Origin of the sequence: Neorhizobium sp. CSC1952, from assembly GCF_030378245.1 — a bacterium.
Taxonomy (GTDB): domain Bacteria; phylum Pseudomonadota; class Alphaproteobacteria; order Rhizobiales; family Rhizobiaceae; genus Neorhizobium; species Neorhizobium oryzae_A.
The window spans coordinates 3512812-3568525 of record NZ_CP128416.1 but is presented as its reverse complement, the minus strand read 5'-3'; the positions used below and the strand labels follow the sequence as shown (position 1 = coordinate 3568525).

Sequence of the window (55714 nt, the reverse complement as noted above, 5' to 3'; positions counted from 1 at the left end):
ATGAGCTTTCCGGCCCCCTTTCCGATCTGGCGCCGGGCCGGTTCCAGCAGAAGGACTGGCTGCGCGAAGGCGGTGCGGGCGGCGGCGGCAGGATGTCGATGATGGAAGGCCGCGTCTTCGAGAAGGTCGGCGTCCATACCTCCACGGTTTACGGCGAATTCTCGCCGGATTTCCGCGGCCAGATCCCCGGCGCCGAAGAGGACCCGCGCTTCTGGGCTTCCGGCATCTCGCTGATCGCCCACCCGGTCAATCCCAATGTCCCGGCCGTGCACATGAACACCCGCATGGTGGTGACGTCGAGCAACTGGTTCGGCGGCGGCGCGGACCTGACGCCGGTGCTCGATCGCCGCCGCACCCAGACCGATCCCGACAGCACCCTCTTCCATAGGGTCATGGAGATCACCTGCGGCCGCCACGCGGTGGCCGACTACGGCCGCTACAAGGCCTGGTGCGACGACTATTTCTTTTTGAAGCACCGCAACGAACCGCGCGGCATCGGCGGCATCTTCTTCGACTGGCTGCATTCGGAAGAGGAGAAGGGCGGCTGGGACGCCGATTTCGCTTTCGTGCAGGATGTCGGACGCGCCTTCAACCTCGTCTATCCGAAGATCGTGCGCGGCAATTTCAACCAGCCCTGGACGGAGGAAGACCGCGACGAGCAACTCGTCCGCCGCGGCCGTTACGTGGAATTCAACCTCCTCTACGACCGCGGTACGATCTTCGGCCTGAAGACCAGCGGCAACGTCGAATCCATTCTGTCCTCGCTGCCTCCGGTTGTAAGGTGGCCTTAGATCGAATCCCTCTTCACGCGAAGATGAGTTGCTTTAAGCCCGCTGCGGCATAACATCTCGTCCTTGACAAATGCGATATTCGAATCGTAGGGCGGGTGCTAGCTTTCGTTCCGGTTGCACCGGAGGATGATCGCCATGACCGCATCGAACAGCGTGCCAATCCCACATGCGTCCCAAAGCAAGGGCGCTCCCCGTCCCCTCGACACTCCCGGCATGATCGACCGGCTCGCCACCGAAATGCGCCAGAGAAGCGGCGGCGAGCTTCCCCATTCCTTCTGCGTCGAGCAGGTCAAGCGCCAGCTTGCCGGCGAACCCGTCCAAACCGCGGCCGCCAATGACGAACCGGCCCAAAAGAAGCCGGCGGACGAGGCTTCCGTTTTCCACGCATGGGCGCTTTCGGAGTAACCGCGGGAACGGTCGCCGCCTTTCCGAGTTATCGGCATGAGGCGGGGACGAGGGAAGACGTCCTGCGGCCTCCAGTCAACGACAGCAGGAGGAAATGCCATGCGACTGTTCGAATGCGGCACGCTCGTGCCCGGCTGCCAGTGGCATACCCGCGCCGATCAGGATGCCGAAGTGGTCCGCCGCGCCGTGGAGCATATGCGCACCGCCCATGGCGAGGAGATCATCCGGGAGAACATGGTCGAGAACATCAAGGCTCGCATCCGCGACGAAGGCGGCACCGAAGCCGCCGCCTGACGGGCGGCCCATAGATCAGAACGAACTGCCGATCATCTCGTCGAGCCGGGCGGAAAGCGCCGCCCGGTTGGGCGTGAAATTGCGCTCGACCCAGAAGTCTTCCAGCGCCTTCAGAATCTCCCCCACCCTTTTTCCGGCCGGCACGCCGGCTGCGACGACATCCCCGCCGCTCAGCGGAAAAACCGGCCGCGTATAGTTTTCCGCCCGCTTCAGAAGCGTCGAAAGCCGCGCGGATTTGCGCATCGCAACCGGATCTCCCGCCGCAGCGGCGCGCGCGGATGCCAAAGCCAGTTTCAGCCTGATGATCAGCCCTTCCGCACCATGGCGATAGAGCAGCCGGTCGAAGCCGACATCGGTCACCTCGTCCGGCAGCGCCGGCGCGCTCGCCCAGGCCGTCAACCTTGCGGCTTCGGCATTCGACATCTTCAGCCGCTTCGCCAGGGCCGCCACCCGTTCCGCATCCGGCGGCACGATCGCCGCCAGCCGCAGCATCGGATCGGGAACCCAGCCGAGCGCCTGTTCGGCCGCGATCAGTCCATGGATGCCGTCTATGCCCCACTTCTCCGTCTCGGGCAGGATTTCGGTCAGCACGCCCGCCTGCCGCATCCAGAGGAGCGCGCGGGACGGATCGGCGGCGGAAAACAGCTTCTTGGTTTCGGCCCAGATGCGTTCCGCAGACAGGGTCGCAAGCTTGTCCTTGGCCCGCGCGGAAGCGCGCAGGCCTTCCGCATCCGGACGCCCGGAACCGTAATGGGCAAAGAAGCGGAAGAAACGCAGGATGCGCAGATGGTCTTCGGCGATCCGCTGCGCCGCCTCGCCGATGAACCGCACCGTGCGCGTCTCGATGTCCGGCAGGCCGCTGACGAGGTCGATAACCTCGCCGTCCTGACCGGCATAGAGCGCATTGATCGTCAGATCGCGGCGTTCCGCGTCCGCTTGCCAGTCGGTACCGAAGGCGACCTTGGCATGCCGCCCGTCCGTCTCCACGTCACGGCGCAAGGTCGTCACTTCGAAGGGATGGCCGTCGACGACGAGGGTCACGGTGCCATGCTCGATGCCGGTCGGCACGGCCTTGATGCCCGCCTCTCTCGCCCGCTCGACGACCTGTTGCGGCTTGAGCGTCGTGGCGACGTCGATATCGGCGACCGGCAGGCCCATCAGCGCGTTGCGCACGGCGCCGCCCGCGACACGCGCCTCCCCGCCATCGGCATTGAGAAGCGCGAGCACGCGCTGCAGCGCCGGATCCTGGAACCAGGCCTCGCCAGCAACCGAGGTCATGCGTAAAGCCTTTCGTAAAGCGTGCGCAGGATGCCGGCCGTAATACCCCAGATGTTCCGCTCCTCATAGGGCATGAGGTAGAAATGCCGTTCGGTGCCGTTCCACTCCCGGCTGCCGCGCTGGTGGTTCGCCTCGTTCATCAGGAAGGAAAGCGGCACCTCGAAAACGTCGTCCACCTCGGTCGGGTTGGGTGTTAGCTCGAACCCCCGCTTGACCACCGAAAGCACCGGCGTGATGCGGAAACCCGTGGCCGCATAATAGGTGGGAAGCCTCGAAAGCGGCTCCACGAACGAGCGGTCGAGGCCGATCTCCTCCTCCGCCTCCCGCAATGCCGCCTGCTCCGGCGAGACGTCCTCCGGATCGATCGCACCGCCCGGAAAGGCGATCTGCCCGGAATGCTTGCGCAGGGTCGATGTCCGCTGCGTCAGGATCACCTTGGCCTCGTCGCCGTCGTCGACGACCGGCACCAGCACGGCCGCATCCTTGAGCTTCAGCCCGGCCGCAAGATCGACGAGCGTCGGATTGAGCAGATGGTCGCCATGATCGCGCCACGCGTGATCGATCGGCCCGCCGTTCTGGTTCAGCGCCCGCCGACGGAAATCATCGGCCGAATAAAGCGGAAATTCATTCATTGCGACAAGGCATCCAGTTCGGCTGCCGGCATCACCGGAAAGACCTTCGTTGCGGAGCGGACGGCAAACATCGGCACACCCTCTATCACGATCGTCTCGCCGAGTTCCACGAGATCGTACATCACGGCGCGCGAGACCAGCGCCTCCAGCCTGCCGCGCACGAGCAGATAGGGTTTCAGCTCCCGGTTCTCGCCGGCGATTTCGAAACGCAACGGATGCTCGGCGCCTGCCTCCACCACGTCACCGACATTTGTTCGGAACGTGAGGACGGGATTGCCGCCACGTTCGGTGACCTGCATCTCGACCGCCAGGAAGGGGGCGTCCGCCACCCTTATGCCGACTTTTTCCACAGGCGTTACGAGATAGGTCCTGCCGTCCTCGTCCCTGCGCAGAACGGTCGAAAAGAGCCTGACGAGCGGCGCCCGGCCGATCGGCGTGCCCATGTAGAACCAGGTCCCGTCGGCGCGGATTTCCATGTCGATGTCGCCGCAAAAGGGCGGATTCCACTTCTCTACGGGCGGAAGCCCGCGTTTTCCGGCGCCCGACTGCTCGGAAGCGCGCGAAATCAGAGCCGCAAGCCCCGCGGCATTGGGTGCCGAATTTATCGTCTGCGCCGCCATCTTTCAGTCCCGGTTCGCCCGTAATCATTCATGCAAGCAATTGTTCCTCACGAGATAGTCATTCGAAACGTGCTTGTCAGCCATATTTCGGGGAATAAGTTTGATCGGATGAGGCGTGTGCTGCAGCGCAGCGATTCGCCGCCGGACGATGATATCCGGTTCTGAAAAGCCTGCCGGTTCTGATGATGGAGAGCGACATGGGCATGATGAATTCCACCGAAACCGTCCTCGATGAGAAGGCCATCATCGCCGCTGCCGAAAGCGCTCTTGCCGATATCGCCGCCATCCGGACCGAAGTCGCCAAGGTGATTTTCGGTCAGGAGAAGGTGGTCGAAAACACCCTCCTCGCCGTTCTGTCCGGCGGCCATGCGCTGCTCGTCGGCGTGCCGGGCCTCGCCAAGACCAAGCTCGTCACGACGCTCGGCTCGGTGCTCGGCCTCGGCTCCAACCGCATCCAGTTCACCCCGGACCTGATGCCGTCGGATATCCTCGGCTCCGAAGTCATGGATACCGACGAGACGGGCCGCCGCTCCTTCCGCTTCGTCAAGGGGCCGGTCTTCGCCCAGCTCCTGATGGCCGACGAGATCAACCGCGCGTCGCCGCGCACCCAGTCGGCGCTCCTGCAGTCCATGCAGGAATATCACATCACCGTCGCCGGCCAGCGTTACGATCTGCCGGCCCCCTTCCATGTGCTCGCGACCCAGAACCCGCTGGAGCAAGAAGGCACCTATCCGCTTCCGGAAGCCCAGCTCGACCGCTTCCTCCTGCAGGTCGACGTGCTCTATCCGGAACTGGCCGCCGAGCGGCAGATTCTGCTGGAAACGACTGGCCTTTCGGAAGCGAAGACGCGCGGGATCATCGACGCCGCCCGTCTTCAGGAAATCCAGGTCCTCATCCGCCAGATGCCGGTGAGCGACAAGGTGGTCGACGCGATCCTGTCGCTGGTGCGCTCCGCCCGCCCCGGCCACGGCAACGCCACCACCGACAAGCATGTCGCCTGGGGCCCCGGCCCCCGCGCAGGACAGTCGCTGATGCTGACCGCCCGCGCCCGCGCCCTTTACGAAGGCCGCCTCGCCCCGTCGCTCGATGACGTCTACGCGCTTGCCGAACCGGTTCTCGAGCACCGCATGGCGCTCACATTCGCGGCGCGCGCGGAAGGCATGTCGGTACGCGACGTCATCGCCGGCCTGGTGAAGCAGGCTCGCGGGTAACGTCCGCCGGCTTAGAAAGGACAATGCGTGGCATCCATCGGCCAGATCGTAGAGCAGACACCGAGTAGCGAAGTCCTCTCCCGCGCCCAGGCGCGTGCCATCCTGGTGCCGGACTGCATGGTGGAGGCGAAGCGCATCGCCAATACGGTGATCGCCGGCTGGCATGGACGCCGCAAGCGCGGCATCGGCGAGAATTTCTGGCAGTTCCGGCCCTATGCGGAAGGCGAGAGCCTGTCGCGCATCGACTGGCGCCGCTCCGCCCGCGACGACCATACCTATGTCCGCGACCGCGAATGGGAAGCCGCCCACACCGTCTGGCTCTGGGCCGACATGTCGCCGTCGATGATGTACAAGTCCACGCTCGCCCTCGTCTCGAAGGAAAGCCGCGCGCTGGTGCTGATGCTGGCGCTTGCCGAAATCCTGGCCCGCTCCGGCGAGCGGATCGGATGTCCCGGCATCATGGAGCCGGTTTCGGCCCGCAACGCCGCCGAGCGGCTCGCCGCCGCCATCATGCATGCGCCGCTGACCACCGGCCTGCCGGAAACCGCCATGATCCGCGGCCACAGCGATATCGTGCTGATCGGCGATTTCCTCGATGATGCCGACCAGGTGATGGATCGTATCACGCCGCTCGGCCGCCGGGGCCTGCGCGGCCACGTGGTCGAGATCGCCGATCCGGCCGAGGAGACTTTCCCCTATACCGGACGCACGGAATTCACCGATCCCGAAACCGGCGAAAAGCTCGTCTCCGGCCGCGCGGAAACGATCCGCGAGGATTACCAGCGCGCCTATCTCGCCCGCCGCGAGGCGCTCGGCGAAGGACTGCGCCGGCTCGGCTGGAGCTTCGTCTTCCACCGGACCGATCATCTCGCATCCGAGGCGCTGGTTGCCGTCCATAGCTACCTGTCCGGCATGCCGGCGCGCCGTTCGGGCGGAGAACGGTCATGATGAGCGCGCTCGCTTTCGCAAATCCCGCCATTCTCTTCGGCCTCATCGCGTTGCCGGTCATCTGGTGGCTCCTGCGCCTCACGCCGCCGCGGCCGAAGGCGGAAGTCTTTCCGCCCCTGAAAATCCTCGCGAGCGTTCTGAAGCGCGAGGAAACGCCGTCGAAAAGCCCCTGGTGGCTGACGCTTCTGCGCATGCTGCTAGCCGCCGCCGTGATCCTCGCGATCGCCGATCCGGTAATGAACCCGCGCGCCAGCTCGCTGAACGGCGGAGGGCCGCTCGTTCTCGTCGTGGACAACGGCTGGGCGACCGCCGCCGATTGGGAACGCCGCGTCCGGACCGCCGACCTTCTGATCGACGATGCCGAAAGCGCCGACGTGCCCGTCTCGATCACCTTCACCGCCGATACGAGCCACGAGGCCGTGCCGGGAACTGCCGCGGCCGCCCGCGACAAGCTCGCCGCCGCAAGCCCCAGGCCGCTCGTGCCGGATCGCGCCCGCGCCGCCGAAGCCGTCAGCGAAGCCATGAACGGCACGCGCCCCGGCACGCTCGTCATTCTCTCCGACGGTATCGCCGCCCCGGATGACGATCAGGCCATGTCGGCGCTCGCCGCCCTGTCGCCGACCGAGATGCGCCTCATCGAAGGCGACGGACACAGCGCCGTCGCGATCACCGATGCGGTCAACAATGCCGGCGCCATGTCGGTCACCGCCACCCGCCTTTCGACCGCCGCGCCGCGACAATTGACCGTCAACGCGCTCGACACGCAGGGCCGTGCGCTCGCCGCCGGAACGCTGGACTTCGCAGCCGGTGCATCGACGGCGACGGCAGAGATCACGTCGCCCTTCGAACTGCGCAATGATTTCGCGCGTCTCGGCGTCGAGGGTCTTGCGACGGCCGGCGCCGCGCATCTTCTCGACGACGGCTTCAAGCGCCGCCGCGTCGCGCTGATTGCCGGCGAAAGCGGCAGCGACTTCCAGCCGCTGCTCCAGCCGCTCTATTACATCAGCCGCGCGCTGCAGCCCTATGCGGACATCATCCAGCCGAACACCGCCGATCTTTCCGTCTCGATCCCGCAGATCCTCGAAGGCAATCCGTCCGCCATCATCATGGCCGATGTCGGCCGCCTACCGGCCGAGACATACGCGCCGCTGCAGCAATGGATTTCCCGTGGCGGCACGCTGATCCGCTTCGCCGGCCCGCGCCTTGCCGCAGCACCCGCCGACGATCCGCTCGTGCCCGTCATCCTGCGTCAGGGCGAACGCGCCCTCGGCGGCGCCATGTCCTGGTCCGAACCCCAGTCGCTTGCCGATTTCCCCGGCTTCGGTCCCTTCGCCGGCATGCCGCGCGCCGCCGACATCACCGTCACCCGCCAGGTGCTTGCCGAACCGACGCCGGACCTTGCGGAACGCACCTGGGCAAGCCTTGCCGACGGCACGCCTCTCATCACCGAAAAGGAAGTCGAGGCCGGCCGCATCGTGCTCTTCCACACGAGCGCCGAGGCGACCTGGTCGAACCTGCCGCTCTCCGGCAATTTCGTCGAGATGCTGCGCCGTCTCGTCCAGCTCGCCCGCGCCGGCGGTGCAGCCTCCTCCGGCTCCGGTACCGATGGCGCAGCCGCCGCGACGCTGCCGCCCTATCGGCTGCTGACGGCCGACGGCATCCTGACCACGGAGACCGGCACCGCGCGGCCGATCGCGGTCGCCGCCGGTCAGACGCCGGTCGCAAGCTTCGACCATCCGCCCGGCCTCTACGGCACGGAGGACGGCTTCACTGCCGTCAACCTGCTCGCCCCCCGCACCGTCATCGCTCCCTTCGATCCGGCAGCAGCCGGCCGGCCGATCGCCCGCGAGGGTCTTGCGGGCGGCGAGGCCGTCTCGCTCCGCCCTGCCCTGTTTGCCGCGGCCTTCGCGCTTCTAGTGCTCGACAGCCTGGTCGTGCTCTTCATGAACGGCGCCTTCTCCCGCGTGCCGCGTGGCCCTCGCCGCGGCCGCGGCGCCGCCACCGCCGCGATCGCAGCCCTCGCCTTCGGCCTTTTCGCCTTCGCACCCGGACAGGGCCAGGCGCAGGAGATGCAGCCCGGAGCCGGCTCGAAACCCGGCGACGAGCAGATTCTCGAGCGGCTCGACACCACCCATCTCGCCTATGTCGTCACCGGCGAAGGGGATGTCGATCGCCTGTCCGAACAGGGTCTCGAAGGCCTGAGCCAGTTCCTCACCTACCGCACGACGCTCGAGCCCGGCGCGCCGGTCGGCCTCGACATCACCAAGGACGAGCTCTCCTTCTATCCGATCATCTACTGGCCGATCTCCGCCAACGCGCCGATGCCGTCGCAGGCCGCGATCTCGCGCATCGACGCCTATATGCGCAACGGCGGCACCGTGCTCTTCGATACCCGCGACCAGTATTCGGCGCTCGACGGCGGCGGCACGACGCCGAACGGCGAACGCCTGCAGGCGATCCTTGCCAACATCGACATTCCGCCGCTGGAGCCGACACCCGAGGATCACGTCCTCACGCGCTCCTTCTACCTGCTGACCAACTTTCCCGGCCGCTATACCGGCAGCCCGCTCTGGGTCGAGGCTCGGCAGGATGCGAGGGCGTCCGGCGCGCAGCTTTCCTCGTCCGGCGACGGCGTGACGCCGCTTCTCATCACCGGCAACGACTTTGCCGGCGCCTGGGCGATCGATCCCCAGGGCGCGCCGGTCCTGCCGACCGTGCCGCCGGACGAGATGCAGCGCGAATACGCCTACCGCGCCGGCGTCAACATCATGATGTACATGCTCACCGGCAACTACAAAGCCGACCAGGTGCACGTGCCGGCTCTGCTTGAGCGGCTGGGACAGTAGGGAAAGGCGGTTGCGCATGGTCCATCGCCCTTCATCCGGCACCGTCCTTCGAACCCCTCCTTCGGCAAGTGGCATGGCGGTATGCCTTACGCGGGAAAGCGGTGCATCTGGCCGATCTCCCCCCTTGAGGGGGAGATGCCCGGCAGGGCAGAGGGGGGTGCCGGCCTGCACATCATCAAGCTTCCTATTTGCCGCACCGTTGCTACCCCCCTCTGTCACTCTCGTGACATCTCCCCCTCAAGGGGGGAGATCTGTGGGAGTACGCCGCTCCGTCCGGCCAAATGCAACTTCCCTGGCCAATAGAGGGAAAACCTCATGACCATAGAATTCGCACCCTTCTTCTCCTGGCCTCTTCTTGCCGGCTTCGGTGTCTTCGCGCTGATCCTCGCCGCGCTCGGTTTCTGGCGTGGCGTGCGGGGTGCGACGCTGCGCACGCTGGCGCTCGCCGCCCTGCTTCTGGCGCTCGCCAATCCGATGCTGACGCAGGAGGATCGCGAGCCGCTCTCGACCATCGTGCCGGTCATCGTCGACCGTTCCCAGAGCCAGGATACCGCCGAACGCCGCGAGCAGACCGACGAGGCGCTTGCGAGCCTCCAGGACCGTTTCTCGCGCTACCCGCGCATCGAGACCCGCGTCGTCGAGGTCGATGACGACGGGGATACCGATACGCCGGCCACCAAGCTTTTCACCGCGCTCCGCTCGGCGATCTCCGACGTTCCGCCGGCCCGCATCGGCGGCGCGGTCTTCCTGACCGACGGCCAGATCCACGACCTCCCCGGCGTCAACCAGGACCTCGGTTTCAACGCCCCCGTCCACGGCCTCATCACCGGTCAGCCGGACGAATTCGACCGCCGCGTCGAAGTGGTGCGCGCGCCCCGGTTCGGGATTGTCGGCGAAGCACAGGAACTGACGCTGCGCGTCTTCGACGACGGCCGCTCCAATGGCGGTACGGCCGAGGTGACGGTGCGCATGAACGGCCAGCAGATCGCCACGCTCCAGGCGACACCGGGCGCCGAGACGCCCTTTTCCTTCACCGTCGCGCGCGGCGGCAACAACGTGATGGAATTCTCCGTCGCCGAGCTTCCGGGCGAAGTCACGACCGCCAACAACCGCGCCGTCCATGTCATCGACGGCATCCGCCAGAACCTGCGCGTCCTGCTCGTCTCCGGCGAGCCGCATGCGGGCGAGCGCGCCTGGCGTAACCTGTTGAAGTCCGACGCCTCCGTCGACCTCGTCCATTTCACCATCCTGCGCCCGCCGGAAAAGCAGGACGGCACGCCGATCAACGAACTGTCGCTGATCGCCTTCCCGACCCGTGAGCTCTTCGTCGAGAGGATCAAGGATTTCGACCTGATCATCTTCGACCGCTACAAGCACCGCGGCGTCCTGCCGATCCTCTATTACGATTACATCGCTCAATACGTGCAGAACGGCGGCGCGCTGCTAATCGCCGCGGGGCCCGAACATGCGGGCGAGGATTCCATCGCATCGACGCCGCTGGAACAGGTCCTGCCCGCCGCCCCGACCGGCCAGGTCCACAACGCAGCGTTCTTCCCGCATCTTTCCGAAGCCGGCCAGAAGCACCCGGTCACCCGCGGGCTCGACGGTTCGGGCCAGAATCCGCCCGCCTGGGGCCGCTGGTTCCGCACCATCGATGTCGGCACGCCGCAGGGTCAGACCGTCATGGAAGGCGACGGCAACCGCCCCCTCCTCGTCCTCAACCGGCAGGGTCAGGGCCGCGTCGCCATGCTGCTCTCCGACCAGGGCTGGCTCTGGGCGCGCGGCTTCGAAGGCGGCGGCCCGCATGTCTCGCTCTATCGCCGCATCGCCCACTGGCTGATGAAGGAGCCGGAGCTCGAGGAAGAGGCGCTGACCGCCCGCGCCGTCGGCCGCACGCTGGAAGCGACCCGCCAGACGATCGGCGACGATCCCGGCCCCGCGACCATCCGCTATCCGTCCGGCCGCACCGAGACGGTGCCGATGACTGAAGCCGGTCCCGGCCAATACCGGCTGGAGCGTCGTATGGAGGAGACCGGCCTTTTCGAGGTCACCAACGGCGAGTTCTCGACCCTCGTGCATGTCGGCACCGTCGATGCGCCGGAATTCAAGGCGATGATCTCGACCGAGGAGACCCTGCAGCCCTATGCCGACAAGACCAGGGGCCTCGTCACCCGCGTCGCCTCGGGAAGCGGCATATCGCTGCCGGATATCCTGCCGGTGCGCGGTGAGGTGCGCGTCAGCGATCCGGACCGCATGGTCATCCGGCTCACCGACGAGACCGTGCTGCGCGGCATCAACACGCTGCCGCTGTTTGCCGGCTTTGCCGGCCTCGCCGCGCTGCTCTTCGCCGTCTCCGCCATGTGGTGGCGCGAGGGCCGGTAAAGACATGTCCCGACTGGAAGTGACCGCCTCGGCCTCGAGCGACGAACTGGCTGCGATCGGCGAAGGCCTCTCCGCCTTCAACGACGCCGATGTCGGACCTTCGGAGCGCAAGCCGCTCGCCGTGCTGATCCGCGATGTCGAAGGAAGCGTGATCGGCGGGCTGTCGGGCTATACCGCCTGGGGCTGGCTTTTCACCCAATGGCTCTTCATCCCGGAAGCACTGCGCGGCAGCGGCATGGCCGGCAGGCTGCTCGCGGAAGCGGAGAATGAGGCACGCGCCCGCGGTTGCCATGGCGCCTGGATCGATACGTTCAGCCCCCTCGCCCGCAAGGCCTATATGCGTCAGGGCTACGAGATCTTCGGCGAGCTGCCGGATTTTCCGAAGGGCCGCACCCGCACCTTCCTCAAAAAGGCGCTTTAGGCTATCCATTCGCTCTCCAACTCCCGGACGGGACAGAGCGCATGGATATCGAGCTGAAACTCACCGAAGGCGTTGCTCCCGAGGAAGAGGAAATCATCCTCAATCGCCTGAAGGCCTATAACGTCGCGACGTTCGGGCAGAGCGACCGCCGGGAGCTCGCCGTGCCGCTCTACGATGACGGCGGCAAGGTCATCGGCGGATTGACCGGCTATACCGGGCGCGGCTGGCTCTATGTCGCAATGCTTTACATTCCCGACGGGTTGCGCGGCCGGGGGCTTGCCGCCCGCATGCTGGACATGGCCGAAACGGAGGCCCGCGCCCGCGGCTGCATGGGCGCCTATATCGACACGATGAACCCGCAGGCCCTCAGGCTTTATCTGAAGCAAGGCTATTGCGAGATCGGCAGGCTGAGGGACCTCGCGGGAGGCCATTCGGTGACTTGGCTGGAAAAGCGGTTCTGAATTTCCCCGGAGATCAGGCGAGCGAAGCCTCGCGCGTTTCCGCATTGATCAGGGTCGCGGCGAATGCGGCGACCACCAGCAGGCCGGCGAAGATGCCGATCGTCAGCCCGAAACCCTGCGCCACGACATAGCCCACCAGCGACGGGGCGAGCAGCCCGCCGAGCCGCGCCATGGCGCCGGCCGCCCCCATGCCCGTCGCGCGCGACGTCGTCGGATAGAGTTCCGGCGTATAGGCATAAAGCGCGCCCCAGGTGCCGAGCAGCGCAAAACTCATGACCAGCAGCGAAATCCCGATGAGGAGAGCAAACGGCGCCATGACGAAGAGCAGGCAGCCGAGGGCGGAGAGCAGGCAGAAGCCGATCAGCGTCGGCTTGCGGCCCCATTTCTCGACCCCGTAGGCCGCGAGCGCATAACCCGGAAGCTGCGCGAGCGCCACCAGAACCAGGAACCCGTAACCGCGCACGAAGCCGAAGCCGTCGCCCGCGAGCCTCGCCGGCATCCAGGTGAAGACGCCGTAATAGGAGACGGAGACGAGAAACCATATCGCCAGTATCATGAGGCTGCGCTGGCGCAGCTCGCCGGAGAAGATGCCGGTCGCCCGGACCGGCGCGGGCGTGACGAGGCTGGTCCCGGCCGGAAGCTGCGCATGGCCGTTGACGACCAGCATCCGGTCGACGATCGCCTTGGCCTCGTCTCCCCGGCCGGAACGCATCAGATAGAGCGGCGATTCGGGTACGAGGAAGCGCAGGCCGATGCCGATGATCGCGGGAAGCGCGGTGACCGCGAAGATGTATCGCCAGGCATCCGCCACTTCCGCAAGGCTCGCCGCCCAGGCGGCCAGCGCGACGATCAGTGTGCCGACCGCCCAGAAGCCTTCGAGCAGCACCAGCCAGCGGCCGCGGTTCTTGGCCGGCAGGAATTCCGCCATCATGGCGTAGTCGACGGGAAGCGTGCCGCCGACGGCGGCGCCCGTCAGGAAGCGGAGCACGAGCAGGATGGTGAAATCGGGCGCGAAGATCGAAAGCGTGCCGAACAGCGCGTCGCAGGCGACGGTGACGATCAGCACGCGCCGGCGGCCGATCCGGTCGGCGAGCCTGCCGAAACCGATCGCGCCGAGCAGCATGCCGAGGAAGAAGACCGTGCCTGTCTGCAGCGCCTGGGGCACCGTCAGCCCGAAGGTCGCCGCGATCGATGCCGCGGTGAAGCCGACGGCCAGAACCTGCATTGCGTCCGCTGTCCAGACGAGGCCGAATATCCCCATCAACCGCCGCTGATAAGTCCCGGCCCCCGCGCGGTTGAGCGCCTCGTCCATGGTAATCGCCGTCATTGCCCCACCCCCTGAATTGGCGAATATCGCCGGCGGTCATTGCCGGTCCGTCCTAGGGCTTAATGGAATTGTCCTAGTCGCGCCAGCCGATTGTTCCCTTGAGCCGGGAATGCACGTCTTCCGCAATCGGTACGACGAGAACGCGGGCCGGATCGACGGGACCCGGGAATTCCAGGGCGTTGTAGGCGACCTTCTCGAAGCCGAGCGGGCAATAATACGGCGGATCGCCGACGAGGATCACCGCCTCCGACCCTTTCCGTCTGGCCGCCTCGATCGCGATCCGCACCAGCTCCCGGCCGATGCCCTGGTTCTTGTGTGACGGGCGGACGGCGAGCGGTCCGAGCAGATGCCCTTTCACACCCCCCGCCAGCACCGGCGTCATCCGGACCGAAGCGATCGTCTCGCCGTCGTCCGTGCAGACGAAGGAAAGCGACCGGTCATGCGGCCCCTGCTCGCGGATGCGCGCGGCGGCGCGCGCATGCCGGCCGGGACCGAATGCTTCCGCATTGATGAGTTCGATGACGTCGTCGTGGGACGCATCCTCGGTGAGATAGACGAGTTCGTGCTTTGGCTGGAGGTTGTGCTTATGCATGGAGAGACTGAAGCCGTGAAATTAAGAGCGGACAGGACAAGTGATCTCGATGACGCCGTTCATCGGCGTCCTGGTCTTGAGATCAGCGTCGTCGCAGTGCCCGTGCTTCGGTCATGAGAGAGGTTCGCCTCCAAATTGCGGAAAGCGACCTAGCAGGAAAATGTGGCCGCGTCCAATGCAAAAACAGAGCGTTCATAAATTCCTGCCTCGTAATCTCCCGCGGCTGCCGTATCTTTGTGCGAAAGGAACCCGAAGGAGACCGCCATGGGCATGCTCGTCGATGGAAAATGGCACGACGTCTGGTACGACACGAAAGAGAGCAAAGGCCATTTCAAACGGGCGGCCTCGCAATTTCGCAACTGGGTAACGGCCGACGGCTCGGCCGGTCCTTCCGGAAGGGCCGGCTTCAAGGCGGAGGCCGGGCGTTACCACCTCTACGTCTCCTATGCCTGCCCCTGGGCGCACCGCACGCTGATCTTCCGCAAGCTGAAAAAGCTCGAAGACCTGATCTCCGTCTCCGTCGTCGATTACCTGATGCTGGAGAACGGCTGGGAATTCAAGCAGCGTGATGGCGCCACGGGCGATACGCTCTACGGCCTGGATTACCTCTACCAGGTCTATCTGAAGGCCGATCCGCACTATTCCGGCCGCGTCACGGTGCCGGTCCTCTGGGACAAGCAACAGCAGACGATCGTCTCCAACGAGAGCTCGGAAATCATCCGCATGTTCAACAGCGCCTTCGACGGGCTGACGGGATCGACCGCCGATTATTACCCGGCGGAACTGCGCGGCGACATCGATGCGCTGAACGCAATCGTCTACGACACCGTCAACAACGGCGTCTACAAGGCCGGTTTCGCGACCACGCAGGAGGCCTACGAGGAAGCCGTCGCCCGCCTGTTCAAAACGCTCGGCATTCTGGAAAAACGCCTTGCCGGCAGCCGCTATCTCTTCGGCGACCGCCTGACCGAGGCCGACTGGCGGCTCTTCACGACGCTTCTGCGCTTCGACCCCGTCTATGTCGGTCACTTCAAGTGCAACATCCGCCGCATCGCCGATTACCCGAACCTCTCAGGCTACCTGCGCGACCTCTATCAGCATCCGGGCGTGGCCGAGACCTGCAACCTCCTCCACATCAAGAACCACTATTACCGGAGCCACCTGACCATCAACCCGACCGGCATCGTGCCTGCCGGCCCAACGATCGATCTCGACGCGCCGCACGGGCGGGAGAAGCTGAAGCAGGCGGCTTGATTTGAAATCCCCGCCCTCGCCCCTCTCCCCGCTCGCGGCAGGGCAATTGCTGATGCTTCTATGGAATGATGAGACGGCAGCAGCCTCTCCTACTCCCCAGCGGGGAGAAGGTGCCCGACAGGGCGGATGAGGGGGGCGAAGCCATCATCCAGCGCCGCGTCTGCCGCGTGTACACCCCCTCATCGCCTCGCTTTGCTCGGCACTTCTCCCCGCTGGGGAGAAGAGGGCGCAAGCCGAACTCGCTCGGTTCCTCATCCTGCCTCAAGGGAAAGAGGGCTATTATGAGAGGCAGCAGCCTCACCAATAATCCGACCTCTCCGCCTCCCCGCCCAGTTCCTTGAGCCGTCTCCGCGTCGCGCTGGTCGTGTCCTTCGGCAGGGCGTCCAATGGGAAGAAACCGCTCTCGGCGATCTCCCGGTCGGGTGCGCGCGGTGCCGTCTGCTCCACGGTCACCCGATAGAACAGCACGTGGTCGCGCCTGCTGGCGTTGCGGTTGTAATAGACATGGAAAAGCTCCGCCTCGCCGCGGATCTCGAGATTGCCCTCTTCCCGCAATTCCTTCCTCAGAGCGTCGAGCGCCGTCTCCAGCGGCTCCATGCCGCCGCCCGGCATGTACCAGCCGGGGATGTATGTATGGCGGACGAGGAAGATGCGGCCTTCCGCATCGAAGCATGCGGCGCGCACGCCGAGCGTCATGCCACGCCTCACGAGGAAGAACCGGTGCATCAGCCAGACCAGCGCCCGCGTCCGAAATCCCCGGATTTCCGGGATGCCTTCGTCACTCATTCATAACTCCGGGAGGGGCCAGAAAATCGATAACGATTTATCGGCTTATGCGTTATGTGTGCGCCATGTTCAAATTCGCGCATATTTCCGACATCCATCTGGGACCGCTTCCGAAGCTCACGCTGCGTGAACTTTTCTCTAAACGGATCACCGGCTTTGTGAACTGGCACCGGAACCGGCGCAAGCACCTTTTCGTCAATACGCTCGACCTGCTTTTGAGCGATTTGAAGACGCACGAACCCGATCAGCTCGTCATCACCGGCGATCTCGTCAATCTTGCGACCGGCATCGAGACCAAGCTCGCCGGCGAATGGCTGGAGACGATCGGCAGTCCGCTCGACACCACCGTGGTGCCCGGCAATCACGACGCCTACGTGCCGGGCGCCCACGACAAGTCGGTCAAGGCCTGGTATCCCTTCATCGCCAGCGACGACGATCCGAAGGACTGGCCGGAAGACGATCACGTCTTCCCCACCTATCGCCGCCGCGGCCCCATCGCGATCATCGGCTGCTCCACATCCAACGCCACGCCCCCCTTTTCGGCGTCCGGTTATTATAGTCCCCGCCAGGCGCGCGAGACGGTGAACCTGTTGAAGAAGGCGGGCGATGAAGGCCTCTTTCGCGTCGTGCTGATCCACCACCCGCCGATCCGCGGCGCCACCTCTTCCCACAAGCGCATGCTCGGCATCCGCCGTTTCGCCGCGGCGATCTCCACCGGAGGCGCCGAGCTCGTGCTGCACGGCCACACCCACCTGAACACGCTTTACTGGCTGAGGAGCCACCAGGGTCAGGTTCCGGTGGTCGGCATAGCCTCCGCCTCCCAGGGGCCTGGCGGCCACAAGCCGCGCGCCGCCTACAACCTCTTCACGCTGTCGGGCGAACCCGGCGCCTGGAACCTGCTCTGCGAGCGGTACGGCCTGACGGAAAGCGGCGACGGCGTCGTGCTCGACAACAGCCGCCTCCTCTACGGCGAAACGCCGGCTGCGCTGTCGATTCCCGAAGCGGCCAGAATGTTGTAGACTAATCGGCGCGAATGTTGCGGAATCGCCACAATCCAGTCATAGCTAATAACCCCACTGCCGTCATCGGAACATATCAGAAGCAGAGCCGCCTCCTGTCCATGAACCAGCCGAATGCATCGACCGACATCCGGCGCGATCTTGTCGCCCTCCTGCCGCGCCTGCGCCGCTTCGCGCTGACGCTGACGGGCGGCGCGCCGGAGGCGGACGAACTGGTGCGCGACGTGGCCGGAAGGGCGATCCAGAAGAGCCACCACTGGAAGGGCGAAGGCCGGCTGGAGAACTGGCTCTTCAGCATGATGCGCAGCACCTGGGCGGACGAGGCGAAGAAGCGCAGGCGGATGGATCCGGACCTGGTCGACGCCGGCTGCGCGCCCGAAAGCCGCAAACCGTCGAATTTCGTCGTGTCCCTGCCGGACGGATTGGCAAGCGCTTTCCTTCTGGTGGATGTGGAAGGCTTCACCTATTCAGAAGCCGCCGCCATCCTCGGCATCCAGCCCGATCTCCTCGCCACCCGCCTCTGTGCCGCCCGCCTCGATCTTGCCACGACCGGCGTGCGAACGAGCGAGCGGAGAGCCTGATCGATGAGCACCGCTCAGCCGTCACCGCTGGAATTGCGGCTTTCCGCCTATGTCGACGGCGAAGCCGGCGAACACGACAGGCACTCGGTCGAGGAATTGCTGGTCAACGATCCGCAGGCGCGCGCGCTGCACGACACGCTGAAGCGCGGCGCCGATATCGGCCGGCAAGCCTTCGACGACATGCTGAAGGAACCCGTGCCGCTCGATCTCGTGCGCGCCATCAGGAACGCACCGCTGCCGCGCCGGGCCGTACGCCTGCCGCAGGCGCCGCGCCCGTCGATCGCCTTCAAGCCGTCCGGTCCTCGGGTTCTCGCTGCCTGTCTTCTTTTCTTCGCGCTGGGTAGCGGGGCCGGCTACATGCTCGGCAACCGTCCGGCCACGCCGGAGGTGACGGCAATTTCGGCTCCTGGGGCGAGCAGCCGTGACTGGCTGGACGACATCATCGCCCAGTACCGGCTCTATGCGCGCCAGACCAATCATCTTGCCGAGATACCGGCCGAAAGGGCGGCGGACATACTCGAATGGCTGACGACCAATACGGGGGTCGGCTTCCGGATTCCCGATCTCGGAGACAGCGGCCTGACCTTCCAGGGCGCCCGGCTCTTCACGGCCGGCGGCACGCCGGTCGGCCAGCTTCTCTACCGGCGCACCGACGGGGAAGGAGACGGCGACGTGATTGCCATCTCCTTCACCAAGACCAGGCCGGAGGGCAACCGCTCCATCGAGGAGATCCGCAACGACACCGGGCTCGTCACCTGGGTCACCCCGCTTGCCACCTACATGGTGATCGGCCCCTCCTCCGCGGCAGACCTCGACGACATCGCCGCCAAGGCCGCGGGATTGATTTAGGCCCGAGGGGCAGCCCGGCTTAGCCCTGCCGCTCCTCCAGCACCCGGTTGGCGGCGGAAACGATCGCCTCCAGCGAAGCCGCCACGATATTCGTGTTGATCCCGGCGCCGAAGAGTTTTCCGCCCGGATGCTCCATCTCCACATAGGCGATCGCCGAGGCGTTGGAACCGTGCTGCAGCGAGTGCTCGGAGTAGTCGGCCACCGAGAGATCGATCCCCAGATAGGTCGACAGCGCGTTGATGAAACCGTCGATCGGACCGGTCCCCTTGCCCTCGATGCGTTTCGTCTCGCCGCGATCGGTGATCTCCGCCGCCACGATGCGGATGCCCTTGTGGTCGCCGCCGGCCGGATAGGTATGGTGGTCGACGAATTTCAACCGCGCGCCGGGCTGCTCCACATAACGCTCGATGAAGCGCTCATAGATACGCTTCGAAGGAAGCTCCTTGCCCTCTTCGTCGGTGATGCGCTGGATGTCCTCGCGGAACTCCACCTGCAGGTTGCGCGGCAGATTGATGCCGTAATCCGCCTGGAGGATATAGGCGATGCCGCCCTTGCCGGACTGCGAGTTGATGCGGATGATCGCCTCGTAGGAACGTCCGACATCCTGCGGATCGATCGGCAGATAGGGCACTTCCCATACCGGATGGTTGGCGACCTTGATCGCCTTCATGCCCTTGTTGATCGCGTCCTGGTGCGAGCCCGAAAAGGCGGTATAGACCAGTTCGCCCACGTAAGGATGGCGCTCCGGGATCTTCATCTCGTTGGAATATTCGTAGACATCCTTGATGTGTTCGATGTTCGAGCAGTCCAGTTCGGGATCGATGCCCTGCGTGTACATGTTGAGCGCCAGCGTCACCACGTCCACGTTGCCGGTGCGCTCTCCATTGCCAAACAGCGTGCCCTCGACGCGATCGGCGCCGGCCATCAGACCGAGTTCCGTCGCGGCGATGCCGGTGCCCCGGTCGTTATGCGGATGCAGCGAGATGATGATGTTCTCGCGGTTGTCGATCTGCCGGCACATCCACTCGATCTGGTCGGCATAGACGTTCGGCGTCGCCATCTCGACCGTGGACGGCAGGTTGATGATCAGCTTGTTGTCGGCGGTGGGCTTCACCACCTCGATCACGGCATTGCAGATCTCCAGCGCCACGTCGAGTTCGGTGCCGGTAAAGCTTTCAGGCGAATACTGGAAGCGGTAGTCCCCGCCGGCCTTCGCGGCCATGTCGGTGATCATCTTCGCCGCATCGACCGCGATCTGCTTGATGCCATGGACATCCTTGGCGAATACCACGCGGCGCTGCAGCTCGGAGGTGGAGTTGTAGAAATGTATGATCGGGTGCTTGGCGCCTTCCAGCGCCTCGAACGTGCGGGTGATCAGTTCCGGCCGGCACTGGACGAGGACCTGCATGGAGACGTCGTCCGGCACGCCGCCCTCCTCCACGCACCAGCGGGCGAAGTCGAAGTCGGTCTGCGAGGCGGAAGGAAAGCCGACCTCGATTTCCTTGAACCCCATGTCGAGCAGCAGCTTGAACATGCGGGCCTTGCGGTCATGCCCCATCGGGTTGACCAGCGACTGGTTGCCGTCGCGCAGGTCCACCGAGCACCAGATCGGTGCCTTGGCGATGGTTTTCGACGGCCAGGTCCGGTCGGGGATGTCGATCGTCGGATAGGCCCGGTATTTCACCGCCGCCTGCGGCATGCCCTGTTTGGGAGAATAGGTTTTGGCGTCCATTGTCTTCGTCTCTCTTTACGCACCGCGGCATCCGGAGGATTGGCCATGATCGGTGCGGACCTTACGCGGTCTTTTCTCTATCGGTCTTGAATGTTCGTGAGAGGAGCTCTTACGCCGGCAGGGCTTTTCGGCCGCCGGGCGCTCCTCAACGGACCCGGCAACCGCGCGTAAGGTCGAGGCTAAGAAGCGAGGAAAGCGCAAAAACCGGTGCCCCGGCCGCGATGCGGCAGGTGGACGAACGGCTGGACATGATTGCGCCTGTCATGGTCATGGGCAGGATGTATAACCGCGGGAAAAAATCGAGGCAAGCCCCTGTTCACTTTTTCGCGGACCGCATGAAACGGGTAAGCGCCATCATGACGCCGCCGGCGATCAGCCCCCAGAAGGCACCGGAAATGCCTGCGAAGGAAAGGCCGGACGCGGTGACAAGGAAGGTGATCGCCGCCGCTTCGCGCGTTTCCGGCTCCCGGTAGGCCGCGAAAGCCGAGCTGGCGAAAGCATTGATCAGGCCGAGGCCGGCGACCGCCTGCAGCAGGATCGGAGGCGCCAGCGACACGAAGGCGATGGTGCCGCCGGCGACGAGCCCGAGTGCGATATAGCCGAAGCCGCTGACGATCGTCGCCCAGTAACGTTTCGCGGGGTCCGGATGGGCATCCTCGCTGGCGCACATGGCAGCCGTGATTGCGGCCATGTTGACCGGCACGCCCCCCACCAGCCCGCCGAGAATGGTGAAGATGCCGGTCCCGGCGAAGAGCACGCCCGGCGGCGGCTCGTAATTATGGACCTTGAGAATGGCAATGCCCGGAATATTCTGAGAGGCCATGGTGACGATGAAAAGCGGGATCGCCACCGAGATCGCGCCATGCAGGGTGAACACCGGTTCGATGAAGGTGAAGCCCGGATGGATGGCGGCGCCGATCTGCCCCATCGCATCCGGCGGCAGGTCCACTCCGAAGACGAGCACCAGGATCAGCGCGCCGAGCGAGGCCGGCACCGCCCAGAGCCGCCAGCGCGACACCACAACCATCCAGGTGAGCACGATCGGCAACCCGAGCGCCGCATTGAACGCCACCGCCTTGATCGGCGCGAGACAAAGGCTGAGCAGGATGCCGGCGAGCATCGCGTTGGCGAGCGGCGCCGGGATGGCTCGAATGGCCCACCCCAGCGGTCGGAAAAGGCCGGACAGGATGATCAGCACGCCGCAGACGGCAAACGCGCCGACCGCGGCCGGAAACCCGCCCTCGATCACGCCGATGCCGGCGAGCAGCGCCGCGCCGGGCGTCGTCCAGGCCATGCTGACCGGCATGCGGAACCACACGGAAAACACGATCGCGAGGACGCCGGTCGAAATCGACTGCGCGGCCAGTCCGGAAGCGATTTGCGGTGCCGTGGCCCCCATGGCCTGCAGCCCCTGCATGATGACGGCGAAGGAACTGATGAAGCCGACGAAAGCGGTGAGCAGGCCCATCATCAGGGCGGAGACGGAAAAATCCTTGAGCATGCGGGCGGGACTCGTAGGGATGGAAGCCCGTTATCGAGCACAAGCCTCGCGTCGAAGGCAAGCGAGATTGGGGGAAAAGAGTACGGCACATTCGGGATCGGGGCCGATTTCGGGCATGCGGATCGCTTGATGCTCCTCCATGACGATCGAATTTTCTTTGCGGAGAACCATTGACCCGGCCCCTGGGACCGCCCCGATAGAGGAGCGGTCAACAACCAGCGAGGTGATTCCTTGACGTCTGCCGCACACTATCTCAACGCATCCGAAGCCGCCGGGCGGCTCGGCATATCCCAGAAGGCGCTTCGCCTTTATGAACAGCGCGGCCTCGTGCTGCCCGTCCGCACCGCCGCGGGCTGGCGTACTTACGGCCCGGCCGAAATGGCCCGCGCCGCCGAGATCGCGGCGCTGAGGGCCTTCGGCCTCAGCCTCGCCCAGGTGGCGCGGGTGCTGAAAGGCGATCCGCAAGGGCTGGCGCCCGCGCTCGCCGCCCATCAGAAACGGCTCGAAGAAGAAATCCGGGAGCTTTCGGTCAAGGTCGAGACCGTCCGCGACCTGCGCGCCGGCCTTGCCGACGGTCATCCCCCGAAGATGCAGGAGCTGGCGCGGCTGGTCCGCCCGGCGGCCGAGATCGTGGCCGCCTTCGACCTTCCCTGGCCCTGGGGCGGCGAGCGGTTCGAGCTCAGGGATATCAAGCCGCTGAACTATATCATCGGCCCGCTCGGCAGCGGCAAGACGCGGCTCGCGAGGGCGATTGCCGAAAACCTGCCGGGCGCACTCTTCGTCGGCCTCGACCGCGCCGCGGACGACGCTGCAGCCGCCAGAGCCCGCATGGAGGCCGATGCGGCGCTGAAAGCGCAGGTCGAGCGGGCGCTGGGCTGGCTCGTGGAGGATGGCGCCACGCTTTCACCCGGCCTCACCGCCCTCCTCGCCGCGCTGGAGGCCGGCCCCGGCGAGATTCCCGTCATCGACATGATCGAACAAGGGCTGGATCAGGCGACGCAGGAGGCGGTGATCGCCCATCTGCGCCGGCGGGGACCAGGTGCCCGGCCGGTCTTCATGCTGACGCGCTCCTCGGCGATCCTCGATCTCGCGGCCGTCGGCCCGGATGAGGCGATCATCCTCTGCCCGGCCAACCACAATCCCCCAGGCCGCGTGATGCCCTATCCGGGGGCGCCGGGTTACGAGGCCGTCGCCACCTGCCTTGCCCCGCCGGACGTCCGCGCCCGAACCGAAGGCGTCATCGCCTGGCGGCCGCAGGTCGCCTGAGCCTCACAAACAAAAACCCCGCCGGTTTGCGCCGGCGGGGTTTTGCTTTTCAGAAATTCAACCCGATCAGATTTCGCTCTGCGAGGTGACGATGCGCGCCACCAGGCCGTAGTCCTTGGCCTCTTCGGCGGACAGCCAGTAGTCGCGCTCGATATCCTTGGCGATCTTTTCCTCCGGCTGACCGGTGGCCTTGGAGAAGATCCTGATCAGCCGCTCGTTCATCTTGATGATCTCGCGCGCCTGGATCTCGATATCGGATGCCATGCCGCGGGTGCCGCCGGACGGTTGATGCAGCAGGAAGCGGGTGTTCGGCAGCGCGATGCGACGCTCCTTGGCGGCCGAGACGTAGATCAGCGCGCCGGCGGAAGCGACCCAGCCCGTGCCGATCATCCAGACTTTCGGCTTGATGAACTTGACCATGTCGTGGACCGAATCGCCCGATTCCACATGCCCGCCGGGAGAGTTCACGTAGATGCGAATGTCCTCGTCGCTGGCGGCGGCAAGCGCCACGAGCTGCGTGTTGACCTTCTGCGCCAGTTCCTGGGTGATCGGCCCGTAGATAAAGATCGAACGCGACTTGAAAAGGTTCGCCTCCGTTTCCTTGCCGAGCGGCAGTTCCTTCGTCTTGTCGTCCTTGTCGTCTTCGTCGTCGAGCACGGTAAATGTCTCCTGCATCAGATTCATATACCGGACATAATGCGTTCGCGGCCGTAAAACAATGGAGTGCGGAGTCTAACACGGCACCTTCCGACGACTAAGGTGAATGACGTAGTGACGAGCCGTGCTGCACTGCGATTGCCGATGGACAGGCGGAAGGCGCCCGCCTATCCTCCGGCTTCGTTATGCATGCTTATAATTTTCAGGGGACCAAAATGCTGAAACGCCTTTCGCTCGCCGCCGCGATCCTTGCGGCCGCAACCGCGCCCGCCTTCGCCCATCTCGATCCGGATGCGCACGGCTCCTTCATGGCCGGCTTCTCGCATCCGCTCTTCGGCCTCGATCACATCCTCGCCATGGTCGCGGTCGGCCTCTGGGCGGCGCAGATAGCCAGGGAGGACAAGAGCAACAGGGCTCTCTGGGTCGTTCCGTCCGCTTTCGTCGGTACCATGGCGATCGGCTTCCTTCTGGCGCTTTCCGGCATCGGCCTCCCCTTCGTCGAACCGGCGATCCTCGCCTCCGTCATCGGCCTCGGCCTGCTGGTAGCGATGGCCGTGAAGCTTCCCGTTTCGGCTAGCGCGGCCATCGTCGGCGTTTTCGCGCTTTTCCACGGTCATGCCCATGGCGGCGAACTCGGTACGGCCGGTGCCCTGCAGTTCGGTATCGGCTTCGCAATCGCAACGGCGCTTCTGCATGTCGCCGGCATCGCGCTTGGCCTGGGTATCTCCCGTTTCGCGCCCTCCGTCACCCGCATCGCCGGTGCGGCCACCGCCCTTCTCGGCCTGTCGCTGGTCTTCGGCTGAACCGAAGATTACCGAGATTTAAGGGGATTGCGGCTTTGAAAAACCGGAATCCCCGCCTACCTCCTTGAGCATGGCAACAATCCGCAAGGAGGCAGACATGTCACCGGAAGAACGCCAGCTCCTCACTACCCTTTTCGACCGCGTGCGGACGGCATCCGCCACGCCGCGCGACCGCGAGGCGGAAACCTTCATCGACCAGGCAACCCGCGAACAGCCCTATGCCACCTATTATCTGGCACAGGCCGTGGTCGTGCAGGAAAAAGGCCTGGAAGCCGCCGCCAACCGCATCCGTGAACTGGAGGATCGCGTTCGCGAGCTCGAGGCCGGTGAAAGCGAACATCACCGCGCCGAACAGGGCGGCGGGTTCCTGAGTTCGATTTTCGGATCGGGCCAGCCGCACCAGCCGGCGCCCACTTCGCAATCCAGCTCGCCCGCCTCCGGCCCGTGGGGCAGCGCGCCGCGTCAAAGCTACCGGACCGGCCGCGATGACGGCGACGGCTACCGCGCTCCGCCGCCTTCCGGTCCGTGGAGCGCCCAGGCCTATGCTCCCTCCGCCGGCGGCAGCTTTTTGCGAGGCGCGTTGGGCACGGCCGCAGGCGTGGCCGGCGGCATGCTGCTCGCCAATTCGCTGTCGGGCATTTTCGGCAGTCACATGAATTCGCTCGGCTGGGGCTCGCCCTTCGAGGGCGCCAATCCCTTCGGAAACGCGGCGCCGGCCGAGGAAACCGTCGTCAACAACTATTACGGCGACGACGCCATCCGCGAAGCTAGCGGCAATGACGCCGCAATCGCGGATGCGAACACCAATGACGGCTGGCAGCGGGCCGACTACGGCAGCAACGATTTCGCCGACGACCAGCCCGATTTCGACAACAGCGATCTCGGCAACGACGACTCGATGGACGTCTAGTCAGCCACGTCCTCTATACGTCGCAACCCCCTGCTCCGGCAGCCAGACACCGGCCGGCGCCTCGCCCGTCTGCCAGAAGACATCGATCGGGATGCCGCCGCGCGGATACCAGTAGGCACCGATCCGAAGCCATTTCGGGGCGAGCAGGTCGACGATGCGCTTGGCGATGTAGATCGAGCAATCCTCGTGGAAGGCGCCGTGGTTCCTGAACGAATGCAGGAAGAGCTTCAGCGACTTCGATTCCACCAGAAAGCCGTCGGGAATGTAGTCGATGACGATATGCGCGAAATCCGGCTGCCCGGTCATCGGGCAGAGCGAGGTGAATTCCGGCGCCGTGAAGCGCACCACGTAGTCGGTGCCCTGATTGCCGTTCGGCACCTTTTCCAGCACCGCCGCCTCCGGGCTCTGCGGCGCCTCAACATTCGATCCGAGCTGCTTGAGCCCGCTGACATCCGTCATCGTCATTTGCCTGTTCCTTCGACTTCTACCTTCTGTCCATGGGCGCGCTCGCCTTCGGGCTCCACATGGATCGCCAACGTGGCGCCGGGAATAATCTCTTTGATCGCATCTTCCAAGCGGTCGCAGATGCCATGCGCCTCCTCCACGTTCATTTCCGCCGGCACGACGAGATGGAAATCGATGAAGGCCGCCGCCCCCGCCCGCCGGGATTTCAGGTCGTGCACGCCGAGCGCACCGCCGGAACAGGCGGTGATCGCCTCCCGCACCGCCGCCTCCTCGTCCGGTTCCAGCGCCCTGTCCATCAGCCCGCCGAGCGAATGGGAGATCACCTTGTAGCCCTGCCAGAGGATGTTGAAGGCGACGAGGATGGCGAGCAGCGGGTCGAGGATCGCATAACCCGTCAGGACGGCGAGGATGAGGCCGACAAAGACGCCGGCCGACGTCACCACGTCGGACATGATGTGGCGGCCATCCGCCTCCATCGCCGGCGAGCGATGCGCCTTGCCGGTTCTGATCAGGATCGTCGCCCAGACGCCGTTGATGATGCCGGCAAGCCCGTTGATCGCAAGGCCCGGAACCGGCGCATCGAGCAGCTTCGGCTCGAAAAGCGCGCCCCATGCCTCCTGGATGATGAGCAGCGCGGCGACGACGATCAGCACGCCTTCGATGACGGCGGAGATGTATTCCGCCTTGTGATGCCCGAACTGGTGATCGTGATCGGCCGGGCGCTGCGCATAGCGGATGACGAAATAGGCGATGAAGGCGGCGGCAACGTTGACAAGGGATTCGAGCCCGTCCGAAAGCAGCGCGACCGAACCTGTCATCCACCAGGCGAGCATCTTCAGGCCCATCACCGCGAGCGACAGCGGGATGCCCCAGAAGGCCAGCCGTTCGACGATATTCGTATCCCTCGCCACCATTGTCGTCCTTATGCGCATGCGAATGATTTGCAGGGCCGGAGCCCCAAAACGGCGAAACCGCCGGCGCAACGGATGTTGCTCGGCGGTTTCGGTTGGCCGGGTGTATGCCTCAGATGGGCGGGCTTGTCAAAGGAGAATGGCCTACCCGAAGATCACTGCCATCTGGATCGCGTCGATATACCGTCCGTCGATCCTCACCGCGTCGCGGGCCACGCCTTCCTGCACGAAGCCGACCTTTTCGTAGAGCGCGATCGCTCTGGGATTGTCCGCATGAACATGGAGTTCGACGCGATGCAGGCCAAGTTCGCGGGCGGCATCGAGAGCCGCCGTGATCAGCCGCCTGCCCAATCCCTTGTCGCGATGGCCGGGAATGATGCCCATGCCGAGCGAACCGCGATGTGCATGGCTCGGCCTGCCCTCCCGGCGGATATCGCACCAGCCGACTACTTCGCCGTCAACGACCGCCACGAATTGCGGATGCCCGTTTTCGATCATGTCGAGAATGAAGGAGCGTGTGGATTCGAGCGGCGGCGCCTCCAGGAAGGTCAGATATTTCCGCTCGCGCGAGACCGTATCGAGAGCCCTGTGAAAGCTCTCGATATGCTTGGGCCGCATGGCCTCGATGCTGACGGCTCCGGAAGCCATCACGCAGCCTTCGTTTCGCGTTTGCGCGAAAGATGCGCCACGACGTTCTCGATCATCCGCATGCCGGCGTCGCCGCCGAGCGTCATGATCGATTCGGGGTGGAACTGCACCGCCGCGACCGGCTCCTTGATATGCTCGATACCCATGATCGTGCCGTCCTCGCTTTCCGCCGTGATCGTGAAGTCGGGATGCAGCGTCTTGGGGTCGGCGAAGATCGAGTGATAGCGGCCGACCGTCACTTCCCGGGCGAGCCCGGAGAAGACGATGCCCGGCTCCAGCACGCGGATGCGCGAAGGCTTGCCGTGCATGGGAAGCGCGAGATGCCTCAATTCGCCGCCATAGGCCTCGGCGAGTGCCTGCAGGCCGAGGCAGACGCCGAAGATCGGCAGGTTCCGGGCCCTGGCCTTCTTGATCGTCGCCTTGCAGTCGAAATCCTTCGGATTGCCCGGACCGGGCGACAGCACCACAAGGTCCGGATCGAGCCGGTCGAAGACCTCTTCCGGCACCGGCGTGCGCACGGTCGAGACGGTGGCGCCCGTCTGGCGGAAATAGTTGGCGAGCGTGTGGACGAAACTGTCCTCGTGGTCGACGAGCAGGATCTTCACGCCCTGCCCGACGCGCGCGACGTCGCGGCCGGCCTTGGCCGTATTGCCGGTCCGCGCGTCGCGGATGGCGGCAAGCATGGCGGAAGCCTTCAGTTCGGTTTCCGCCTCTTCCTCATGGGGATCGCTGTCGTTCAAAAGCGTCGCTCCTGCTCTCACTTCCGCAATGCCGTCCTTGACGCGGATGGTCCGCAGCGTCAGCCCGGTGTTCATGTCGCCGTTGAAGCCCACCATGCCGATCGCCCCGCCATACCAGGCGCGCGGGCTCTTCTCGTGGTTCTCGATGAAGCGCATGGCCCAGAGCTTCGGCGCGCCGGTGACCGTCACCGCCCAGGCATGCGACAGGAAACCGTCGAAAGCGTCCATGTCCGGACGCAGGCGTCCCTCGATGTGGTCGACGGTGTGGATGAGGCGCGAATACATCTCGATCTGCCGCCGGCCGATCACCTTGACCGAACCCGGCTCGCAGACGCGCGATTTGTCGTTGCGGTCCACATCCGAGCACATGGTGAGCTCGGATTCGTCCTTCTTGGAATTGAGCAGCTTCAGAATCTGCTCGCTGTCCGAGATCGCGTCCTCGCCGCGCTTGATCGTGCCGGAAATCGGGCACGTCTCGATCCGCCGGCCCGAAACGCGCACGAACATCTCCGGCGAGGCGCCGATCAGGTATTCCTGCTTCCCCAGATTGATGAAGAAGGAATAGGGCGACGGATTGATCGCCTTCAGCCGGTTGGAAATCTCCGAAGGCTTGCTATCGCAGCGCTCCATGAATTTCTGGCCGGGCACCACCTCGAAGAGGTCGCCGCGGCGGAAACTCTCCTTGGCCTTGGTGACGAGCCGGGCGTATTCGCCGGGCTTGTGATCGCCCTTCGGCGGCACAGCCGTCGTACGCTGGAAGGGCTCGGCCGCGATTTCGTCCGATCTGCCCTCGGTCGTCACGCCATCCCTGGCAAAGTCGTAGCGGTCGATCCAGGCCTTGGCCGCGTGATGATCGACGACCAGGATTTCGTCCGGCAGGAAGAGCACCATGTCGCGCTGATCTTCCGGCCGCTGCATGGAAAGCTTGATGGCATCGAACTGGAAGGCGAGATCGTAGCCGAAGGCGCCGAAGAGGCCGATCGCCGAATCCGCTTCCGAATGGAAGAGATCGACGATGGCGCGCAGCACGGAAAAGACCGTCGGCATCTTGGACCGCTCTTCTTCCGTGAAGACGCGGGCGGGCTCGTTGACGGTGAGGTCCAGCCTGCGGGCGGTGCTTGCCCCGAGCGTCAGGTCGGCGACCGTCTTCAGCTTGGCCGTGACGAATCCGAGCAGCACTTCGCCGCGTTCGTTATAGGCCTCGATCCACACCTTGCGGCCGTTGCAGGAAATGCCGAGCGGCGGATCGACGATCGCGGTGTCCCAGCGGGTGTAGCGTCCGGGATACTCGTAGTTGGAGGAGAACACCGCGCCCCGCCGCTCATCGAGCCTGTCCACATAGGAGGAGATGGCGCTGGCATAATCGGCCGCGCGCCGCTGGCGGCTGACGGTGATCCCTCCCCGGGTCTCGTAAACTTCCGAACCGTCATCCCGAATGATCGTTACCATTGTCCTCTCCGATCCTTTGTTTCGGCGCAGCTCCGGAGGGAAACCTTCCCGGAACTGCTCGTTGCCCGGTCTCTTTGCGGCCAACAAAAAAGCCGCCTCGGTTCTCGGGCGGCTTTGTGTCGTCTGTCGATGGACATGACTGGTCAAGGCCGCGTGAAGCGTGCCGGCCACCAGTTACCGATGTTCATCGAAATCGTCATGGGCGGAATTGTTAGCCGCAGTCGCGGCGGCGCGCAAGCGAATTTCTTCCGCTGCGATGCGACCAAAACCGGGGCAAACGCGTTGCCACCCCGCAAACCCGCCCCAGGGAGGAAACGAGCATGCCGCGGTTCTGGATATTGCTTCTGATCGGCGCGCCCTTTCTGACAGGCGCCACCCTGCCGGGAACCGGCCCGGTTCCGGTCGAAAAACCGGCCGAAAAGACCGAGCCGGCACCCGAGGCCAAATCGCCGGAAACCGGAGCTCCGAAGGCTCCGGCTCCGGAAGGCGGCACCCTTGCGCCACCAGCTCCCACCGAGACCGAACCGCCCGCCGCCGCCGAGGTTCCCAAGCCCCTGCCGAAACCGGCACCGGACACGTCCACGACGCCCGCGACGGACGACGGCCCCAAGCCCGACGGCAAGGAGGAAGAAGAGGACAAGGCCGCGGCTCCCCCTCCTCCGCCCCCGCCGCCGCTCGTCAAGGAAGACCCCGAGGAACTGAAGGCCTGTCTCGCCGACCTCACTTCCCTCGGTGCGAAGTTCCAGTCGATCGCTCCGATCGACGACGGCAACGGCTGCGGTATCGAGCATCCGATCGAGGTCGCGGAGGTCCTGCCGGGTGTCCGGCTTGGCGGCGCCCGAATGCGATGCAAGACGGCGCTCACCCTGGCGCACTGGCTGAAGGATACGGTGCAGCCGGCGATGAACATCGCCATGCCGGGGCGGAAGATCGCGGGCCTCGTCCCGGGCTCCACCTACGACTGCCGGCTTCGCAACAGCGCCTCGACGGGAAAGATTTCCGAACACGCTCGCGGCAACGCGTTCGACGTCGCCGCCTTCAAGCTCGACGACGGCAAGACGTTGGAGATGAAGCCGCGCGACGAGGATTCCACGCTGGAAGGCGCCTTTCAGCGCACCGCGACCGCCGGCGCCTGCCTGCATTTCACCACCGTGCTCTCCCCGGGCAGCGACGCCGCCCACGAGACCCACCTGCATCTCGACATCATGGAGCGGAAAAACGGATACCGGTATTGCCGTTAGAGCATTGCCCCTCATCCGCCTGTCGGCACCTTCTCCCCGCGCGCGGGAAGAAGGAACTATGCCGCACCGTTTTCCCACGTTCTTCGTCGTGCGTTAGGCACGCCCTCTCCGCCGTCGAACAAGGTCGATCGTGGCACGTCCCCTCTCCCCGCTAGCGGGGAGAGGGTTAGGGTGAGGGGCAAGGGCCAGCAAATGCGAAGCCGGCCAGCCCTCAGAATAACCCCTCCACATATCCCTCGTCATTCAAAAAAATCCGCTCGGCGGAAGGCACGCGCGGCAGGCCGGGCATGGTCATGATCTCGCCGGTGATGGCGACGACGAAGCCGGCGCCGGCCGAAAGCCTGACTTCGCGCACATGCACCACATGGCCTTCCGGCGCGCCGCGCAGGTTGGGATCGGTGGAAAAGGAATATTGCGTCTTGGCGATGCAGATCGGCAGGTCGCCGTAGCCCTGCTCCTCCCAGGCCTTGAGCTGGTCGCGCACGCCCTTGTCGGTGGTCACCTCGCCCGCATGATAGATCTTCGAGGCGATGATCTCGATCTTTTCGAGAAGCGGCAGATGCTCGGGATAAAGCGGCTGGAACCTCGCCTGCCCGCCTTCCGCAAGCTCCACCACCTTATGGGCGAGTTCCTCGATGCCCGCCGAACCCTCCGCCCAGTGCCGGCAGAGGATGGCGTCCGCCCCGTGACGCGCCACGTAGTCCTTCACCGCGGCGATCTCGGCCTCCGTATCCGAGGTGAAATGGTTGATCGCGACGACCACGGGAACGCCGAACCTTCGGACATTGGCGATATGCCGGCCGAGATTGGAGCAGCCGCGCGAGAGCGCCTCGACATTCTCGTGGCCGAGATCCTCCTTCCGCACGCCGCCGTTCATCTTCAGCGCCCGGACCGTCGCGACGATCACGGCCGCATCCGGCTTCAGCCCCGCCTTGCGGCACTTGATGTCGAAGAATTTCTCCGCGCCGAGATCCGCCCCGAACCCCGCTTCCGTCACCACGTAATCGCCGAGCTTCAGCGCCGTCTTCGTGGCGATGACCGAATTGCAGCCGTGCGCGATGTTGGCGAACGGCCCGCCATGCACGAAGGCCGGGTTGTTCTCGAGCGTCTGCACGAGGTTCGGCTGCATGGCGTCCTTGAGCAGCACCGTCATGGCCTGATGCGCCTTCAGGTCGCGCGCGAAGACCGGCGTCCTGTCGAAGCGGTAGCCGACGACGATGCCGCCGAGCCGTCTTTCGAGGTCCTCGAGGTCCGCCGCCAGGCAGAGGATCGCCATCACCTCCGAAGCGACCGTGATGTCGAACCCGCTTTCGCGCGGAAAACCGTTGGCCACGCCGCCGAGCGAGACGACGGCCTGCCGAAGCGCCCGGTCGTTCATGTCCATGACCCGCCGCCAGGTGATGCGGCGCACGTCTATGTTCTCGGCATTGCCCCAGTAGATATGATTGTCGACGAGCGCCGAAAGCAGGTTGTTCGCCGCCGTGATCGCGTGGAAATCGCCGGTGAAATGCAGGTTGATGTCCTCCATCGGCACGACCTGCGCATACCCTCCGCCGGCCGCCCCGCCCTTCACGCCGAAACAGGGCCCGAGCGAAGGCTCGCGAATGCAGATCACCGCCTTTTTGCCGATGCGGTTCAATCCGTCGCCGAGGCCGACGGTCGTGGTCGTCTTGCCCTCGCCCGCCGGCGTCGGATTGATCGCCGTGACGAGGATGAGCCTGCCGTCCTTGCGGCCGGAAAGCGAGGCTATGAATTCGGCGCCGACCTTCGCCTTGTCGTTGCCGTAGGGCGCCAGCGCCTCCGCGGGTATTCCCAGCCGCGCGCCGATCTCCGCGATCGGTTTCTTGGCAGCGGCCCGCGCGATCTCGATATCCGACTTGACGGCTGTCATGCGCTCTTCCCCCGTTCCCATGGTTGGCGGCATTCAAATATGCTTGTGCGGTTATGAATAACGAAGGAACGGTAATGTGGGAATGGCCGGGAAGGCAGCCTTTCGAGGTGCAAACAGCAAAAAGGGCGGCGCAACCCCTCGCGCCGCCCTCCGAGGCGTCCCCCGCCCCTTTTCCTGATCTTAGAACCGCTGCGTGAGCGAGACTTTGAACGTCCGGCCCGGCTCGGAGTAGAAGGCCTTGTTTGAAGACGAGGCCGTGACCGATGTGTAATCCTTCATTTCCAGGGCATCGTAATACTCGCGATCGAAGATATTGTAGACGCCCGCCTGGATACGCAATCCCTTCAATTGCTCTGGCTCCCACCAGCCCGTCAGGTTGAAGATTGCATAGCCCGATGCCTTGAAACTGGACGGGGAGAGATTAGACACCCCAGCCACAGCGACCATCGACAGCTCACTTCCCCAATTCTCAGCTCCATATCCCGCGCCTAAAATGGCCTTGAGCGGTGGGACCGAGTCGAGAAGCTCGCCTGTGTTTTCGTCTTCGCCATAGGCGTAAGCTACGGAAGCCCGAACATTGAAGCCGTTGTCGAATGCCTTGTGAGCCTTGGCTTCGATACCATAAATACGAACGCGATCCCGATTGAAGAACTGGATCGATCCCAACATATAGCCCGGGGTGGCCACGGTGTCGGAATCGATGAAATTACGGTACTTGTTGTAAAATCCCTTGATGCTGCCTCCGAACGCTGCGTCACCAAAGTTGGCTCCGACTTCAAAACCGCTGCTGGTCTCGGATTCCAAGTCCGGATTGCCGATCTGGCGATAGAACGGAGCGTTATCATAGTTGCTGTAGAGCTGGCTGACGCTTGGTGACTTGAAGCCCATTGCCCATTGCGCATAGAACTCGACATCTTCGTGCAACTGATAGGCAAGCCGCACCTTGGGCGAAATTGCCCAATCTGTATCCGCGTCCGGCAAACCGGTGTATCCGCTGTTGTTTTCATATTGCTCCGTCGAGGATGGACGGTAGTCGAACCAGTCAAAGCGAACACCGGGGGTCAACGAGAATCCGCTGTCGCCGATTGAGATCTTGTCGTCGGCATAAATACCGATGCGCGCGCCATCGACATCCGGCTCATCCGATTGATTATTGTGATAAAATGCGCAGGCAGGGACGTAAGTTACATCGCAACTGTCTTCACCGTTGATATATTGATGCGTGGTGAAGATCGAAGCGTCACCGCCAACAGTTATCTCATGGAGAAGAGGGCCCGCCTCGTAGACTCCGGTCAATGCACCGACAACGCCCCAACTCTTTTCCGTCTTGTCGCTGAGCCGATAGTACTCGCCGACCGGGGCCGTGAGACGATAACCGTCTGGCCCCTCGTGGCGCAGGATTCGTTGCCAATAGATCGAAGCCCAAGCGCTCTGAATGAAGCTGTCATCGCTGATTGCATCATATCTGTAGTCGAGCGAAACGCGCTCCCGCCGCAAGTCCGAGATCCGGTCGTAGTCATCAATACGGTAGGTAGTGCCCTGTTCCTGTCGCAGATCTTCCGTGGAATCCATGTTGTATCGCTCTGCGGTCAATCCAATCCGATGGCCGCCGTCAAGGTCGTGTCGAACTTTAAAGAGGAGGTTCGATTTGTCGTAGTCCATCGGATTGGCTTCCGTGCGGGCGGTACCGTATCCGCCGGTTGAGCCCGCCGTTTTCGTCTCATGACCCTTTTTGTAGCTTCCCTGAAAGAGAATGGACGTATTTTCGATGCGCTTGGCGACGGCGGCGGAACCAATGACGGAACGGTCGCTGCTATCGTATGTCAGCTTCGAAATGCCGCCCCAATTACTGCCTTCGGGAATAAGGTCTTCGGGCTCCAGAGTCCTGAGGACGACCGCCCCGCCCAAAGCACCAGACCCGACGCGGCTCGAATCGCCGCCGCGCACGATATCGATCGTCGAAAGCGCCGAGAAATCATAGGCATCGACACCGCCGAACGCGCCACGCACAGGGTCGGAAAGGTAAGGAATCGGAATACCATCGATAGTCGTCACTACACGGTCGTCTTCCAGGCCGCGTATGTTGACGCTTTTTGTTGCAGAGACGAAGCTGACACCGGGCTCTACCGTATTGCCGAGGTCGTCAAGGTCCTCGATATCCCGCTTATCGAGCGTCTCCTTCGTCGTTTCGGAAGCCAGGGGAGTATCTGCCGCGGTTCCTTTCTTCAGGCGCGACGACTTCCCCTTCAGCACGATCGGCCGCAGGGTCGTGCCGTTTTCCTGTGCCTGCTGAGCCTGCTGGGCCGAGGCTTCGGCGGCAAGGGAAAGCGCCGCGAGCGCGGTGCAGGTGGTGAGGATCGATCGCAAACGCCGGCTGACCATAACTGTCCTTTCGAGGAGGCACGCGAAATCACGGGCGCGCGAAAGCGCGCCGGAGGCGGCGGCCCGTTTTCAAATCTGGCTAAAATGTGGCGGGAGGCAGAAAATTGCCTTATTCATGCCATTAGAAAACATGACTGTTATTGTCAATTATTAAAACATGACTCTGTTCATCATATTTCTGCGAGGATAGCCGCGTTGCGGAAATGCAACAACCTTCCGCGCCGTCTTGCAGCCTTCACCATCGCCGATTATGTGAAGCGCGTCCTTTCAATCGCGCGGAGATCGCATGAAATCGCTGGAATTGCTGGTCGAGAAGATCATCCTCTCAAGCCGCTGGCTCCTGGTCGCATTCTACCTCGGGCTGGTCGCTGCCCTCGCGGTCTACGCCCTCTCCTTCGCCATGAAATTCTGGAAAGTCGCCAAGGACGTCTTTTCGCTCGGAGAGGCCGAGATGATCCTCGCCATGCTGGGCCTGATCGACGCCGCGCTCGTTGCGAGCCTCATCGTCATGGTGATGATCTCCGGCTACGAGAATTTCGTGAGCCGCTTCGACGAGACCGAGGCCGACGTCTCCTTTCTCGGCAAGCTCGATGCCGGCAGCCTGAAGATCAAGGTGGCATCGTCGATCGTGGCGATCTCCTCGATCCACCTGCTGCAGATCTTCCTGAACGCCGCCCAGTACGACAATTGGAAGCTGATGTGGTACACGATCATCCACCTCGCCTTCGTCGTCTCGGCCGTCATGCTCGGCTGGCTGGAACGCATCATGTCGAAGGCGAAGGCCGAAAAATACGAGGAGAAGCTTTGAGGTTTCCTTCCACGAAAAAAGCCCGGATCGCTCCGGGCTTTTTTCGTTCGGAACGCAGGGCTCGGTATGCCGCCTGAACTCCGAGCGTTCGGCGCTGCAATCATTGCACCGGAGTGATTGAAGCAGCCGCGCCTTGCCGGCGCCTCGCTTTGGCTCGGCGCGTTCGACGCTCAAAACGCTCCACCGGAGCGTTTTGCCGGCCTTCGGCCGTCGCGTCTCACCCCTCGCCGATCGCGATCAGGCTGGCATTGCCGCCGGCGGCGGCCGTGTTGACCGAGATCACCTGCTCCTCGGCGAACCGCATCAGGTAGGCCGGGCCGCCCGCCTTGAAGCCGGTGCCGGAAAGGCCGGAGCCGCCGAAGGGCTGGGTGCCGACCACGGCGCCGATCATGTTGCGGTTGACATAGACATTGCCGACATCCAGCGCCTCCGTCACCTTGCGGATCGTGGATTCGATGCGGCTGTGGATGCCGAGCGTCAGCCCGTAGCCGGTGGCGTCGATGGCGGAAAGCACCTTGTCGAGCTCCTTCGCCTTCCAGCGCACCACGTGCAGCACGGGGCCGAAGACTTCCTTGGTCAGCGCCGCGGGGCTGTCGAGCTCGACGATATGCGGCGCGAAGAAATTGCCCGTCTCAGGCACCTGTCCGGCATAGCGCACCTTCTGCTTCACCCGCATCTCCGCCACATGGTCGGAAAGCATCCGCCGCTGGTTCTCGTCGATGATCGGGCCGACATCGGTATTCTGCCGGATGGGGTCGCCGAGGTTGAGTTCCGCCGCCGCCCCCTCGATCATTCTCAGCATGCCGTCGGCCACGTCCTCCTGCAGGAAGAGCAGGCGCAGCGCCGAGCAGCGCTGGCCGGCCGAGCGGAAGGCCGAGACGACCACGTCGTCCGCCACCTGTTCGGAAAGCGCCGTCGCGTCGACGATCATCGCGTTGATGCCGCCGGTCTCGGCGATGAGTGGCACGATCGGCCCGTCCTTGGCGGCAAGCGCCCGGTTGATCGCCCAGGCCGTCCTCGTCGAACCGGTGAAGGCTACGCCCGCGAGCTTCGGATGCGCGGTGATCGCCGCGCCCACCTCCGGACCGCCCGGCAGCAATGCCAGCGCCTCCGCCGGCACCCCGGCCTGATGGAAGAACCTGATCGCCTCGAAAGCGATCAGCGGCGTCTGCGGCGCCGGCTTGGCGACCACCGTATTGCCGGCCACGAGAGCCGCCGAAATCTGGCCGAGGAAGATGGCGAGCGGGAAATTCCAGGGCGAGATGCAGCCGAACACGCCGCGGCCGCGCCAGAGATGGCGGTTGTCCTCACCGGTCGGGCCGGGCATCGGCACCGGCGCGCCGAAGAGTTCGCGCCCCTTGTCGGCATAGTAGCGGCAGAAATCCACCGCCTCGCGGATCTCCGCAATGCCGTCGTCCAGCGTCTTGCCGGCTTCCGCGGCAAGCAGCGCCAGCAGCCGGTCGCGGTTTTCTTCGAGCAGGCCGGCCATCCGCTCCAGGCAGGCGGCGCGGGTCTCCACCGGCTGGCGCGACCAGGCCTTGAAGGCCTTGCCTGCGGCCGCGAACGCGGCGTCGACATCCTGCACGGTCGCGTGACGCACCGTACCGACGGTCTTCGACCGGTCGGCGGGCGACGTGACCTGCTTTTCTTCGGCTTTCGAGGTGAGGCCCGCGACCAGCGGCCCCGCCTTCACCTCTCCCCAGGGCCTCGACAGGCTCTGCGTCAGCCGGTCGAGGCTGTCGCGATGGCCGAATTCGAAACCGGCGCTGTTCTTGCGGCGTCCGTAGATGTCGGATGGCAGCGGGATCTGCTTGTGCCGCGCGCCGATGCCGTCGTCGAGGCCGAGCCGCGCCGCCGGTCTTTCCAGAAGCTTCTCTACCGCGACGTTCTTGTCGCCGGCCACCGCCACGAAGGAGGAGTTGGCGCCGTTCTCCAGCAGGCGGCGCACGAGATAGGCGAGCAGGTCGCGATAGCCGCCGACCGGCGCATAGATGCGGCAGGCGATCCGGTCGTTGCTTTCGAGCAGGTCGTCGTAAAGCGCCTCGCCCATGCCGTGCAGCCGCTGGAACTCGAAGCCGGAACGGTCCGGACCGGCAAGTTCCAGGATGGTCGAGACCGTCAGGGCGTTGTGGGTGGCGAACTGCGGAAAGATACGCGCCCGCTTGGAAAGGAGCTGCTGGGCGCAGGCGAGATAGGAAAGGTCCGTCGCGGGCTTGCGCGTCCAGACCGGATAGTCCTCCAGCCCCCGTTCCTGCGCCCGCTTCACCTCCGTGTCCCAATAGGCGCCCTTGACGAGGCGCACCATCATGCGCCGGCCGAGCGTCGCGCAGAGCTGGTCGACATAGTCGATTACATGAGCCGCCCGCTTCTGATAGGCTTGGATCGCCAGCCCGAATCCGTCCCAGCCGGAAAGCGACGGATCGGAAAAGACGGCGGCGATCACGTCGAGCGACAGTTCCAGCCGGTCGGCCTCCTCCGCATCGACGGTGAAGTTGAGCTGGTGTTCCTTCGCCATCCGCGCGAGATCGGTGAGGTCGGGCACGAGTTCCTTCATCACCCGGTCGCGGTGGGTCGCAAGGTAGCGCGGATGCAGCGCCGAGAGCTTGACCGAGATGCCCATGCGGTCGGGAAGCTGCTTGCCCTTGCCGTTCTTCGCCATATAGGCGCCGATCGCCTGGATCGCGTCGGCATAGGAGCGGAAATAGCGCTTGGCATCCTCCGCCGTGCGCGCGCCCTCGCCCAGCATGTCGAAGGAATGGCGGTATCCCTTCTCCTCGCTCTTGGCGGCGCGGGAAAGCGCGTCCTTCATCGTCTCGCCGAGCACGAAATGGTGGCCGAGGAAACGCATCGCCTGCTTGGTGGCGCTACGCACGGTCGGCAGGCCGACGCGCTTGACGAGGTCGCGAAGGATCCCCTCCGGCGTTTCGCCGGGTCCGATGACGCGGGCCGAGACGGCAAGCGCCCAGGCCGAGGCCGACACGAACCAGCTTTCGCCCGATGCCTCGTGGGTGCTCCAGCCGCCCTCGCGCAGCTTGTCCTCGATCAGCCTGTCCTGCGTCAGCGCGTCCGGCACGCGCAGCAGCGCCTCGGCGAGCACCATCAGCGCCAGCCCCTCGCGGGTCGAAAGACCGTATTCCCGCAGGAAATCCTCGACGCCGCCGACCTTGCCCGAACCGTCGCGGATGGCGTTGATCATCCGCCGCGCCCGCTGGTCGATCGCCGCGTCCTGCGCCTGCGAAAAACTGGTGCGGGCGGCGAATTGCCGGATCAGCCGGTCGTCGTCGCCGGCATAGGGGGCGTTGAAAGGAATGAATGGCTCGGTCAGAATCTGCTGGTTCATGGATGCCTCCGTTTCATTCTCCACATAGCGGGAATTCCCTGGCGATTTCGGCGGATTTCTGCGACACTTACCGGATATTAAACTAGATTCACTCCACTTGGCAGGCGAAAATGAAGGAACTCGACCGTCTCGACCGCAAGATCCTTCGGGCGCTCCAGAAGGAAGGCCGTCTGAGCAACATAGAACTCGCCGATCGCGTCAGCCTTTCGCCGACCGCGACCGCCGAGCGCGTCAAGCGGCTGACCCGCGAGGGTTACATCCTCGGCTACAGCGCCCAGCTCTCGCCGGAAAAGCTCGGCCGCAACCTGCTCGTCTTTGTGCAGGTGAAACTTGATCGTACCACACCCGACGTTTTCGATGCATTCGCTGCCGCCGTCAAACGCAGCGACGACGTCATGGAATGCCATATGGTGGCAGGTGGCTTCGATTATCTGGTGAAGGCGCGCGTCGCCGGCATGGAAGCCTATCGCCAGTTCCTGTCGGAGGTGATTCTTCCCCTCCCCGGCGTCCGCGAAACCCACACCTATGCGGTGATGGAGGAAGTTAAGGGAACCGGATATATCCCTGTTTGAGGCAGGACCGGGATAACCCTCTGAATTCCCGATAAAAAAGTGATTGCCTATCACAAATTTCCTGAGTATCTGTTGCATTGCATGAAAATTTGCTGGCTATTCAAACAGATTTGTATATTTGTTAACGTTAACATAAATATTTCATCAGCTCGACCTGCATGATAACCTTGGAACGGCAATCGATACTCAACAGCGAAATTTCGGCCGCCGACTCGCAGGTGGAGATATTTGGCGTTCTGCAGCGGACCGCCCATGAATTCGGCTTCCGGCACGTCACTCTATTTGTCGCAAGGTCGCCGGACGAAGTGTTGCTGTCGCGGATGATCGTCGAGACGACGCTGCCCGCCGCCTATGTCCAGGAATTCGATCGCCGGCGCCTGCTCAAGCTCTGCCCGGTCGCACCTCTCATCTCCGAATCCGCCCTTCCCTTCTGCTGGTCGCTGGACGACCCGGAGAACATACGCGGTTTTGCGATCCCTTTTGTCATGGAAGAACTTCAGCGCCGCTACGATATTCTGACCAGCGTCGCCATGTCGCTCAATTCCATTGACGGCGACCGCTTCATGCTTCGCTTCGACGGCGTTCGGCCGCGCCTCACGCAGGTGGAGCTGAACGAGATCGGCATGATCGTGCTGCATGCCTTCGATGTCTTCGACAGGATCCGCCGCAGCGCCAAATCGGTTGCCGCCGGCCCCCTGACCACCCGCGAGCTCGAAGTCGTCCGCTGGACGGCGCAGGGCAAGACCTCGGTCGAGATCGGTCATATCCTGTCGCTCTCGGATCATACCGTGAATGCGTATATGACGAATGCCATCAAGAAACTGGATTGCGTTAACCGCACGCAGTTGGTAGCTAAAGCCATCAGATTGAAATTGATCGTATAATATAAGGACGCGGGGGCGACGCATCCTTATCCTACGTGGAGAAACCGATTGCCATTCTGGCTTGAACTCGCCCGGACAGATCCGAACAGACAACACGAAATCATAGGTTTGAGCGCCGAGGAAGTCGTCGAACTGGCGACGGCCTTCCGCCTCTACGGCTTCTGGCGTTTCGATATCGAGACCGGCCACCTGTTCGCGACCGAGGACGTCAGCCGCATCTTCGGCATCGAGCACCGGGAAGGCCCGATGAACCTCGTGGAGATCGGCGCCCGCATCCATCCCGAAGACATGCCGCTGCTCATGGAAACCTTCGAGCGCGCCAGCGCCGGCCGGCTGACCTATCACAATATCTATCGGATCAAGTCGGATGCGGAGCATTACAAATACGTCCGCACCGTCGGCAAGTTCCGCGACAGGCCGGGATCGTCCGGCGAGGTCGTCGGCATCACCTACGAATTCTTCGAGCGGCGCCCCGGCGTCACCTTCTTCCTCGACGAACCGGACGATTGAGGCAAAGTCCCGTTCCCAAGTCGTCACCCGACGCGGATCTCTTTTTCGAACCAGTGGTGGGCGTGGGGTTCGGCGCTGAAAGCCGCGACGTCGCGATAGCCTTCGCTCCGATAGAACGCCTGCGCCTCCACGCGCCGCGCGACGCCAAGCCCGCGCACATCGGATGCCGTCCATCCGCTTGATTTCGCCGGCTGGGACGTCGGCCAGGAAGAAATAGCCGGCGCAAGAAATTCCCGATCGAAACGCCTCAACGGTCGAGAACCGACCGCACTTCCACCAGGTTCGAACGGACCATCAGGGTATGGAAGCCCATCACGGCGAGATGGCTCGGCATGATCATGCCGTCCTCGCGGCCGTTGGAGACGATCGCCGGGCGGACGCGCAAAGCCGCCCTGAACCGGGCGAGCGTGTCGTTCCAGAGCGAGCCGAGATTGCGCTCGCGGATCACCTGGGAAAAATCGGCGCCGGCGCCGGAAAGCACGGCGTAATAGCCGTAGAGCTGCCCGTAGGCGAACCAGAACCGGTCGTCGGCGCGTGTGTCGAACCAGCCGGCGCTATTGTTTTCCGAGCGCTCGCGCAGGATCGCGGCCGTGCCGCCGAGATCGTTGGCGATGCGGTCGACGAACTGGATCAGGTTGTCGGCGCGGGTGTCGAACGTGGCGTTGCAGGACGAAAGGTCGGTATTGAAGGCCCTGAGCTTCTGGATTGCCGTGCGGTAATAGGCCGGCGTCGGCGTTTTGAAACCGAAGGGATCGAGGCCGAAATACCAGGAATATTCGTCGAACTGCAGGTTTCCGCGCGCATCCTGAAGGTTGCTGTTGATGCCGGACGTGCCGCGCACGCGCCCGAGCGTGTCGACGAGTTCGGTCGAAGTTCGGCGCACGGCCTGGTTCACACCGCGCTGGAACGAGGCCTTGTTGTCGAGGAAGGGCGTGTGGTCCCAGTCGATGCCGAAGAACCCGAGCCGGTAGAGCAGCATCGAGGAAATCCAGGCGTTCTGGTTGACGTTCATGTCGGTCAGGTCGGCCGCGGCGTCGACGATCGCCGACGACTGGCATTGCCGGGCTGCGGTATTCGTCGCGGTCGTTGCGGGCGCCGCATTGGCGCCTGCCGGGGCGGTCGTCGGCGGCAGTTCCTGTCCGGCGGGCGCGGTGCGCTCGGACCACCGGTAGCTGTCGACGAAATTCGGGTTGAAGCCGCTCCACACCTGCGTCTGCCAGAAGAAATAGCCGTAGAGGCCGACGAGGAGCACGAGAAGGGCGAGGATCGGTCCCTTAATCATCCAGTGACGCCGGCCGTACCAGCCGTGCGCAGCCATGAACGGCCAGAGGAGCCAGGCGACCAATAGGCCGATGCCTCTGCCGACGGCCTGTCCGATCCGTTGGAAGAAGGCGGTAATCCGGTCGAGCATCGCTGTCTCCTGTCAGGCGGCATCCGATTGGGCGGCCTCTGCTGCATCACACATATGTGTTCCCCCGGAAGAGCACAACTGGGTGCAGCATTTCATCGCAACCATTGGAAAAGAATCGCAAAAATGACTTGCCGGCGGGAATATCGCTCACGAACGCAGGAACCTCGGTTGTGGCAATGTCGGCAGCCGCAGGCCCGCCTTCGGCGGCCGGGCTTCCGCCGCCGCCTCCCCCGCAGCCTCTGCTGGAAAGCGCTCCGCGAAGGCCCGGTCGGCATGGTCCCGGCGCCGGTCGAGACCGCGCACCGTCAGCATGCCTTCCGTGAAACGCCCGATCTCGGGCGCCAGATTGGGAAAAAGCTCCGGGCTGAGCCCCTCGTCGCCCTGCCGCGCGGGTTCTGAAATGGCCTGATGGAGGATCAGCAGATCCTCCGTATCGGCCATCAGCTTGTGCAGGAAGACATTGCAGGTCCCGACCCGCCCGTTCAATGCGTCGATGAAGCCTTGAAAGACGGATACGCCGCGTTCCGTGTGCCGAGAGGCCTCGACACGGGTCATCGCCCCGCCGATCTCGCTGCGCAGCTTTCCGATCACATACGGCCGGCCGTCGAGGAACGCCAGCAGATCGCCTTCGCTCTTGGTACGCTGCGCGAGAAGGATATCGCGCTCCGCCTTTACGAGGCCCACGAGAAGGTCGGCACGCCTCAGAAGCTCGGCGAGATGGCCGGGCAGTCCGAGGCGGCGCCAGCGTGCCTCGATCCGGCGGCGCATGGCGGCTTTCGAAACATGACCGGTCAGCCTTTCGAGACGCGTCGGCCGTTCGCGCGTATCGAATTCCGATCTCCGGATCGCGATCTCGGCCGCAAGGCCGGCCACGAGCCGGGCGGTGGCAGCCTCGGCCGTCCGCACGTCCGGTGCCATCGCCCCGAGGCGCTCTTCCGCCGCGGCAAGTCTCGCCTCGTCCGGAAGCACGCGATCGGCCGCCGCCTCGGCCAGCAGGGCGGCGGACGGCTCGAACGCGTCCCGCATCGCCCGTAGCATGTCGCCCGCGCGTTCGATCTCGCTGTCGAAAAGCTGCTCTCCCGCCACGTCCCCTCTCCTGTCGTCGCAGGAAGAGATAGTGCCGCCGGGAAATTCTGCCACGGCGGCATGACGGCGATCGGCGTGAGACGATCAGAGGCCCAGGAGCCGGCCGTCACTCGCAGCGGATCCGGTCCTCCCAATGCCGCCGGCATAGCGAGACGTATTTCTCGTTGCCGCCGACCTCGACCTGCGCGCCTTCCCGCACGAGATTGCCCTCGGCGTCGAGGCGCACCACCATGGTCGCCTTGCGTCCGCAGAAGCAGATGGTGCGCACCTCGCGCAGCTCGTCGGCGATGGCGAGCAGTTCCAGCGAGCCGGGAAAAAGCTTTCCCTGGAAATCGGTGCGCAGCCCGTAGGTCATGACGGGGATGCCGATCCGGTCGCAGACGCGTGCGAGCTGCCAGACCTGTTCGGCCGACAGGAATTGCGCCTCGTCGACGAAGACGCAGGCGATCGGCTCTTCGCGGTGCATGGCCTCGATCGTCGAATAGAGATCGTCCGACGATCCGAAGGGAATGGCGTCGGAGGAAAGCCCTATCCGCGACGCGACGCGCCCCTTGCCGGCCCGGTCGTCGAGCGCGGCGATGACGATTGCCGTGCGCATGCCGCGCTCCCGGTAATTGTAGGAGGCCTGCAGGAGCATGGTCGACTTGCCGGCATTCATCGTCGCGTAATGGAAATAGAGCTTTGCCATGCCCCGCTTCTGATCCTGAACGGGATTCGACGGAAGCGGGCATTCGTCGATAGTCACAGGAATGTGCGCCGAAGGGGCAACCGGCGCAAAGTCGAAAATGTCGCAAATAGCGTCGATCCATAGCCGCGAATGCGCGCGCTTGCCTCGTCTCAGCATATATTGATAATGGCTGGAACCAGAAAAAGGGGAGCAACTCATGCGCATCACCACCTCGCTGAAGACCACGCTCGCAGCCGCAGCCTCCGTCCTGGTGCTGGCCACCGGCGCCATGGCAGCCGAACCGGAAGCCTGCGGCACGGTTCGCTTCTCCGATGTCGGCTGGACCGACATCACCGCCACCACCGCGACTGCCAGCGTCCTCCTGAAGGCGCTCGGATACGAGACCGACGTGAAGGTCCTTTCCGTCCCCGTCACCTACAGCTCGCTCAAGAACAAGGACATCGACGTCTTCCTCGGCAACTGGATGCCGACCCAGGAAGCGGACGTGCGCCCCTATCTCGACGACAAGTCGGTGGAATCCTTCGGACCGAACCTCGTCGGCGCCAAGTACACGCTCGCGACCAACGCCAAGGGTGCAGAGCTCGGCATCAAGGATTTCAAGGATATCGCCAAGCAGAAGGATGCGCTGGAGGGCAAGATCTACGGCATCGAGCCCGGCAATGACGGCAACCGCCTGATCCTCGGCATGGTCGAGAAGAACACGTTCGATCTCGGCGGCTTCGAGGTGGTGGAATCCTCCGAACAGGGCATGCTCGCCCAGGTCGCCCGCGCCGACAAGGCCGGCCAGCCGGTGGTCTTCCTCGGTTGGGAGCCGCATCCGATGAACAGCAATTTCAAGCTCACCTATCTTTCCGGCGGCGACGACGTCTTCGGGCCGAATTTCGGCGGCGCCGAAGTCTATACCAACGTCCGGGCGGGCTTCACGCAAGAGTGCCCGAATGTCGGCGCCTTCATCAAGAACCTGAAGTTCTCGCTCTCCATGGAGAACGAGATCATGGGCGGCATCCTGAACGACGGCGACGAGCCGGAGGACGCCGCCACCAAGTGGCTGAAGGCGAACGGCACGGCGGTCGAACCCTGGCTCGCCGGCGTCACCACCAAGGACGGCAAGCCGAGCCTCGAAGCGGTGAAGTCCGAACTCGGCCTCTGAGCATTGAACGGACAGGGGCAAACGCGCATGGGAAAAAGACAGCGCGGCAGACCGATCTCCCCCCTTGAGGGGGAGATGCCCGGCAGGGCAGAGGGGGGTGATGTCTCGGCACCTCACCGACCTCATTGTTTGCCGCAGCGTGGCTACCCCCTCTGTCACCTTCGGTGACATCTCCCCCTCAAGGGGGGAGATCAGAGGGAGCCTGCCGAAGCGCCTTGTACCTTTACAGCCGCCTGACACAATTTCCTCCCGACCAAGACAGGCTTCGAACGTGAATTGGCTTCCCGAATGGCTCGTGGATTCCGGCGGTAAGTTGCGCCTCGGCAATTGGGCGAAGGATTTCGTCGACTGGCTGACGGCCAATGCCGACTGGTTCTTCGACTGGCTGTCCGCCGTGCTGTCGGGGGTCATCGACGCACTGCTCTTCGTGCTGCAATGGCCGAACCCCTACGTGCTGATCGCCCTCATCACCGCGCTCGCCTGGTGGCTGCGTCGCTCCGTGGGGGTCACGCTCTTCACCTGTCTCGGGCTGCTGGTCATCTATAACCAGGGCTATTGGAAGGAAACGACCGAGACGCTGGCGCTGGTGCTGGCATCCACCGCCGTCAGCATGGCGGTCGGCGTGCCGCTCGGGATTGCCGCGGCCCGCCGCGCCTGGGTCTACGAGATCATGCGGCCGATCCTCGACCTGATGCAGACGATCCCGACCTTCGTCTACCTCATCCCGGCCTTGATCCTCTTCGGGCTCGGCATGGTGCCGGGCCTCATCGCCACCGTCATCTTCGCCATTCCTGCGCCGATCCGGCTCACCCGCCTCGGCATCGTCTCGACGCCCGGCGCCTTGACGGAAGCCGCCGTCGCCTTCGGCGCGACGCCCGCGCAGGTGCTGCGCAAGGTAGAGCTTCCCTTCGCCATGCCGCAGATCATGGCCGGCCTCACGCAGACGATCATGCTGTCGCTGTCCATGGTGGTCATCGCCGCGCTGGTCGGCGCCAACGGCCTCGGCGTTCCGGTGGTCCGCGCGCTCAACACGGTCAACATCGCCCGCGGCTTCGAGGCGGGCTTGTGCATCGTCATCCTGGCGATCATCCTCGACCGCATGTTCCGCACCTCGACGGGAGACGGCGCATGAGCGAACAGATGCCCATTGAGAAGACCGATTGCGTGGTTTTCGATCGCGTCGACATCGTCTTCGGCGACAACCCGGCACAGGCGCTCGCCATGGTGGACGAGGGCAAGAGCCGCGACGAGATCAGCGCCGCGACCGGCATGGTGCTCGGCGTCGCCGACGCTTCGCTGACGATCCACGAAGGCGAGATCCTCGTATTGATGGGCCTTTCGGGTTCCGGCAAGTCCACCTTGCTCCGGGCCGTCAACGGCCTGGCGCCGGTCGTGCGCGGCGCGGTCCGCGTCGCGACCTCGTCGGGACCGGTCGATCCTTACAAGGCGAGCTCGAAGGCGCTGCGGGACCTGCGCATGCACACCGTCTCCATGGTCTTCCAGCAGTTCGGCCTGCTGCCCTGGCGCACCGTCTCGGAAAATGTCGGCTTCGGCCTGGAGCTTGCCGGCGTCCCGGAAGCCGAGCGGAAGAGCCGTGTCGGCGAACAGCTCGAACTCGTCAACCTGACGAAATGGGCCGACCGCAAGGTGGGCGAGCTTTCCGGCGGCATGCAGCAGCGCGTCGGGCTTGCCCGCGCCTTCGCGACAGGCGCGCCGATCCTTCTGATGGACGAGCCCTTCTCGGCGCTCGATCCGCTGATCCGCACCCGCCTGCAGGACGAGCTTCTGGAATTCCAGCGGCGGCTGAAGAAGACCATCCTCTTCGTCAGCCACGATCTCGACGAGGCCTTCCGCATCGGCAACCGCATCGCCATCATGGAAGGCGGCCGCATCATCCAGTGCGGCACGCCGCGGGAGATCGTCCGCGCGCCGGCCAACCGGTATGTCGCCGATTTCGTGCAGCACATGAACCCGATCAGCATGCTGACGGCGGGTGACGTGATGCGTCCGGGCGTGAACGACAGGGCCGGCTCGGCGGCCGTTTCCGCCACCGCCCGCTCGAATACGCCGCTCGTCGACATTCTCGACGCGCTGTCCCGCCAGCCGGGCGCGGTCGGGGTGGTCGATAACGGCGCGATCGTCGGCACGATTTCCGCCGAGGACGTCATCGCCGGCCTCACCCGCCACCGCCGGCGCGACGACTGACGCCAAAGCCGAGGCATCCGGTCCGCTTTCGTCCCGTGGCGACAGGTGGTATGTCCGCCGGCGAAACAGGAGTGGACGAGATGGCCGACGAATCCGAGCCCGACGAATCCCAGGCCGGCAAACCGGCCCAGGCAGACAAGCCGCCACAGGCCGATCAGCCGCCCCGGAATGACGAGCAGAAGGTGCTGCGCGATACGGACGACGAGGCGCGCCGCCTCGCCCGCACGCTGGTCCGCGGCGCGCGTTACATGGCGCTGGCGGTCCTCGATCCGGAGACCGGTTTTCCCTCGGTCAGCCGGGCGCTGACCGGCACCGACGTCGACGGCGTTCCTGTGATCCTCGTTTCCGGCCTTTCGGGTCACACGAAGGGGCTCGTCGCCGATCCGCGATGCTCCCTGCTTGCCGGCGAGCCGGGCAAGGGTGATCCGCTCGCCCATCCGCGCATTACCGTCCAGTGCCTCGCCGAAAGCGTCGCCCGCGATACCCCGGAACATGCCCGCATCCGCCGGCGCTTCCTTGACCGGCATCCGAAAGCAGCCCTCTATGCGGATTTCGGGGACTTCCGTTTCGTGCGAATCACCCCGCAGAATGCGTCGCTGAACGGAGGCTTTGGCCGTGCATACTTACTGTCGGGCGATGATTTGGTGATTCGCGAACCGGGAATCACGCCCGACTGGCTCGATCTCTCTGAAAATTTGGTGAACATGACGGACCAGGCGGAGAAATTTGCCGCCCACCTGCACACGCATAACGGGAGGAACTGGCGATTCGCGGGCGTGGACCGAGCCGGAATAGACCTTATTGCGGGAGATTTTCTACTAAGACACGAATTCGAGGCTCTCGCCACCTCGCCCCAGGCGGTGCTTGATTATGTTTTTGGAAAAGCTAAAATACGTTAACCGGTTACCTGAAATTTAGGGATATACAATCCTGTTTGCTCCTTGCTAATGCTCGCCTGTAGGAATGACGGGCGAAAATAAAGCGGGGGGCCGCTTTGGAGTACAGGGGGAATTGTAGTCTATGGACACGATGGCACTATCCGAACATTCCACCGCAGCGGCGAACCTGCTGTCTGCGATGGCAAATCCCAAACGGTTGATGATTCTATGTTGCCTGGTGAAGGGTGAGGTTGCCGTCGGCGCGCTTGCGTCTCAGGTCGGTCTCAGCCAGTCTGCTCTTTCACAGCATCTTTCCAAGCTGCGCGCGCAGAAGCTTGTGAAGACCCGCCGCGACGCCCAGACCATCTATTATTCCAGCTCGTCGGAGTCGGTCCTGAAGGTCCTGGAGACGCTGGAACAGATTTATTGCGCGCCGGCCCAGAAGAAATCCGCTGCTGCTTGAGGATGACAGCGCTGACATGATGTCGCCGCTGCATTAGGTCGTGTATTCGTAGACGGCCTGACCCCACTCTCCGGATCGCCGGAGGCTGGGGCGTTTTGTCGTGGCCGCCGCCAAATTGCCGGCGTTCGGCGGAGAGCGCGGCGTATCCGCTCGGACGCAAAAGGACGCTTTAAAATTAGAAAACCTGCGTGTGGCGCTTTCCTGAAACCGGTTCCGGTTTCCGGGTCGACGCGGCAGCCGATGCAGGCGTGCCCGGCTCCGCCGGTTCTGTCCGCAAGAAATCGTCCCCGGTCGCAAGGCCGACATCCCTGCGCAGATGATCGTTCATGCGATTGATGATCGTCAGCAGCGCCCGCCGCTCCAATCGTTTCCGTTCATGGCTGCGCCAGGCTGAGGCGATCGCGGATGCGGCGCGCGTGATGATCGAAGTCATGGCCATATTCCCGCAGGGGTAACAGGCCTATCATCATCCACGATAGACATCGTACAAATGAATAGTTACGATGTCAGCCATCAGTAAAATCGATTTCTAGTCCTATGGCTCTCCCTCTCGAAAGCGATCTTCTGCGAAGCTTTCTCATCGTTGCGGAAACCCGCAACGTCACCAAGGCCGCCATGAAGCTCGGCCGTACCCAATCGGCGGTCAGCATGCAGGTGAAGCGCCTGGAGGAAATCGTCGGACGGCCTCTTTTCGAGCGCGGCCCGCGCGGCGTCTATCTCACGGAGGAAGGTCTTCGTCTGGAACCCCACGCGCGCCGCATCGTCGGCCTCGTGGACGAGACGACGGCGCTCATGCAGGCGACGCCGCTCGACGGCACGCTGAGGATCGGCATTCCGGAGGAATACAGCCAGACCGTTCTTCCGCGCGCGCTTGCGGCTTTTGCCGAAAGGCACCCGGCGACGGAAGTCACGGTGGAATGCGGCTACACGTCCCAGCAGCTCCAGGCGCTCGAAAGCGGCGAGCTCGATCTCGCGATCATCTTCGACTGGAACAACGACAAGTCCGGAGAGGTCCTGGCGATAGACCCCACGGTCTGGGTCGCCTCGACCGCCCATGAGGCGCACCTGCAGCGGCCCGTGCCGATCGCCGTCTACCGCCGGTCGGACTGGTGCCGCGAATTCGCGATCCGCTCCCTGGAGCGGCACGCGATCGACTACCGGATCGCCTTCACCTGCGAAACGAGCGGCGCTCTCCGGTCGGCGGTCTCCGCGGGTCTCGGCGTCGCGCCGCTGTCGCGCAGCAGCATTCCGGCCGGCTGCCGCGAACTGACGCAGGAGGACGGCTTTCCGCCGGTGGATTTCTCCCGCGTGCTCCTGAAGCGCAAGGCCTATCGATCCCGCCCGGCGGTCGATGCGCTTGCAGAAACGATCAAGAAGGCCTTCGTTCCGCTCGGATGGGCGTGAGCCGGCGCCCCAAAGGCAGTTGACGCCCCCATTCCCCCTGATAATTTGACCATGCAGTCAAAAAACCGGCGCAAAGCCGCCGATCGGAAATGGCCCTCGAACCTGTTCGGGACGGCCGGTGGAGAACAGCATGTCCAATCGCCTCAGCACGCCCAACGACCTTCGCGCCTTCTGGATGCCGTTCACGGCAAATCGCCAGTTCAAGAAGGAACCCCGTCTCTTCGTCAGCGCGAAGGACATGCATTACACCACCCATGACGGCCGCCAGGTACTCGATGCGACCGCCGGCCTCTGGTGCGTGAATGCCGGCCACTGCCGTCCGAAGATCACCGAGGCGATCCGCGAACAGGCCGGTGAACTCGATTACGCGCCCGCCTTCCAGCTCGGCCATCCGAAAGCCTTCGAGCTTGCCAACCGTCTTGTCGACATCGCGCCGGAAGGGCTGAACCACGTCCTCTACACCAATTCCGGCTCGGAATCGGTGGAGACGGCGCTGAAGGTGGCGCTCGCCTACCATCGCGCCAAGGGCAACGGCTCCCGCTTCCGCCTGATCGGCCGCGAGCGCGGCTATCACGGCGTCAATTTCGGCGGCATTTCCGTCGGCGGCATCGTCGCCAACCGGAAGATGTTCGGCACGCTGCTCACCGGCGTCGATCACATGCCGCACACCCATATCCCCGGCAAGAACGCCTTCACCAGGGGCGAGCCGGAACATGGCGGCGATCTTGCGGCCGAGCTGGAGCGCATCGTCACCCTGCATGACGCCTCGACCATCGCCGCCGTCATCGTCGAACCGGTCGCGGGCTCGACCGGCGTGCTCATCCCGCCGAAGGGCTATCTCCAGAAACTGCGCGAAATCTGCACGAAGCACGGCATCCTGCTGATCTTCGACGAGGTCATCACCGGTTTCGGCCGCCTCGGCGCTCCTTTCGCCGCCCAGTATTTCGACGTGAAGCCCGACATCATCACCACCGCCAAGGGCTTGACCAACGGCGTGATCCCCATGGGCGCGGTGCTGGTCACCTCGGAAATCCACGACGCGTTCATGAACGGCCCCGAACATCTGATCGAGTTCTTCCACGGCTATACCTATTCGGGCAACCCGATCGCCTCCGCCGCCGGTCTTGCGACCCTCGAAACCTACCGGGAGGAAGGCCTGTTCGAGCGCGCCAAGGAAATCGCGCCTTACTGGGAAGAGGGCCTGCACTCGCTGAAAGGCCTGCCCAACGTCATCGACATCCGCAATATCGGGCTGATCGGCGCGATCGAGCTCGATCCGATCGCCGGCGAGCCGACCAAGCGCGCGTTCACCGCCTTCCTGAAGGCTTACGAAAACGGCCTCCTGATCCGCACGACGGGCGACATCATCGCCATGTCGCCGCCGCTGATCGTCGAAAAACACCATATCGACGAGATCTTCGGCAAGCTGCGGGACATCCTGAAAAGCGGCATCTGACGTATCGCCATCCTCCTCCGGCTTTCCCGCTTTTGTTACTTCTGTGGAATGACGGGGCGGCAGCGGCTTCCCTTCTCCCCGACGGGGAGAAGGTGCCCGCAGGGCGGATGAGGGAGACGAAGCCCAAATCCGGCGCTGTGCTTGCCGTGTGCCCCCTCATCGCCTTGCTTTGCTCGGCACTTCTCCCCGCTGGGGAGAAGAGGGCGCAAGCCGAACCTGCTCGGTTCCTCACATGAGACTTCCTTGCGCCCTTGCGGGAGAGCTTCGATCGAGAACCGGCCGCATTACGGCGCGAACTCGACGCCGCCGGACGGTTGCTCGGCGGCCGCGGTCGCACTAAGGATCGGCAGTCGGAGACCCTTGCATGGACAACCAGCCCCTTCTCATTGCAGCGATTGCCGCCACCTTCGTCGTGGCCGGCCTCGTCAAGGGCGTCACCGGCATGGGGCTGCCGACCGTCGCGATGGGCGTGCTCGGCGCGCTGATCTCGCCTCTCGCCGCGGCGAGCCTGCTGATCGTTCCGTCCTTCGTGACCAATGTCTGGCAGCTCGTCGCCGGACCGCGCGTCGGCGCAGTGCTGAAACGGTTCTGGCCGATGATGCTCGCCATCCTGCTCGGAACCGTCGCCAGTTCTTCGCTGCTCACGGAAGGCAACACGGCCGTCACGACAGGCGCCCTCGGCGCCGCCCTGATCGTCTATGCGTGCTACACGCTCTTCGCCCGCCAGCTTCGGGTCCCGGCGCGGCTGGAACCATGGCTTTCGCCGGCGATCGGGCTGGTGACCGGCCTCATCACCGGAGGAACCGGCGTTTTCGTCATTCCGGCGGTCCCCTATCTTCAGTCGCTCGGGCTGGAAAAGGACGAACTCGTCCAGTCGCTCGGCCTGTCCTTCACCGTGTCGACCGTGGCGCTTGCCGCCGGCCTTGCCCTGCGGGGCGCCTATGATCCGGGAAACCTGTGGCTTTCGGCGCTTGCCCTCGTCCCGGCCCTCATCGGCATGTGGGCCGGCCAGATCGCCCGTGACCGGATCAGCCCGCCGGCCTTCCGCCGCTGGTTTCTGGTGGCGCTGCTCGTCCTCGGCACCGAGATGCTTCTCCGCCCGTTGCTGTGAGGCCCGCCGCATGGCGGCGAGCCCCCTCACCTTTCGCGCTCAGCTTCTGAAGAAGGCGAGCAGGTCGGCGTTGACGATGTCCGCGTGGGTTGTCGCCATGCCGTGCGGCAGGCCTTCATAGACCTTCAGCGTGCCGTTCTTCAAAAGCTTGATCGCCAGCAGCGCCGAGTCGGCGATCGGCACGATCTGGTCGTCGTCGCCATGCATGACCAGCACCGGCACGTCGATCTTCTTCAGGTCTTCGGTAAAGTCGGTTTCCGAAAACGCCTTGATGCAATCGTAATGGGCCTTGGTGCCGCCCATCATGCCCTGCCGCCACCAGTTCTGGATGACGCCTTCGGAGACCTCAGCGCCGGGGCGGTTGTAGCCGTAGAACGGGCCGGCCGGGACATCCCGGAAGAACTGCGCGCGGTTGGCGGCGAGTGCCGCACGGAAACCGTCGAAGACTTCGATCGGCAGGCCGCCCGGATTGCTTTCCGTCTTCACCATGATCGGCGGCACGGCACCGAGCAGGACGGCTTTCGAAACACGTCCGCCGCCATATTGAGCCACATAGCGCGCCACCTCGCCGCCGCCCGTCGAATGGCCGACATGGATGGCGTTCCTGAGATCGAGATGCGCGGCGAGTTCCGCGACGTCGGCCGCATAGGTGTCCATCTCGTTGCCGGTCTCGGTCTGGCTGGAACGGCCGTGGCCGCGGCGGTCATGGGCGATCACCCGAAAGCCCTGGTGCAGGAAGAACAGCATCTGGGCGTCCCAGTCGTCGGAGCTCAGAGGCCAGCCGTGATGAAAGACGATCGCCTGGGCATCCTTCGGACCCCAGTCCTTGTAGAAGATCTGCTTGCCGTCCTTGGTGGTGATGAAATTGCTGCTCATGGTCATTGTCCTTCTTGAAAGCGATCTTTGAATGATTGCGACGTGAATGGACTGTGCGGCTTCGTATCGGTCGGAAGAGGCCGCGCCAGGCATTCATGCTACCGGTGCATGTCGTTCTGATGAACCGCACCTTTTGAGGTATCGCGATTTCAATATTTCGATATTAATTATCGCGATAATTAAAAGCTAACGCAGCTTTCGGCGCCTGTCTACAGAAATCTTTATCGCGATATCATTTTTTGTGGTATGGATATCATCGACCCGTGACCACCTGGAGAAATTCCGTGTCCGAACACGTTGCCTACCCGCTTGACGATCAGCTCTGCTTCTCGCTTTACGAAGCGAACATCGCCATCAACCGCATGTACAAGCCGATGCTGGACGAGATGGGCATTACCTATCCGCAATATCTGGTCCTGAGTACGCTCGCCGAGAACGACGGCATCACCATCGGCGCCATCGCCGACCGGCTTTCTCTGGAATCGAGCACGATCACCCCGCCGGTCAAACGGCTGGAACAGGCAGGCCTCGTGGAGCGCCGCCGCAGCAAGACGGACGAGCGCCAGGTTCACGTCCGGCTCACCGGCGCCGGGCGCGCCCTGATCGAGAAGAGCAGGTGCCTGGGCGACACGCTGATTGAACGATCGGGCATGAGCAGCCGGGAATTCCAGGCTTTCAACCGCCAGGTCCAGGCCTTCCGAAACGCATTGGAGCGCAACGCCTAGGGTCCTGCGGCGCGGCAGCCGGAAACCTCGATTTCGCGGAAACCGCAGGCATTTTCGCGTTTCACCTCCCGATTTTTCGGGAAACCGCCAAAAATCAAGCCGGTTTTGTTATCTTCTTGCGGAATCTCGGACAAATTCTTACAGAATTGTCAGCCGATCGCCGAAAGCCAAACATGGCTCGGCTCGGCATCGACCGCATCGCCTTTCCGTCCTTGGCAAAAGATGCCGAGCGGCATCGGAGACGGCAGGCAGAGAATGCGGCGTTGACCGCGGGCGGCAACGCCCCACCCAAGGAGAACCGACATGAACCTCAAGACGCTCTTGGGGGCGACTGCCCTCGCTTCCCTCACCTTCGCGCCGCTCGCTCATGCCGAGATCGTCATCGGCCTGATCGCACCGCTCACGGGTCCCGTCGCGGCTTACGGCGATCAGGTCCGGAACGGTGCCCAGACCGCCGTCGCGGAGATCAACAAGAACGGCGGCATTCTGGGCGAGCAGGTCGTCCTCAAGGCCGCCGATGACGCCGCCGAACCGAAGCAGGGCGTTTCGGCCGCCAACCAGATCGTAGGCGAAGGCATCCGCTTCGTGGTCGGTCCGGTGACTTCGGGCGTCGCGATGCCGGCCTCCGACGTCCTGGCCGAAAACGGCGTCCTGATGGTCACTCCGACCGCCACCACGCCGGACCTCACCACGCGCGGCCTCACCAACGTGCTGCGCACCTGCGGTCGCGACGACCAGCAGGCCGTGGTCGCCGCCAACTACGTGCTGCAGAAGTTCAAGGACAAGCGCGTCGCCATCATCAACGACAAGGGCGCCTACGGCAAAGGCCTGGCGGATGCCTTCAAGGCGTCGCT

53 protein-coding genes (2 of these 53 running past the window's edge) are annotated in these 55714 nt (G+C 64.2%); 31 read left to right on the top strand and 22 right to left on the bottom strand.

The genetic code is table 11. From position 1 onward, the window contains the following. The 3 genes from hemF to QTA58_RS17355 form a co-directional block, all read left to right on the top strand. Positions 1-791, top strand: partial view of an oxygen-dependent coproporphyrinogen oxidase gene (hemF, locus tag QTA58_RS17365; RefSeq protein ID WP_289669776.1) — the 3' portion only. 121 nt of this gene lie to the left of the window's left edge; 791 of the gene's 912 nt are visible here — the last part of the coding sequence; the start codon falls outside the window, past its left edge; its stop codon occupies positions 789-791. Positions 792-926: 135 nt separating this feature from the next. Further along, positions 927-1196, top strand: a complete 270-nt coding sequence (locus QTA58_RS17360; RefSeq protein ID WP_085424943.1) for a hypothetical protein — start codon at positions 927-929, stop codon at positions 1194-1196. Between the two features lie 99 nt (positions 1197-1295). Further along, positions 1296-1490: a DUF1059 domain-containing protein gene (locus tag QTA58_RS17355; protein ID WP_085424944.1), complete on the top strand. Its 195-nt coding sequence runs from the start codon at positions 1296-1298 to the stop codon at positions 1488-1490. A gap of 15 nt (positions 1491-1505) precedes the next feature. Here the strand turns inward: QTA58_RS17355 and QTA58_RS17350 are convergent, their stop codons facing one another. The 3 genes from QTA58_RS17350 to QTA58_RS17340 are packed head-to-tail and all read right to left on the bottom strand — an operon-like array spanning position 1506 to position 4020. Further along, entirely contained in the window at positions 1506-2768 is a 1263-nt protein-coding gene (locus QTA58_RS17350) for a CCA tRNA nucleotidyltransferase (protein ID WP_289669775.1), read from the bottom strand. After that, positions 2765-3400, bottom strand: a complete 636-nt coding sequence (locus QTA58_RS17345) for a CoA pyrophosphatase (RefSeq protein WP_085424946.1) — start codon at positions 3398-3400, stop codon at positions 2765-2767. The genes QTA58_RS17350 and QTA58_RS17345 overlap by 4 nt, the downstream gene beginning before the upstream one ends. Next, positions 3397-4020, bottom strand: coding sequence for a DUF1285 domain-containing protein (locus QTA58_RS17340; RefSeq protein WP_289669774.1), 624 nt, complete (start codon positions 4018-4020; stop codon positions 3397-3399). Before QTA58_RS17340 ends, QTA58_RS17345 begins: the two co-directional genes overlap by 4 nt. Positions 4021-4217: 197 nt before the next feature. On the opposite strand from QTA58_RS17340, the gene QTA58_RS17335 reads away from it, so the two are divergent. From QTA58_RS17335 to QTA58_RS17310, 6 genes are all read left to right on the top strand, one after another. Further along, positions 4218-5231 carry a MoxR family ATPase gene (locus QTA58_RS17335; RefSeq protein ID WP_085425157.1) on the top strand — a complete coding sequence of 338 codons (1014 nt, stop codon included), beginning with the start codon at positions 4218-4220 and terminating at the stop codon, positions 5229-5231. 27 nt (positions 5232-5258) lie between these two features. After that, complete coding sequence (locus QTA58_RS17330) at positions 5259-6179, top strand: DUF58 domain-containing protein (protein WP_289669773.1); 921 nt, start codon at positions 5259-5261, stop codon at positions 6177-6179. Then, on the top strand, positions 6179-9025 hold the full coding sequence (locus QTA58_RS17325; protein ID WP_289673198.1) for a DUF4159 domain-containing protein: 2847 nt from the start codon (positions 6179-6181) through the stop codon (positions 9023-9025). Before QTA58_RS17330 ends, QTA58_RS17325 begins: the two co-directional genes overlap by 1 nt. 315 nt (positions 9026-9340) lie before the next feature. Further along, the gene (locus tag QTA58_RS17320) at positions 9341-11407 is read left to right on the top strand and encodes a hypothetical protein (protein WP_289669772.1); all 2067 of its coding nucleotides are present in this window, start codon (positions 9341-9343) and stop codon (positions 11405-11407) included. Positions 11408-11411: 4 nt separating this feature from the next. Continuing rightward, the gene (locus QTA58_RS17315) at positions 11412-11828 is read left to right on the top strand and encodes a GNAT family N-acetyltransferase (protein WP_289669771.1); all 417 of its coding nucleotides are present in this window, start codon (positions 11412-11414) and stop codon (positions 11826-11828) included. A 41-nt stretch (positions 11829-11869) separates the two neighbouring features. Continuing rightward, entirely contained in the window at positions 11870-12289 is a 420-nt protein-coding gene (locus QTA58_RS17310) for a GNAT family N-acetyltransferase (RefSeq protein ID WP_289669770.1), read from the top strand. A gap of 13 nt (positions 12290-12302) precedes the next feature. Here QTA58_RS17310 and QTA58_RS17305 read toward each other — a convergent pair whose 3' ends face one another. Then, positions 12303-13616 (bottom strand): MFS transporter, encoded by a 1314-nt coding sequence (locus QTA58_RS17305; protein WP_085424952.1) that lies wholly within the window; start codon positions 13614-13616, stop codon positions 12303-12305. Between the two features lie 73 nt (positions 13617-13689). Beyond that, a complete protein-coding gene (locus QTA58_RS17300; protein ID WP_289669769.1) occupies positions 13690-14208 on the bottom strand; it encodes an N-acetyltransferase in 519 nt (172 codons plus the stop codon). 264 nt (positions 14209-14472) lie between these two features. On the opposite strand from QTA58_RS17300, the gene QTA58_RS17295 reads away from it, so the two are divergent. Next, positions 14473-15462, top strand: coding sequence for a glutathione S-transferase family protein (locus tag QTA58_RS17295; RefSeq protein WP_289669768.1), 990 nt, complete (start codon positions 14473-14475; stop codon positions 15460-15462). Positions 15463-15759: 297 nt separating this feature from the next. Here QTA58_RS17295 and QTA58_RS17290 read toward each other — a convergent pair whose 3' ends face one another. Then, on the bottom strand, positions 15760-16248 hold the full coding sequence (locus tag QTA58_RS17290) for an NUDIX domain-containing protein (protein WP_085424955.1): 489 nt from the start codon (positions 16246-16248) through the stop codon (positions 15760-15762). A gap of 65 nt (positions 16249-16313) precedes the next feature. On the opposite strand from QTA58_RS17290, the gene QTA58_RS17285 reads away from it, so the two are divergent. From QTA58_RS17285 to QTA58_RS17275, 3 genes are all read left to right on the top strand, one after another. Further along, on the top strand, positions 16314-17267 hold the full coding sequence (locus tag QTA58_RS17285) for a metallophosphoesterase (protein WP_085425159.1): 954 nt from the start codon (positions 16314-16316) through the stop codon (positions 17265-17267). Between the two features lie 101 nt (positions 17268-17368). Next, a complete protein-coding gene (locus tag QTA58_RS17280) occupies positions 17369-17848 on the top strand; it encodes a sigma factor (protein ID WP_085424956.1) in 480 nt (159 codons plus the stop codon). Positions 17849-17851: 3 nt separating this feature from the next. After that, a complete protein-coding gene (locus QTA58_RS17275) occupies positions 17852-18697 on the top strand; it encodes an anti-sigma factor (protein WP_289669767.1) in 846 nt (281 codons plus the stop codon). A gap of 19 nt (positions 18698-18716) precedes the next feature. Here the strand turns inward: QTA58_RS17275 and leuA are convergent, their stop codons facing one another. Together leuA and QTA58_RS17265 are read right to left on the bottom strand one after the other, a co-directional pair. Continuing rightward, the gene (gene leuA / locus QTA58_RS17270; protein ID WP_289669766.1) at positions 18717-20429 is read right to left on the bottom strand and encodes a 2-isopropylmalate synthase; all 1713 of its coding nucleotides are present in this window, start codon (positions 20427-20429) and stop codon (positions 18717-18719) included. A gap of 316 nt (positions 20430-20745) precedes the next feature. Beyond that, complete coding sequence (locus QTA58_RS17265; RefSeq protein ID WP_289669765.1) at positions 20746-21930, bottom strand: benzoate/H(+) symporter BenE family transporter; 1185 nt, start codon at positions 21928-21930, stop codon at positions 20746-20748. A 231-nt stretch (positions 21931-22161) separates the two neighbouring features. Here QTA58_RS17265 and QTA58_RS17260 point away from each other — a divergent pair, with 231 nt between their 5' ends. Beyond that, complete coding sequence (locus QTA58_RS17260) at positions 22162-23196, top strand: MerR family transcriptional regulator (RefSeq protein WP_289669764.1); 1035 nt, start codon at positions 22162-22164, stop codon at positions 23194-23196. A gap of 66 nt (positions 23197-23262) precedes the next feature. Here the strand turns inward: QTA58_RS17260 and QTA58_RS17255 are convergent, their stop codons facing one another. Beyond that, on the bottom strand, positions 23263-23853 hold the full coding sequence (locus tag QTA58_RS17255; protein ID WP_289669763.1) for an ATP-dependent Clp protease proteolytic subunit: 591 nt from the start codon (positions 23851-23853) through the stop codon (positions 23263-23265). A gap of 215 nt (positions 23854-24068) precedes the next feature. Between QTA58_RS17255 and QTA58_RS17250 the strand changes: the two genes are divergently transcribed. Together QTA58_RS17250 and QTA58_RS17245 are read left to right on the top strand one after the other, a co-directional pair. Then, positions 24069-24656, top strand: a complete 588-nt coding sequence (locus QTA58_RS17250) for a HupE/UreJ family protein (RefSeq protein ID WP_289669762.1) — start codon at positions 24069-24071, stop codon at positions 24654-24656. A gap of 97 nt (positions 24657-24753) precedes the next feature. After that, positions 24754-25566 (top strand): DUF2076 domain-containing protein, encoded by an 813-nt coding sequence (locus QTA58_RS17245; RefSeq protein ID WP_289669761.1) that lies wholly within the window; start codon positions 24754-24756, stop codon positions 25564-25566. Here QTA58_RS17245 and queF read toward each other — a convergent pair whose 3' ends face one another. The 4 genes from queF to QTA58_RS17225 all read right to left on the bottom strand — a co-directional run bounded on the left by queF (position 25567) and on the right by QTA58_RS17225 (position 29779). Further along, positions 25567-26031 carry a preQ(1) synthase gene (gene queF, locus QTA58_RS17240; protein ID WP_085424961.1) on the bottom strand — a complete coding sequence of 155 codons (465 nt, stop codon included), beginning with the start codon at positions 26029-26031 and terminating at the stop codon, positions 25567-25569. After that, on the bottom strand, positions 26028-26942 hold the full coding sequence (locus QTA58_RS17235; protein ID WP_289669760.1) for a cation diffusion facilitator family transporter: 915 nt from the start codon (positions 26940-26942) through the stop codon (positions 26028-26030). Before QTA58_RS17235 ends, queF begins: the two co-directional genes overlap by 4 nt. Positions 26943-27086: 144 nt before the next feature. Then, on the bottom strand, positions 27087-27590 hold the full coding sequence (locus QTA58_RS17230) for a GNAT family protein (protein WP_289669759.1): 504 nt from the start codon (positions 27588-27590) through the stop codon (positions 27087-27089). Further along, on the bottom strand, positions 27590-29779 hold the full coding sequence (locus tag QTA58_RS17225) for an anthranilate synthase (RefSeq protein WP_289669758.1): 2190 nt from the start codon (positions 29777-29779) through the stop codon (positions 27590-27592). Before QTA58_RS17225 ends, QTA58_RS17230 begins: the two co-directional genes overlap by 1 nt. Before the next feature lie 320 nt (positions 29780-30099). Here QTA58_RS17225 and QTA58_RS17220 point away from each other — a divergent pair, with 320 nt between their 5' ends. Continuing rightward, entirely contained in the window at positions 30100-31020 is a 921-nt protein-coding gene (locus QTA58_RS17220) for an extensin family protein (protein ID WP_289669757.1), read from the top strand. Between the two features lie 211 nt (positions 31021-31231). Here the strand turns inward: QTA58_RS17220 and QTA58_RS17215 are convergent, their stop codons facing one another. Next, the gene (locus tag QTA58_RS17215; protein ID WP_289669756.1) at positions 31232-32911 is read right to left on the bottom strand and encodes a formate--tetrahydrofolate ligase; all 1680 of its coding nucleotides are present in this window, start codon (positions 32909-32911) and stop codon (positions 31232-31234) included. Between the two features lie 180 nt (positions 32912-33091). Then, entirely contained in the window at positions 33092-35293 is a 2202-nt protein-coding gene (locus tag QTA58_RS17210) for a TonB-dependent hemoglobin/transferrin/lactoferrin family receptor (protein WP_289669755.1), read from the bottom strand. Positions 35294-35579: 286 nt separating this feature from the next. On the opposite strand from QTA58_RS17210, the gene QTA58_RS17205 reads away from it, so the two are divergent. Further along, complete coding sequence (locus QTA58_RS17205) at positions 35580-36101, top strand: TIGR00645 family protein (protein WP_085424968.1); 522 nt, start codon at positions 35580-35582, stop codon at positions 36099-36101. Between the two features lie 217 nt (positions 36102-36318). On the opposite strand, the gene putA is transcribed toward QTA58_RS17205, so the two are convergent. Further along, positions 36319-39441, bottom strand: a complete 3123-nt coding sequence (gene putA, locus QTA58_RS17200; protein ID WP_289669754.1) for a bifunctional proline dehydrogenase/L-glutamate gamma-semialdehyde dehydrogenase PutA — start codon at positions 39439-39441, stop codon at positions 36319-36321. Between the two features lie 110 nt (positions 39442-39551). Between putA and QTA58_RS17195 the strand changes: the two genes are divergently transcribed. The 3 genes from QTA58_RS17195 (at position 39552) to QTA58_RS17185 (ending at position 41407) form a co-directional block, all read left to right on the top strand. After that, a complete protein-coding gene (locus tag QTA58_RS17195; RefSeq protein ID WP_085424970.1) occupies positions 39552-40013 on the top strand; it encodes an Lrp/AsnC ligand binding domain-containing protein in 462 nt (153 codons plus the stop codon). A gap of 158 nt (positions 40014-40171) precedes the next feature. Beyond that, positions 40172-40897 (top strand): LuxR family transcriptional regulator, encoded by a 726-nt coding sequence (locus QTA58_RS17190; protein WP_289669753.1) that lies wholly within the window; start codon positions 40172-40174, stop codon positions 40895-40897. A 108-nt stretch (positions 40898-41005) separates the two neighbouring features. After that, positions 41006-41407: a PAS domain-containing protein gene (locus QTA58_RS17185; RefSeq protein ID WP_289669752.1), complete on the top strand. Its 402-nt coding sequence runs from the start codon at positions 41006-41008 to the stop codon at positions 41405-41407. Between the two features lie 23 nt (positions 41408-41430). Here the strand turns inward: QTA58_RS17185 and QTA58_RS17180 are convergent, their stop codons facing one another. The 4 genes from QTA58_RS17180 to QTA58_RS17165 form a co-directional block, all read right to left on the bottom strand. Next, entirely contained in the window at positions 41431-41658 is a 228-nt protein-coding gene (locus QTA58_RS17180) for a hypothetical protein (protein ID WP_289669751.1), read from the bottom strand. Next, on the bottom strand, positions 41655-42818 hold the full coding sequence (locus QTA58_RS17175) for a DUF2333 family protein (RefSeq protein ID WP_289669750.1): 1164 nt from the start codon (positions 42816-42818) through the stop codon (positions 41655-41657). Before QTA58_RS17175 ends, QTA58_RS17180 begins: the two co-directional genes overlap by 4 nt. A gap of 147 nt (positions 42819-42965) precedes the next feature. After that, complete coding sequence (locus QTA58_RS17170) at positions 42966-43904, bottom strand: hypothetical protein (protein ID WP_289669749.1); 939 nt, start codon at positions 43902-43904, stop codon at positions 42966-42968. 106 nt (positions 43905-44010) lie between these two features. After that, a complete protein-coding gene (locus QTA58_RS17165; protein WP_289669748.1) occupies positions 44011-44592 on the bottom strand; it encodes a thymidine kinase in 582 nt (193 codons plus the stop codon). 196 nt (positions 44593-44788) lie between these two features. Between QTA58_RS17165 and QTA58_RS17160 the strand changes: the two genes are divergently transcribed. The 5 genes from QTA58_RS17160 to QTA58_RS17140 all read left to right on the top strand — a co-directional run bounded on the left by QTA58_RS17160 (position 44789) and on the right by QTA58_RS17140 (position 49288). Beyond that, a complete protein-coding gene (locus QTA58_RS17160) occupies positions 44789-45742 on the top strand; it encodes a choline ABC transporter substrate-binding protein (RefSeq protein ID WP_289669747.1) in 954 nt (317 codons plus the stop codon). Positions 45743-46013: 271 nt separating this feature from the next. Next, a complete protein-coding gene (gene choW, locus QTA58_RS17155) occupies positions 46014-46874 on the top strand; it encodes a choline ABC transporter permease subunit (protein WP_289669745.1) in 861 nt (286 codons plus the stop codon). 8 nt (positions 46875-46882) lie between these two features. After that, entirely contained in the window at positions 46883-47947 is a 1065-nt protein-coding gene (gene choV, locus QTA58_RS17150; protein ID WP_289673197.1) for a choline ABC transporter ATP-binding protein, read from the top strand. Positions 47948-48027: 80 nt separating this feature from the next. Continuing rightward, positions 48028-48846 (top strand): pyridoxamine 5'-phosphate oxidase family protein, encoded by an 819-nt coding sequence (locus tag QTA58_RS17145; RefSeq protein ID WP_289669744.1) that lies wholly within the window; start codon positions 48028-48030, stop codon positions 48844-48846. A 121-nt stretch (positions 48847-48967) separates the two neighbouring features. Continuing rightward, on the top strand, positions 48968-49288 hold the full coding sequence (locus QTA58_RS17140) for a metalloregulator ArsR/SmtB family transcription factor (RefSeq protein ID WP_085424982.1): 321 nt from the start codon (positions 48968-48970) through the stop codon (positions 49286-49288). Positions 49289-49463: 175 nt separating this feature from the next. Here the strand turns inward: QTA58_RS17140 and QTA58_RS17135 are convergent, their stop codons facing one another. Continuing rightward, a complete protein-coding gene (locus QTA58_RS17135; RefSeq protein ID WP_289669743.1) occupies positions 49464-49721 on the bottom strand; it encodes a hypothetical protein in 258 nt (85 codons plus the stop codon). A 104-nt stretch (positions 49722-49825) separates the two neighbouring features. Here QTA58_RS17135 and QTA58_RS17130 point away from each other — a divergent pair, with 104 nt between their 5' ends. From QTA58_RS17130 to QTA58_RS17120, 3 genes are all read left to right on the top strand, one after another. After that, the gene (locus tag QTA58_RS17130) at positions 49826-50692 is read left to right on the top strand and encodes a LysR family transcriptional regulator (RefSeq protein ID WP_289669742.1); all 867 of its coding nucleotides are present in this window, start codon (positions 49826-49828) and stop codon (positions 50690-50692) included. 130 nt (positions 50693-50822) lie between these two features. Continuing rightward, positions 50823-52148 carry an aspartate aminotransferase family protein gene (locus tag QTA58_RS17125; protein WP_289669741.1) on the top strand — a complete coding sequence of 442 codons (1326 nt, stop codon included), beginning with the start codon at positions 50823-50825 and terminating at the stop codon, positions 52146-52148. 364 nt (positions 52149-52512) lie between these two features. Then, entirely contained in the window at positions 52513-53259 is a 747-nt protein-coding gene (locus QTA58_RS17120) for a sulfite exporter TauE/SafE family protein (RefSeq protein ID WP_289669739.1), read from the top strand. A 39-nt stretch (positions 53260-53298) separates the two neighbouring features. Here the strand turns inward: QTA58_RS17120 and QTA58_RS17115 are convergent, their stop codons facing one another. Next, positions 53299-54135 (bottom strand): alpha/beta hydrolase, encoded by an 837-nt coding sequence (locus QTA58_RS17115; protein WP_289669738.1) that lies wholly within the window; start codon positions 54133-54135, stop codon positions 53299-53301. A 284-nt stretch (positions 54136-54419) separates the two neighbouring features. Between QTA58_RS17115 and QTA58_RS17110 the strand changes: the two genes are divergently transcribed. Both QTA58_RS17110 and QTA58_RS17105 read left to right on the top strand, forming a co-directional pair. Next, entirely contained in the window at positions 54420-54860 is a 441-nt protein-coding gene (locus QTA58_RS17110) for a MarR family transcriptional regulator (RefSeq protein ID WP_289669736.1), read from the top strand. Positions 54861-55163: 303 nt separating this feature from the next. Continuing rightward, positions 55164-55714: the start of a branched-chain amino acid ABC transporter substrate-binding protein gene (locus QTA58_RS17105; protein WP_289669734.1), read on the top strand. 556 nt of this gene lie beyond the right edge of the window; only the first 551 of its 1107 coding nucleotides appear in the window; its start codon is at positions 55164-55166; the stop codon falls past the right edge of the window.

Excerpts from the sequence above, each read along its gene's own strand:
- QTA58_RS17360 (WP_085424943.1), top strand. The coding sequence starts at position 927 with ATGACCGCATCGAACAGCGTGCCAATCCCACATGCGTCCCAAAGCAAG.
- QTA58_RS17355 (WP_085424944.1), top strand. The coding sequence starts at position 1,296 with ATGCGACTGTTCGAATGCGGCACGCTCGTGCCCGGCTGCCAGTGGCAT.
- QTA58_RS17350 (WP_289669775.1), bottom strand. The coding sequence starts at position 2,768 with ATGACCTCGGTTGCTGGCGAGGCCTGGTTCCAGGATCCGGCGCTGCAG.
- QTA58_RS17345 (WP_085424946.1), bottom strand. The coding sequence starts at position 3,400 with ATGAATGAATTTCCGCTTTATTCGGCCGATGATTTCCGTCGGCGGGCG.
- QTA58_RS17340 (WP_289669774.1), bottom strand. The coding sequence starts at position 4,020 with ATGGCGGCGCAGACGATAAATTCGGCACCCAATGCCGCGGGGCTTGCG.
- QTA58_RS17335 (WP_085425157.1), top strand. The coding sequence starts at position 4,218 with ATGGGCATGATGAATTCCACCGAAACCGTCCTCGATGAGAAGGCCATC.
- QTA58_RS17325 (WP_289673198.1), top strand. The coding sequence starts at position 6,179 with ATGAGCGCGCTCGCTTTCGCAAATCCCGCCATTCTCTTCGGCCTCATC.
- QTA58_RS17320 (WP_289669772.1), top strand. The coding sequence starts at position 9,341 with ATGACCATAGAATTCGCACCCTTCTTCTCCTGGCCTCTTCTTGCCGGC.
- QTA58_RS17315 (WP_289669771.1), top strand. The coding sequence starts at position 11,412 with ATGTCCCGACTGGAAGTGACCGCCTCGGCCTCGAGCGACGAACTGGCT.
- QTA58_RS17310 (WP_289669770.1), top strand. The coding sequence starts at position 11,870 with ATGGATATCGAGCTGAAACTCACCGAAGGCGTTGCTCCCGAGGAAGAG.
- QTA58_RS17305 (WP_085424952.1), bottom strand. The coding sequence starts at position 13,616 with ATGACGGCGATTACCATGGACGAGGCGCTCAACCGCGCGGGGGCCGGG.
- QTA58_RS17300 (WP_289669769.1), bottom strand. The coding sequence starts at position 14,208 with ATGCATAAGCACAACCTCCAGCCAAAGCACGAACTCGTCTATCTCACC.
- QTA58_RS17295 (WP_289669768.1), top strand. The coding sequence starts at position 14,473 with ATGGGCATGCTCGTCGATGGAAAATGGCACGACGTCTGGTACGACACG.
- QTA58_RS17290 (WP_085424955.1), bottom strand. The coding sequence starts at position 16,248 with ATGAGTGACGAAGGCATCCCGGAAATCCGGGGATTTCGGACGCGGGCG.
- QTA58_RS17285 (WP_085425159.1), top strand. The coding sequence starts at position 16,314 with ATGTTCAAATTCGCGCATATTTCCGACATCCATCTGGGACCGCTTCCG.
- QTA58_RS17280 (WP_085424956.1), top strand. The coding sequence starts at position 17,369 with ATGAACCAGCCGAATGCATCGACCGACATCCGGCGCGATCTTGTCGCC.
- QTA58_RS17275 (WP_289669767.1), top strand. The coding sequence starts at position 17,852 with ATGAGCACCGCTCAGCCGTCACCGCTGGAATTGCGGCTTTCCGCCTAT.
- leuA (WP_289669766.1), bottom strand. The coding sequence starts at position 20,429 with ATGGACGCCAAAACCTATTCTCCCAAACAGGGCATGCCGCAGGCGGCG.
- QTA58_RS17265 (WP_289669765.1), bottom strand. The coding sequence starts at position 21,930 with ATGCTCAAGGATTTTTCCGTCTCCGCCCTGATGATGGGCCTGCTCACC.
- QTA58_RS17250 (WP_289669762.1), top strand. The coding sequence starts at position 24,069 with ATGCTGAAACGCCTTTCGCTCGCCGCCGCGATCCTTGCGGCCGCAACC.
- QTA58_RS17245 (WP_289669761.1), top strand. The coding sequence starts at position 24,754 with ATGTCACCGGAAGAACGCCAGCTCCTCACTACCCTTTTCGACCGCGTG.
- queF (WP_085424961.1), bottom strand. The coding sequence starts at position 26,031 with ATGACGATGACGGATGTCAGCGGGCTCAAGCAGCTCGGATCGAATGTT.
- QTA58_RS17230 (WP_289669759.1), bottom strand. The coding sequence starts at position 27,590 with ATGGCTTCCGGAGCCGTCAGCATCGAGGCCATGCGGCCCAAGCATATC.
- QTA58_RS17225 (WP_289669758.1), bottom strand. The coding sequence starts at position 29,779 with ATGGTAACGATCATTCGGGATGACGGTTCGGAAGTTTACGAGACCCGG.
- QTA58_RS17220 (WP_289669757.1), top strand. The coding sequence starts at position 30,100 with ATGCCGCGGTTCTGGATATTGCTTCTGATCGGCGCGCCCTTTCTGACA.
- QTA58_RS17215 (WP_289669756.1), bottom strand. The coding sequence starts at position 32,911 with ATGACAGCCGTCAAGTCGGATATCGAGATCGCGCGGGCCGCTGCCAAG.
- QTA58_RS17210 (WP_289669755.1), bottom strand. The coding sequence starts at position 35,293 with ATGGTCAGCCGGCGTTTGCGATCGATCCTCACCACCTGCACCGCGCTC.
- QTA58_RS17205 (WP_085424968.1), top strand. The coding sequence starts at position 35,580 with ATGAAATCGCTGGAATTGCTGGTCGAGAAGATCATCCTCTCAAGCCGC.
- putA (WP_289669754.1), bottom strand. The coding sequence starts at position 39,441 with ATGAACCAGCAGATTCTGACCGAGCCATTCATTCCTTTCAACGCCCCC.
- QTA58_RS17195 (WP_085424970.1), top strand. The coding sequence starts at position 39,552 with ATGAAGGAACTCGACCGTCTCGACCGCAAGATCCTTCGGGCGCTCCAG.
- QTA58_RS17190 (WP_289669753.1), top strand. The coding sequence starts at position 40,172 with ATGATAACCTTGGAACGGCAATCGATACTCAACAGCGAAATTTCGGCC.
- QTA58_RS17175 (WP_289669750.1), bottom strand. The coding sequence starts at position 42,818 with ATGCTCGACCGGATTACCGCCTTCTTCCAACGGATCGGACAGGCCGTC.
- QTA58_RS17165 (WP_289669748.1), bottom strand. The coding sequence starts at position 44,592 with ATGGCAAAGCTCTATTTCCATTACGCGACGATGAATGCCGGCAAGTCG.
- QTA58_RS17160 (WP_289669747.1), top strand. The coding sequence starts at position 44,789 with ATGCGCATCACCACCTCGCTGAAGACCACGCTCGCAGCCGCAGCCTCC.
- choV (WP_289673197.1), top strand. The coding sequence starts at position 46,883 with ATGCCCATTGAGAAGACCGATTGCGTGGTTTTCGATCGCGTCGACATC.
- QTA58_RS17145 (WP_289669744.1), top strand. The coding sequence starts at position 48,028 with ATGGCCGACGAATCCGAGCCCGACGAATCCCAGGCCGGCAAACCGGCC.
- QTA58_RS17140 (WP_085424982.1), top strand. The coding sequence starts at position 48,968 with ATGGACACGATGGCACTATCCGAACATTCCACCGCAGCGGCGAACCTG.
- QTA58_RS17135 (WP_289669743.1), bottom strand. The coding sequence starts at position 49,721 with ATGACTTCGATCATCACGCGCGCCGCATCCGCGATCGCCTCAGCCTGG.
- QTA58_RS17130 (WP_289669742.1), top strand. The coding sequence starts at position 49,826 with ATGGCTCTCCCTCTCGAAAGCGATCTTCTGCGAAGCTTTCTCATCGTT.
- QTA58_RS17125 (WP_289669741.1), top strand. The coding sequence starts at position 50,823 with ATGTCCAATCGCCTCAGCACGCCCAACGACCTTCGCGCCTTCTGGATG.
- QTA58_RS17120 (WP_289669739.1), top strand. The coding sequence starts at position 52,513 with ATGGACAACCAGCCCCTTCTCATTGCAGCGATTGCCGCCACCTTCGTC.
- QTA58_RS17115 (WP_289669738.1), bottom strand. The coding sequence starts at position 54,135 with ATGAGCAGCAATTTCATCACCACCAAGGACGGCAAGCAGATCTTCTAC.